This window comes from Gemmobacter serpentinus (genome assembly GCF_008973825.1).
Taxonomy (GTDB): domain Bacteria; phylum Pseudomonadota; class Alphaproteobacteria; order Rhodobacterales; family Rhodobacteraceae; genus Gemmobacter; species Gemmobacter serpentinus.
Window position 1 is genome coordinate 54,937 of sequence record NZ_WCHR01000019.1, and the last position, 43,341, is coordinate 98,277.

General features: G+C 62.8%; 46 protein-coding genes and 1 tRNA gene (1 of these 47 only partly in view). 26 read left to right on the plus strand and 21 right to left on the minus strand.

All coding sequences use genetic code 11. The features are described 5' to 3' along the window. The 8 genes in view from trbE to GBJ34_RS12700 are tightly spaced (at most 17 nt apart) and all read left to right on the plus strand, a layout consistent with a single transcriptional unit that may run on beyond the window. On the plus strand, positions 1-169 hold the 3' portion of the coding sequence (gene trbE, locus GBJ34_RS12665) for a conjugal transfer protein TrbE (RefSeq protein WP_080620507.1). 2,342 nt of this gene lie to the left of the window's left edge; only the last 169 of its 2,511 coding nucleotides appear in the window; the start codon falls outside the window, past its left edge; its stop codon occupies positions 167-169. Further along, a complete protein-coding gene (gene trbJ / locus GBJ34_RS12670; RefSeq protein ID WP_080620508.1) occupies positions 166-945 on the plus strand; it encodes a P-type conjugative transfer protein TrbJ in 780 nt (259 codons plus the stop codon). The genes trbE and trbJ overlap by 4 nt, the downstream gene beginning before the upstream one ends. Positions 946-962: 17 nt before the next feature. After that, on the plus strand, positions 963-1,250 hold the full coding sequence (trbK-alt, locus tag GBJ34_RS12675; RefSeq protein ID WP_080620509.1) for a putative entry exclusion protein TrbK-alt: 288 nt from the start codon (positions 963-965) through the stop codon (positions 1,248-1,250). A gap of 2 nt (positions 1,251-1,252) precedes the next feature. Beyond that, entirely contained in the window at positions 1,253-2,611 is a 1,359-nt protein-coding gene (trbL, locus tag GBJ34_RS12680; protein ID WP_080620510.1) for a P-type conjugative transfer protein TrbL, read from the plus strand. After that, positions 2,608-3,297, plus strand: a complete 690-nt coding sequence (gene trbF / locus GBJ34_RS12685; RefSeq protein WP_080620511.1) for a conjugal transfer protein TrbF — start codon at positions 2,608-2,610, stop codon at positions 3,295-3,297. The genes trbL and trbF overlap by 4 nt, the downstream gene beginning before the upstream one ends. Beyond that, entirely contained in the window at positions 3,294-4,322 is a 1,029-nt protein-coding gene (gene trbG, locus GBJ34_RS12690) for a P-type conjugative transfer protein TrbG (RefSeq protein ID WP_080620512.1), read from the plus strand. The genes trbF and trbG overlap by 4 nt, the downstream gene beginning before the upstream one ends. Continuing rightward, positions 4,319-5,449, plus strand: coding sequence for a TrbI/VirB10 family protein (locus GBJ34_RS12695; protein WP_080620513.1), 1,131 nt, complete (start codon positions 4,319-4,321; stop codon positions 5,447-5,449). Before trbG ends, GBJ34_RS12695 begins: the two co-directional genes overlap by 4 nt. A 2-nt stretch (positions 5,450-5,451) precedes the next feature. After that, a complete protein-coding gene (locus tag GBJ34_RS12700) occupies positions 5,452-5,691 on the plus strand; it encodes a DUF2274 domain-containing protein (RefSeq protein ID WP_080620514.1) in 240 nt (79 codons plus the stop codon). Here the strand turns inward: GBJ34_RS12700 and GBJ34_RS12705 are convergent. After that, positions 5,624-6,607, minus strand: coding sequence for a LysR family transcriptional regulator (locus tag GBJ34_RS12705; protein ID WP_080620515.1), 984 nt, complete (start codon positions 6,605-6,607; stop codon positions 5,624-5,626). The two genes, GBJ34_RS12700 and GBJ34_RS12705, sit on opposite strands and share 68 nt — an antisense overlap. A 384-nt stretch (positions 6,608-6,991) precedes the next feature. On the opposite strand from GBJ34_RS12705, the gene GBJ34_RS12710 reads away from it, so the two are divergent. The 3 genes from GBJ34_RS12710 to GBJ34_RS12720 all read left to right on the plus strand — a co-directional run bounded on the left by GBJ34_RS12710 (position 6,992) and on the right by GBJ34_RS12720 (position 8,905). Then, complete coding sequence (locus tag GBJ34_RS12710) at positions 6,992-7,201, plus strand: heavy-metal-associated domain-containing protein (protein WP_080620516.1); 210 nt, start codon at positions 6,992-6,994, stop codon at positions 7,199-7,201. Positions 7,202-7,480: 279 nt separating this feature from the next. Then, positions 7,481-8,515, plus strand: coding sequence for a cation diffusion facilitator family transporter (locus tag GBJ34_RS12715; RefSeq protein WP_080620517.1), 1,035 nt, complete (start codon positions 7,481-7,483; stop codon positions 8,513-8,515). Positions 8,516-8,560: 45 nt separating this feature from the next. Next, positions 8,561-8,905 (plus strand): ArsR/SmtB family transcription factor, encoded by a 345-nt coding sequence (locus GBJ34_RS12720; protein ID WP_080620518.1) that lies wholly within the window; start codon positions 8,561-8,563, stop codon positions 8,903-8,905. Positions 8,906-8,929: 24 nt separating this feature from the next. Here the strand turns inward: GBJ34_RS12720 and GBJ34_RS12725 are convergent, their stop codons facing one another. The 4 genes from GBJ34_RS12725 to GBJ34_RS12740 form a co-directional block, all read right to left on the minus strand. After that, positions 8,930-11,326 carry a heavy metal translocating P-type ATPase gene (locus GBJ34_RS12725; protein WP_089389385.1) on the minus strand — a complete coding sequence of 799 codons (2,397 nt, stop codon included), beginning with the start codon at positions 11,324-11,326 and terminating at the stop codon, positions 8,930-8,932. A gap of 65 nt (positions 11,327-11,391) precedes the next feature. Next, entirely contained in the window at positions 11,392-11,895 is a 504-nt protein-coding gene (locus GBJ34_RS12730) for a DUF305 domain-containing protein (protein WP_080620520.1), read from the minus strand. A gap of 21 nt (positions 11,896-11,916) precedes the next feature. Next, complete coding sequence (locus tag GBJ34_RS12735; RefSeq protein ID WP_080620521.1) at positions 11,917-12,678, minus strand: MauE/DoxX family redox-associated membrane protein; 762 nt, start codon at positions 12,676-12,678, stop codon at positions 11,917-11,919. Positions 12,679-12,695: 17 nt separating this feature from the next. Beyond that, complete coding sequence (locus tag GBJ34_RS12740; protein WP_064790834.1) at positions 12,696-12,971, minus strand: metal-sensitive transcriptional regulator; 276 nt, start codon at positions 12,969-12,971, stop codon at positions 12,696-12,698. Positions 12,972-13,087: 116 nt separating this feature from the next. On the opposite strand from GBJ34_RS12740, the gene GBJ34_RS12745 reads away from it, so the two are divergent. After that, entirely contained in the window at positions 13,088-14,272 is a 1,185-nt protein-coding gene (locus GBJ34_RS12745; protein ID WP_080622749.1) for an MFS transporter, read from the plus strand. A gap of 90 nt (positions 14,273-14,362) precedes the next feature. Here GBJ34_RS12745 and cueR read toward each other — a convergent pair whose 3' ends face one another. Next, a complete protein-coding gene (gene cueR, locus GBJ34_RS12750) occupies positions 14,363-14,812 on the minus strand; it encodes a Cu(I)-responsive transcriptional regulator (RefSeq protein ID WP_080620522.1) in 450 nt (149 codons plus the stop codon). Between the two features lie 61 nt (positions 14,813-14,873). Then, positions 14,874-17,603, minus strand: coding sequence for a heavy metal translocating P-type ATPase (locus tag GBJ34_RS12755; RefSeq protein ID WP_226341156.1), 2,730 nt, complete (start codon positions 17,601-17,603; stop codon positions 14,874-14,876). Positions 17,604-17,767: 164 nt separating this feature from the next. Here GBJ34_RS12755 and GBJ34_RS12760 point away from each other — a divergent pair, with 164 nt between their 5' ends. The 4 genes from GBJ34_RS12760 to GBJ34_RS12775 all read left to right on the plus strand — a co-directional run bounded on the left by GBJ34_RS12760 (position 17,768) and on the right by GBJ34_RS12775 (position 20,367). After that, positions 17,768-17,962, plus strand: a complete 195-nt coding sequence (locus GBJ34_RS12760) for a heavy-metal-associated domain-containing protein (protein WP_080620523.1) — start codon at positions 17,768-17,770, stop codon at positions 17,960-17,962. A gap of 14 nt (positions 17,963-17,976) precedes the next feature. Beyond that, positions 17,977-18,369 carry a CopM family metallochaperone gene (gene copM, locus GBJ34_RS12765; RefSeq protein ID WP_080620524.1) on the plus strand — a complete coding sequence of 131 codons (393 nt, stop codon included), beginning with the start codon at positions 17,977-17,979 and terminating at the stop codon, positions 18,367-18,369. Positions 18,370-18,489: 120 nt separating this feature from the next. Then, entirely contained in the window at positions 18,490-18,879 is a 390-nt protein-coding gene (locus GBJ34_RS12770) for a hypothetical protein (RefSeq protein ID WP_127898013.1), read from the plus strand. A 36-nt stretch (positions 18,880-18,915) separates the two neighbouring features. Continuing rightward, complete coding sequence (locus GBJ34_RS12775) at positions 18,916-20,367, plus strand: multicopper oxidase family protein (protein WP_080620525.1); 1,452 nt, start codon at positions 18,916-18,918, stop codon at positions 20,365-20,367. A gap of 72 nt (positions 20,368-20,439) precedes the next feature. Here GBJ34_RS12775 and GBJ34_RS12780 read toward each other — a convergent pair whose 3' ends face one another. The 3 genes from GBJ34_RS12780 to GBJ34_RS12785 are packed head-to-tail and all read right to left on the minus strand — an operon-like array spanning position 20,440 to position 21,722. Continuing rightward, the gene (locus tag GBJ34_RS12780) at positions 20,440-21,132 is read right to left on the minus strand and encodes an FAD-binding oxidoreductase (protein WP_226341157.1); all 693 of its coding nucleotides are present in this window, start codon (positions 21,130-21,132) and stop codon (positions 20,440-20,442) included. A 54-nt stretch (positions 21,133-21,186) separates the two neighbouring features. Next, the gene (locus tag GBJ34_RS20795; RefSeq protein WP_226341158.1) at positions 21,187-21,456 is read right to left on the minus strand and encodes a 2Fe-2S iron-sulfur cluster-binding protein; all 270 of its coding nucleotides are present in this window, start codon (positions 21,454-21,456) and stop codon (positions 21,187-21,189) included. After that, positions 21,456-21,722 (minus strand): glutaredoxin family protein, encoded by a 267-nt coding sequence (locus GBJ34_RS12785; RefSeq protein ID WP_080620526.1) that lies wholly within the window; start codon positions 21,720-21,722, stop codon positions 21,456-21,458. The genes GBJ34_RS20795 and GBJ34_RS12785 overlap by 1 nt, the downstream gene beginning before the upstream one ends. Positions 21,723-22,064: 342 nt before the next feature. On the opposite strand from GBJ34_RS12785, the gene GBJ34_RS12790 reads away from it, so the two are divergent. From GBJ34_RS12790 to GBJ34_RS12805, 4 genes are all read left to right on the plus strand, one after another. Further along, positions 22,065-22,457 carry an ArsR/SmtB family transcription factor gene (locus GBJ34_RS12790; protein WP_080620527.1) on the plus strand — a complete coding sequence of 131 codons (393 nt, stop codon included), beginning with the start codon at positions 22,065-22,067 and terminating at the stop codon, positions 22,455-22,457. 127 nt (positions 22,458-22,584) lie between these two features. Beyond that, positions 22,585-25,236 (plus strand): heavy metal translocating P-type ATPase, encoded by a 2,652-nt coding sequence (locus tag GBJ34_RS12795; protein WP_080620528.1) that lies wholly within the window; start codon positions 22,585-22,587, stop codon positions 25,234-25,236. A gap of 137 nt (positions 25,237-25,373) precedes the next feature. Next, positions 25,374-25,784, plus strand: a complete 411-nt coding sequence (locus GBJ34_RS12800) for a MerR family transcriptional regulator (RefSeq protein WP_080620529.1) — start codon at positions 25,374-25,376, stop codon at positions 25,782-25,784. A gap of 19 nt (positions 25,785-25,803) precedes the next feature. Continuing rightward, a complete protein-coding gene (locus GBJ34_RS12805) occupies positions 25,804-27,084 on the plus strand; it encodes an FAD-dependent oxidoreductase (protein WP_080620530.1) in 1,281 nt (426 codons plus the stop codon). A gap of 183 nt (positions 27,085-27,267) precedes the next feature. On the opposite strand, the gene GBJ34_RS12810 is transcribed toward GBJ34_RS12805, so the two are convergent. From GBJ34_RS12810 to GBJ34_RS12860, 11 genes are all read right to left on the minus strand, one after another. Further along, positions 27,268-27,344 (minus strand) — tRNA-Arg (locus GBJ34_RS12810). A 211-nt stretch (positions 27,345-27,555) separates the two neighbouring features. Beyond that, positions 27,556-28,776: a cysteine desulfurase gene (locus tag GBJ34_RS12815; RefSeq protein ID WP_151719608.1), complete on the minus strand. Its 1,221-nt coding sequence runs from the start codon at positions 28,774-28,776 to the stop codon at positions 27,556-27,558. A gap of 1 nt (position 28,777) precedes the next feature. Next, the gene (locus GBJ34_RS12820; RefSeq protein ID WP_151719609.1) at positions 28,778-29,260 is read right to left on the minus strand and encodes a YIP1 family protein; all 483 of its coding nucleotides are present in this window, start codon (positions 29,258-29,260) and stop codon (positions 28,778-28,780) included. Further along, positions 29,260-30,534 (minus strand): Fe-S cluster assembly protein SufD, encoded by a 1,275-nt coding sequence (sufD, locus tag GBJ34_RS12825; RefSeq protein ID WP_151719610.1) that lies wholly within the window; start codon positions 30,532-30,534, stop codon positions 29,260-29,262. Before sufD ends, GBJ34_RS12820 begins: the two co-directional genes overlap by 1 nt. Then, a complete protein-coding gene (gene sufC, locus GBJ34_RS12830; protein WP_151719611.1) occupies positions 30,534-31,289 on the minus strand; it encodes a Fe-S cluster assembly ATPase SufC in 756 nt (251 codons plus the stop codon). Before sufC ends, sufD begins: the two co-directional genes overlap by 1 nt. Positions 31,290-31,330: 41 nt before the next feature. Then, positions 31,331-32,848: a Fe-S cluster assembly protein SufB gene (gene sufB / locus GBJ34_RS12835; protein ID WP_151719612.1), complete on the minus strand. Its 1,518-nt coding sequence runs from the start codon at positions 32,846-32,848 to the stop codon at positions 31,331-31,333. Positions 32,849-32,858: 10 nt separating this feature from the next. Continuing rightward, positions 32,859-33,902, minus strand: coding sequence for a cysteine desulfurase family protein (locus GBJ34_RS12840; protein WP_151719613.1), 1,044 nt, complete (start codon positions 33,900-33,902; stop codon positions 32,859-32,861). Continuing rightward, a complete protein-coding gene (gene cysS / locus GBJ34_RS12845; RefSeq protein ID WP_151719614.1) occupies positions 33,902-35,257 on the minus strand; it encodes a cysteine--tRNA ligase in 1,356 nt (451 codons plus the stop codon). The genes GBJ34_RS12840 and cysS overlap by 1 nt, the downstream gene beginning before the upstream one ends. Before the next feature lie 61 nt (positions 35,258-35,318). Continuing rightward, positions 35,319-37,127, minus strand: coding sequence for an ABC-F family ATP-binding cassette domain-containing protein (locus tag GBJ34_RS12850; protein WP_151719615.1), 1,809 nt, complete (start codon positions 37,125-37,127; stop codon positions 35,319-35,321). Positions 37,128-37,203: 76 nt separating this feature from the next. Next, positions 37,204-37,938: a GNAT family N-acetyltransferase gene (locus GBJ34_RS12855; RefSeq protein ID WP_318843228.1), complete on the minus strand. Its 735-nt coding sequence runs from the start codon at positions 37,936-37,938 to the stop codon at positions 37,204-37,206. 39 nt (positions 37,939-37,977) lie between these two features. Beyond that, the gene (locus GBJ34_RS12860) at positions 37,978-38,448 is read right to left on the minus strand and encodes an outer membrane protein assembly factor BamE (protein ID WP_151719616.1); all 471 of its coding nucleotides are present in this window, start codon (positions 38,446-38,448) and stop codon (positions 37,978-37,980) included. 196 nt (positions 38,449-38,644) lie between these two features. Between GBJ34_RS12860 and GBJ34_RS12865 the strand changes: the two genes are divergently transcribed. The 6 genes from GBJ34_RS12865 to GBJ34_RS21225 form a co-directional block, all read left to right on the plus strand. Continuing rightward, positions 38,645-39,214: a YceD family protein gene (locus GBJ34_RS12865; RefSeq protein ID WP_151719617.1), complete on the plus strand. Its 570-nt coding sequence runs from the start codon at positions 38,645-38,647 to the stop codon at positions 39,212-39,214. 177 nt (positions 39,215-39,391) lie between these two features. Next, a complete protein-coding gene (gene rpmF / locus GBJ34_RS12870) occupies positions 39,392-39,598 on the plus strand; it encodes a 50S ribosomal protein L32 (protein ID WP_151719618.1) in 207 nt (68 codons plus the stop codon). A gap of 28 nt (positions 39,599-39,626) precedes the next feature. Next, a complete protein-coding gene (gene plsX, locus GBJ34_RS12875; RefSeq protein WP_151719619.1) occupies positions 39,627-40,727 on the plus strand; it encodes a phosphate acyltransferase PlsX in 1,101 nt (366 codons plus the stop codon). Beyond that, positions 40,724-41,695 (plus strand): beta-ketoacyl-ACP synthase III, encoded by a 972-nt coding sequence (locus GBJ34_RS12880; RefSeq protein WP_151719620.1) that lies wholly within the window; start codon positions 40,724-40,726, stop codon positions 41,693-41,695. The genes plsX and GBJ34_RS12880 overlap by 4 nt, the downstream gene beginning before the upstream one ends. 139 nt (positions 41,696-41,834) lie before the next feature. Continuing rightward, positions 41,835-42,137, plus strand: a complete 303-nt coding sequence (gene ihfA / locus GBJ34_RS12885; RefSeq protein ID WP_151719621.1) for an integration host factor subunit alpha — start codon at positions 41,835-41,837, stop codon at positions 42,135-42,137. Between the two features lie 8 nt (positions 42,138-42,145). After that, on the plus strand, positions 42,146-43,341 hold a 1,196-nt coding region (locus GBJ34_RS21225; protein WP_226341159.1), incomplete at its 3' end, for a MerR family transcriptional regulator.

The following is a 43,341-nucleotide window of genomic DNA, read 5'->3' on the forward strand; positions in this document are numbered from 1 at the left end:
TGGCGACGGGTTCCTCTCGGCCTGGCTCCGGGCACGCGACGTCGATTGGGCCGCCGATCTCATCCCGGACCTCACCAATCTCGCGACCGAAAGCGAGACCCTGCCGCCGACGGTCGCTGACCTCGGCGAAATCGAACTCATCCTGGAAGAAGAGGAGATTACCCCATGACGCGCACAATTCCCCGGCTCACCCGCATCGCCAGCGCTTCGGCGCTCGCCCTTGCGCTCACCGCACCGCTGGCGCTGACCCCGATGTTCACGACACCGGCCCACGCCTTCTTCGGCATTGGGCGGATCGTCTATGACCCGACCAACCACGCGGAGAACCTGCTGACCGCCGCCCGCACTCTGGAACAGATCAACAACCAGATCACCTCGCTCCAGAACGAGGCGCAGATGCTGATCAACCAGGCCCGCAACCTCGCGAGCCTGCCCTACAGTTCGCTTCAGGCGCTTCAGCAGAACGTCCAACGCACCCAGCAGCTTCTCGGGCAGGCCCAGAACATCGCCTTCGATGTGCAGAACATCGACCAGATGTTCCAGCAGGATTATGGCAACCTTTCCCTCACGGCCACCGACCAGCAGCTCATTGCGGATGCCCGAACCCGCTGGGAAAATACCGTCGGGGGTCTTCAGGACGCGATGCGGGTGCAGGCGGGTGTCGTCGGCAATATCGACAGCAACCGCGCGGAGATGTCCGCGCTCGTCGGCGAAAGCCAAGGGGCGACCGGCGCGCTTCAGGCCACCCAAGCCGGCAATCAGCTTCTCGCCCTCCAGTCGCAGCAGCTTTCCGACCTGATCGCGGTCATCTCGGCCAACGGCCGGGCCGACGCCCTGATGGAAGCCGAACGCGCGACCGCCGCCGAACAGGGCCGCATCCAGCGCGAACGCTTCCTGACACCGGGCTCGGGCTACCAGCCCGGCAACGCCCAGATGTTCAACTGACGCCGGGGAGGCCCATCATGGAGGGGAAGGTGCTGGCCCGGATCGCAGCCATCGTATTCGTAGCCGTCGCCATCACGGCGGCGATCATCGAGATGAACCGCGAGGATGTAGCCGGTCCGGCCCCTTCCGTTCCTTTGCAGACGCGACAGGTCGATCTCCTGCGCGAGGGGCAGCGTCTCTGTCAGGAAATGGGCGAGGCGGCGGCCAATGACGCCGAATGCTTGGCGATCTGGGCCGAAACCCGCGACCGCTTCCTCGGACGGTCGCCCGCGCAGTCGACGCCTGGCCCGGATGGGGAGCGATAATCATGGGCGGAACGGGGGTCATCGACAATTTTCTCGGTATCTTCACCAGCTACATCGACTCGGGCTTTGGCCTGCTCGGCGGTGAAGTTGCCTTCATCGCGACGACGCTGATCGTCATAGACGTCACGCTCGCCGCCCTGTTTTGGGCCTGGGGCGCCGACGACGACATTCTCGCGCGCCTGGTGAAGAAGACGATCTTTGTCGGTGTCTTCGCCTATATCATTGGCAATTGGAACAGCCTCGCACGCATCGTCTTCGAGAGCTTCGCCGGGCTGGGCCTCATGGCTTCCGGCACAGGCTTTTCGGCCGCAGATCTCCTGCGCCCCGGCCGCGTTGCCCAGATCGGTCTCGACGCCGGGCGGCCGCTGCTCGAATCCATCTCCAGTCTCATGGGCTGGATCGCCGTCTTTGAAAACCTGGTGCAGATCCTCTGCCTGTTCTTCGCCTGGGCACTGGTTATCCTCGCCTTCTTTATTTTGGCAATCCAGCTCTTCGTCACCCTGATCGAGTTCAAGCTGACCACGCTTGCGGGCTTCGTGCTGATCCCCTTCGGCCTGTTCGGCAAGACCGCCTTCATGGCGGAACGGGTTCTGGGGAACGTCATCTCTTCCGGCATCAAGGTGTTGGTCCTCGCCGTCATCATCGGCATCGGCTCGACACTCTTCGGCCAGTTCACCGCCGGCTTCGGCGGCGCGACCCCGACCATCGACGACGCCATGGCGATCGTGCTGGCAGCCCTTTCCCTTCTCGGCCTCGGCATCTTCGGCCCCGGCATCGCCACCGGCCTCGTCTCCGGCGGCCCGCAACTCAGTGCTGGCGCTGCCGTCGGGACTGGCCTCGCTGTCGGCGGTGCCGCGATCGCTGCCGGTGGTGCGACCATGCTCGCCGCGCGGGGGGGCGGTGCCACACTCTCGGGCGGTGCTGCACTTGCACGCGGCGGGGCCTCAGCCGCCGGCGCAGCATCGTCTGCCTATTCCCTCGGCTCCATGGGTGGGTCAGGCGCGGCGGGGGTCGCTTCCGGCCTTGGCGGTGTGGCGCGCGCCGCAGGCTCGGCTGCCATCTCGCCTTTGAAGCGCGCAGCCTCCCATGCCGCCGACAGCATGAAGTCCAGCTATTCCGATGGCGCAAGGGCCGGATTTGCGGCGTCCGGCGGCAGTTCGTCCATGGGCACGGTCGGGGGCGCCCCGTCGCCCGAGCAATCACCTCCTTCAGCCGCTGATGGTCCACCGGCCTGGGCGCAGCAGATGCGCCGCAGCCGGGCGATGAGCCACGGCGTCACCGCTGCCGCCCATGCCGTCCGGTCCGGCGACAGCCACGGTGGCGGCTCCTCAGTCAGCCTTTCCGAAAGTGACCGCACATGAACACCTTCAAACGACCGACGACCCATTACGGCAAGGTGCCGGAACCCGAAACGCCCTATCAGCGCGCCGCGCAAGTCTGGGACGACCGCATCGGCTCGGCCCGCGTGCAGGCGAGGAACTGGCGCTACATGGCGTTCGGTTCGCTGATCCTCTCGGTCGGGTTCGCCGGCGCTCTTGTCTGGCAATCTGCGCGCGGAACCGTCGTGCCCTGGGTCGTTCAAGTCGACAATCTCGGCCAGGCGCAGACCGTTGCCCCCGCTACCGCCGATTATCGGCCGACCGATCCGCAGATCGCATTCCATCTCGGCCGCTTCATCGAACAGGTCCGCTCGCTTCCGGCTGACCCGATCATTGTCCGTCAGAACTGGCTCAGGGCCTATGACTGGACCACGGATCGCGGCGCCGTGGCGCTCAACGACTACGCCCGCGCCAACGACCCGTTCACGCGCGTCGGCCGCCAGCAGGTCGCCGTCGAGGTGTCGAGCATCATCCGGGCGTCCCCGGACAGTTTCCGCGTAGCCTGGACCGAACGCCACTACGAAAACGGCCAGCTCTCCACCACCGAGCGATGGACCGCGATCCTCACCATCGTCATCCAGCCGCCGCGTGACGCCGAGCGCCTGCGCGCCAATCCCTTGGGAATCTATGTCAACGCAATCAACTGGTCGCGGGAGATGAGTCAATGATCCGCACGTCTTTGAGTGAACCCGCTTTTCCGGTTTTCCGTAAACTCGGTTTTCCGGCTTTGTTGCTTGCCGCGACCATGCTCGCTGGCTGCGCCACCAACCGGACACCGCAATTCAGCTACGACGCCGATGTCCCGCCTCTTCCGTCCGCGCAGGCTCCCATCACCGATGCACGCCCAAGGCCGCTGCATGTGCCGCCCACCTGGAATGTGGCGCGGGGCGGCGAGGCTGCCGGCACGGCCACCGGCCGCGTTGAGAACGCCAATGCCGCCGCCCGTGTCGAGCCGCGTCGCGAAGGCTATTACAATGCCATACAGATCTATCCCTGGTCGGAAGGTGCGCTCTACCAAGTCTATGCCGCCGTCGGACAGATCACCACCATCGCGCTGGAGCCGGGCGAGAACCTGACCGGCGCGGGACCGATCGCCGCCGGCGACACGGCCAGGTGGGTGATCGGCGACACAGAGAGCGGAAGCGGTCCGACGCGCCGAGTGCATGTGCTGGTGAAGCCAACCCGGCCGGACATCTCGACCAACCTCGTCATCACCACCGACCGGCGCATCTACATGATCGAACTTCGCGCCCGCGAAGCGCTCTATATGCCTGCCGTGGCATGGGCGTATCCGGCACCGCCGCCGGGCAGCCGAGCGACCGCGCCGTCGGTCCCCGTCATCCCGGCCGAGGCCGCGCGGAACTATCGCTACGCCTTGCAGCTGCAAGGCGACAGCCCGCCATGGCGTCCAGTCTCCGTCTTCGATGACGGCAGGCGCGTCTATGTCGTCTTCCCACGCGGCATCGTGCAGGGCGAGATGCCGCCCCTGTTCGTTCTCGGTTCCGACGGCGAACCGCAGATCGTCAATTCGCGCATCCACCAAAATGTCCTGATCGTCGACAGGCTGTTCGGCGCGGCGGAACTGCGCCTTGGCAGCGGTGACCGCCAGCAGGTGGTCAGAATCGTCCGTATCGAGCAGAGACAGGCCGCTACCCAGTCGGCCGACGCGACCACGGGAGGATCGCCTTCATGAGCGATACCAACACCGCCGCGCCCATGCGGTTGCGCGCCGAGCCGCCCCGCGTCACCCGCTTGTCCCGCAAGGTGCTGGCAGGCGTCGGCGCCGCCGCGCTTCTCGGCGTCGGGGGAGCGCTGATCTATGCGCTCCAGACCCGCGAGGCGGGGCCGGGAGGAGGCGAACTCTACTCAACCGAGAACCGTCCCACTGCGGATGGCCTCGCCGGTCTCCCGCGCGATTATACTGGCCCGATCCTGGGGCCGGCATTGCCGGGCGACCTTGGCCGGCCAATCCTCGATGCACAAAATCGGGGACAGCCGATCGTTCCGCCTGCCATCACAACCCCTGCCGTCGATCCCGAGGAGCAACGCCGCCTCGCGGAAGAAGAAGCCGCACGGTTGAGCAACGTATTTTTCCAGTCAGGCCCACGCACGGGAGGTCCGGCCGGAACAGCCATGCCCGGACTGGCTGGGCTCACAGGACAACCGGACGGAACGGCGGGCCAGAATCGCCATACCGCTTTCCTCAACGGGCCGGTGGACCGGCAGACCGTCGCTCCGGATCGCGTCGCACCGCCGGCCTCGCCCTACATCCTTCAAGCCGGAGCCGTGATCCCGGCCGCGCTCATCACCGGCATCCGTTCCGACCTTCCGGGCCAGATCACCGCACAGGTGACGGAGAACGTCTATGACAGCCCCACCGGCTCGCTGCTCCTGATCCCGCAGGGAACGCGCATCATCGGCCAATATGATGATGGCGTGACCTTCGGCCAGCGCAGGGTGCTCTTGGTGTGGAATCGCCTGATCCTGCCGGGCGGACGCTCCATCGTGCTTGAGCGCCTGCCGGGCGCGGACGCCAGCGGCTATGCCGGCCTTGAGGACGGGATCGACTACCACTGGTGGGATCTGATGAAAGCGGCTGGCCTCTCCACGCTGCTCGCGGTCGGCGCGGAGCTGGCGACCAGCGACGAGGACCGGCTTATCCGGGCCATCCGCGACGGCGCACAGGATACCGTCAATCAGGCGGGCCAACAGATCGTGCAACGTCAGTTGCAGGTTGCCCCCACGCTGACCATCCGGCCGGGCTTCCCGGTCAGGATCATCGTGACCCGCGACCTTGTATTCGAGCCGGCAGGAGGTTGATCATGACCAAGCTGAGACTCGGCCCGCTGCCCGACGACAAGCCCGTCAAGGTGACGGTGGAGCTGCCCGCGCCGCTTCACCGCGATCTGGTCGCCTATGCCGAGGTGCTGGCCCGCGAGAGCGGCCAGCCCGTCGCCGATCCCGTCAGGCTCATTGTGCCGATGCTGGAGCGATTTATTGCGACAGATCGCGGCTTCGCAAAAGCACGTCGCTCGCCCCAATCTGCGAAGCCGCTTGCTTGAGCCTCATAGCCTTGGCAGACGCCGCCTTTGCCATGGAGAGCAACCTGCGGAACGCGGGATTGTCGTTCGCCGGGGACCAGACCGCCGAAAATGGAAGCACCTCGGCGGCGATGGGTCGGTATGTGATGCCTGGAAGCGCGGCCACCGTCATGGCCTCGCTCACTAGCGTCAGACCCTGGCCGATCGCCACCAGCGGCAGCAGGTTATCCCGACCGACCGATTGAACCTGGATCTCGGGATGCCGGCCGAGGTCCGCCAACTCCCGCACCAGATGGTCATGGATCTCCTGGCCCGGCGCGGCTTCGCTGACGATGAAGGGCTCATCGGCGAGATCTCCCCACATCACCTCGTCCAAAGCCGCCAGGGGGTGGAGATCGGGCAGCACAACGAAAACCCGCTCGGACCACAGAGGCGCCCGGTCGCATCCAGGCCATTCCCGGTCGCCGGTCAGGAAGGCGACGTCGAGGCGGAACTGGCGGATGGCCGCGACGTGTTCGGCAGGATCGCCGTCGATCAGTTCGATCCTGACGTCTTTATGAGACCGACCATAGCTTGCCAGCAGCTTTGTCAAAAAGCCCGAAGCGATGGACGAATAGATGCCGATCCGCACTCGTCCCTGCTCGGATCGTCCTGCGGCGGCAACTTCGTGAGCGCCTTCGTCTATCGTCTTGATAGCCCGACGCGCGCGATGAAGGAAACGCTGCCCCGCAAAGGTCTGCGACACGCCCCATGCGTGCCGGTGAAAAAGGGACGCGCCCATCCTGTCTTCGAGATCGGCGATGCAACGGCTGATTGCCGATTGCGATAGTCCTAACGAACTCCCTGCCTTTCGGAAGCTGCCATGTTCGGCAGCGGCTATGAAGTAGCGAAGGTGACGAAGCTCGATGGAGTCAGGGAACTTGGCGGTCTCCTTCATCCGAGGGCCGCCGTCCGGATCATATGCTCTCGGACCATAGGCAAGCCAACTGTCCCTCTCCGATTGTCGAGCATTCACGCGATGACGAGACGTATCGCGCGTAGCGGGTCATAGCCAGATCATACAACATTTGAACACATAAACAACTGTTCAATATTTGTATGAAAGAGGAAGATAATCGAGAGAGGCGATGCCACCGCCAGGTCAAGATGCCGAAGTCTCAAAACGAGCCCGTGGCGCTTGAGGATTGCGGTCGTGGCATGACGGATGCTTGCGGCTTACAACGGTGGCAAGGTCAAGCAGAAAGTTTTCTGAATTTTGCCCCTTGACCTTCCAACGGTGGAAAGCCCCATTTTCCAGAGGACTCAAATCAAGGAGCCCTCCATGTATCTCTTCACCGTTCCCAACATGACATGCGGCGGTTGCGCCAAGTCGGTAACCAAGGCGCTGCAAATCGTCGATGCCGCCGCGAAGATCGAGACTGATCCGCCCAAGCGTGAGGTCCGTGTTGAATCATCCGCGACCGAGGCGGACCTGCGTGCCGTTCTCACCGAGGCGGGCTATCCGGCCGAAGGCGCCCCGGCAGCCGCCTGATGCTACCTCCTGCCCACTGATCATGAGCGTCAAGCTGCTCCCGTAGGTGTCCCCCGGTTCATTGCAGTGTCAAAATGGGCAGTCCTCGGGCTGCCCATTTTGATTTCTAGGATCAGCCAGATCTTCAACGTCGAAGGCGTCGGCATTGCCCTGTGCGCCGTCACGACCCGTCGGTCCTAGAGGCTTCGGGCAGATGGCAAAAAAATTCGCACGGCTGGTTGACAAGCATACACTTGAACAACTATTCAAGTGTTGACTTGATGCAACCGGAAACGAGCAATGGCAAACTCATCACACTCCCACAGCGACCATGACGGTCACGACCACTCCAAGCACGACCATAACCACGGCGGCGGCCACGATCATGGTCACGATCACGATCATGACCACTCGCATGTCCCGACAGTCACGAAGGACAACGAGCGCAAAATCCTCATTTCCTTTTTCATCATCTTCACCTTCATGATCGTGGAGGCCGTCGGCGGCGTGATCTCGGGCTCGCTCGCGCTGCTTGCCGATGCCGGCCACATGCTGACCGACGCAATCGCGCTCGGCCTCGCCTATGTCGCCTTCCGCCTCGGTCGGCGGGCCGCGGACGGCCAGCGCACCTTCGGCTATGCCCGCTTCGAGGTGATCGCCGGCCTGGTCAACGCTCTTACGTTGTTCGGCATCGTCGGCTTTATCGTCTATGAGGCTATCGAACGGTTCCAGGAGCCCCAGCCGGTCCTCGCTGGTTCGATGTTCGTCGTAGCCATCATCGGCATGCTCGTGAACCTCTTCGTGCTTTGGTATCTGACGCGCGGAGATTCCGAACACGTCAACGTCAAGGGCGCTGTCCTGCACGTCATGGGCGACCTGCTCGGCTCGGTGGGTGCGATCGTCGCCGCTGTCGTCATCTGGTATACGGGTTGGACTCCTATCGACCCCATCCTGTCGGTATTCGTGTCTCTGCTGATCCTGCGCAGTGCATGGAGCCTGCTCAAGAACACTCTGCATATCCTGCTCGAAGGCGCACCTGACAACGCCGGCGCCGACAAGATCTCCGAGCATCTTCTCAAGACTGTTCCTGGTATCCAGAGCGTCAACCATATCCATGTCTGGTCGCTGACCTCCGGTCGTGTGCTGGCGACGCTTCAGGTGCAGCCGATGGAAGGCGTCGATGTTCGCAGCGTCATGAAACAGGTCGAGGCCGAACTGAAAACGAAGTTCAAAATCGAACACCCGACGATCGGCATCGACTGGGACGGAGTAGCCAGTTGCACCTTGGAGGAGCCGAACACCGCGGCGCTATCCCATGCGGGTCATTCGCACTGATCGGTCGCGCCTGATGGTTCACTCAGTTGATCGGGAAGGTTCGACATGAATATCGCAGAAGCCCCTTCGTCCCAAGAGTTGAACTTTCTCGCTGAAACCTTCCGCCTGCTGGGTGATCCCAGCAGGCTGAAGATTCTCCTGCACTGCGAAGACGGTCCGAAATCCGTGACCGATATTTCCGAGGCGCTGGAGCTTTCGCAGTCGCTCGTCAGCCATCACCTGCGTCTTCTTCGTGGCGCGCGCCTGGTGACCCGTGTTCGCCACTCGAAGCAAATGTTCTACGAGGTCACCGACAGGCATGTCGGTGACGTTCTGCTCGACATGCTCTCGCATGCGCGTGAGGAAAGGGAAGGCGACCCAAAACGCGACATCATCGGTCCTCGTTCTTGAGCAGCCCTTCGCTGGCCTGTGACACTAAATGTCGATCTTGGTAGTTCTCAATCGCAAAGCGTTGGCAATGACGCTGACCGAAGAGAGCGCCATGGCCAGTGCGGCAAGCGCCGGTGACAACAGCAGCCCCATCACGGGATACAGTAACCCGGCCGCCACCGGCACGCCTGCCGAGTTGTAGAAGAATGCGAAGAACAGGTTCTGCCGGATATTGCGCATTGTCGCTCCCGACAGGCGACGCGCCTTCACGATCCCCAATAGGTCACCGCCTAGCAGCGTGACTCCCGCGGATTCCATGGCGACATCCGTTCCTCCGCCCATCGCTATGCCGACATCGGCAGCCGCAAGCGCTGGGGCGTCATTCACCCCATCGCCCGCCATGGCGACGATACGGCCTTCCTTGCGAAGACGTGTAACAACCTCGCTCTTGCGTTCTGGAAGCACCTCGGCCTCCACATCGGCGATGCCCAGCTCTTTTGCCACCGCCTGAGCCGTGAGCTTATTGTCACCAGTCATCATGACCACGCGGATGCCGTCCTTTCGGAGGGCTTCCAGCGCTGCCGGCGTAGTGGATCGTATGGGATCGGCCACGCCGATGGCGCCGACGGGCCGGCCGTCGATGGCGACCAAGACGGCGGTGGCCCCGCGTGAGCGAATGACGTCCGCCTCGATCGCCGCTGCGCCCGGCTGAACGCCTTCCAGCTCCAAAAACTTGGCGCTACCGATCAGCACGCGCTGACCGGCGACGGTTCCCAAGACTCCCCGACCGACAGGAGAGTCGACGTCCGAGGGTTCCGACAGTGCGAGCTGCTTCTCCACCGCGGCACGGACAATAGCCTGTGCAATCGGATGTTCGCTCGCACGTTCAAGGCTCGCCGCGGCTTGAAGAAGTTCCGTCTCGCTCCGCCCATCGACCGGAACGATGGCCGTGACGGCCGGTTTCCCCTCCGTAAGCGTGCCGGTCTTGTCGACCACGAGGGTATCGATCTTCTCCAGCCTTTCGAGCGCCTCGGCGTTCTTGATCAGCAATCCGAGATTGGCGCCTTTGCCGACGCCAACCATGATCGACATCGGCGTTGCAAGGCCAAGGGCGCATGGGCAGGCGATGATGAGAACAGAAACAGCCGCAATCAGGCCGTAACTCAACCGGGGTTCCGGGCCAAAAAGGGTCCAGGCCACAAAAGCGATCAAGGCGATAACGATGACCAGTGGAACGAACCAGCCGGACACCTGGTCTGCTAAGCGCTGGATCGGGGCGCGGGACCGCTGCGCCTGCGCCACCATCTGGACGATCTGCGAAAGCATGGTATCGCGACCAATGCGAGCCGCATCCATGACCAGAGCGCCAGATTGATTGATGGTCCCTGCGATGAGCTTTGCACCCGGCTCTTTCGTGACCGGCATCGATTCGCCGGTAATCATCGATTCATCGACGGCCGAACGCCCCTCCAGCACCGTCCCGTCCACCGGAACTTTCTCGCCCATGCGAACACGAAGCTTGTCGCCGACGGCAATATGCTCGACCGCCACCTCCTCGTCGGTGCCATCTGGCCGGATACGTCGGGCTGTCTTCGGAGCCAGGTCAAGAAGCGCGCGTATCGCGCCCGAGGTCTGTTCGCGCGCGCGTAGCTCCAGCACTTGGCCGAGCAGCGCCAGCACCGTGATCACCGCGGCCGCCTCGAAGTAAACCGCAACGGTGTCTCCCATCATCCGCGCCGTTTCCGGGAACAGGTCGGGGGCGAGCGTTGCCACCACGGAGTAAATCCAGGCAACGCCTACGCCCATCGCGATGAGCGTGAACATATTGAGCGATCGGTTCACCACGGACGCCCAGCCGCGCTGAAAGAACGGCCAGCCTGCCCACAGCACCACCGGCGTCGCCAGTATGAGTTGCAGCCAGTTGTTGATCTGGCCAGGAATGTAACGATGCAGGCCGAAAAGTTCGCTGCCCATCCCAAGGAAGACCACCGGAACAGAAAGGGCGGCACCCACCCAGAACCGTCGAGTCATGTTGACCAGTTCCGCACTGGGTCCGGTTTCGGCCGTCGGCATTTCGGGTTCCAGCGCCATCCCGCAGATCGGGCATGATCCTGGACCGACCTGACGGATCTGGGGGTGCATCGGACAGGTAAAGATCGTGCCCTCCGGCACTACCGCTGCCTGGGTCGGTTCCGATGGTCCAACATATTTGCCCGGATCGGCCATGAACTTGGTCTGGCAGTTCTCGGAGCAGAAATAATACGTCGCGCCCTGGTATTGGGCTCGGTGCTTAGCCGTTGTGGGGTCCACGGACATCCCACAAACGGGGTCCTTCACAGTATCGCTTGCCTCCGCAGTCGCGGTGTGATGGCCCGATCCGCCACCGTGCCCCTTGTTATGGGCATGGGCGGCGCCTTGATGATGGTTATGGTCGTGAACCATAGTAAGCCTCCGCTTCCCTTATCTCCCCGCATGCAGGTTGCCACCGCATGCGAACCAAGCCCCGACTAATCGTTCAGCCGGCCAGCAATCGCCTGCATTTGCTCGATCTCGCGACGCTGGGCGACCTCAATCTCTTCACACAACGCCAGAAGCTCGGCGTCCGACAGGTTGGCCTCTCTGCACATCAAGATGGCTCCCGAGTGATGCGGAATCATCGAGTCGATAAACTGGCGGTCATCGATCATGGCTTGGGATCGAGTCGCCCAAAATGATCCCAGGGTAAGGACGACAAAAAGCACATAGAGGACAATATTCACGCTGCGGTTCGGAAACATGCCCGGCATCGTCGCCAGCATGAAGATGCCCATCGGCGCCCACATGGTTATCGCCATGTAAAGCATGTTCAGATTGTTCCGGAAGTCGCCCCAGCCGTCGATCATCGAAAACATCACGACATACATCACGATGAGGCCGAGGATCATGTTGATCCAGAACATCAGATAGGGACGGCCATGGGAGCCGTGGCTATTCCCCGAATGCCCGCCATGAGCCGTGTGGTCGCTCGCCATTTGATCGTCCTTTCGCGGTTGTCAGTGTCCAATGCCCATCGGCTTGAAGATCATCCAGACCGCCATGCCGATCATCATGAGGTTCTCGGTGAGCGACACGAAGCCGAGCGGCACGTTGCTGTCGCCACCGACGCAGGCGCATTTCAGCTCGCGCCTGTCGATATAGACCGCCTTGAACACCGAGACCGCGCCGATGCCGCCGATGAACAGCGCGACGGGGATCGACACCCACATCAGGGCACCGGAGATCATCAGGACGCCGGCGAGCGCCTCCGCGAAGGGATAGATGTAGGCATATCGGACCCATCGCTGCGCCAGAAGGTCGTAGTTCAGGAACATGGTCGCGAAGCCTTCCACGTCCTTCAGTTTCTGAAGGGCAAGAAGGCACATCGCGATGGCGATGAGCCATTCGGCGGCTTGGACCGTCGCGAGGTTCCCGAACGCCGCCCAACTCGCGGCCAAAGCCATTAGGGCAGCCATCGCGAACAGCGCGATCACCGGCTTGTAGGTAACGGCATCCTTGTCCTCGACCTTGCCGCCGAAGAACCGGACGAGATCATCGTAACCGCCGATCCGCTTGCCGCCTATGAAGGTCTGCGGCGTCGATTGAACATCATGCTTTGCCTTGAAGGCGTCCGTCTCCGCGCGGGTCGTCAGATGGTGATCGTCGACCTCGTAGCCTTCCCGCTTGAGCAGATCGAGCGCTTTCAACCCGTAGGGGCAGGTATGGTTTTCCATCACCATTCTATGAAGTTCGGCGCGTTTGGCTGCATGGGTCGCCATAGTCTGATCCCTTCGATCTAAAGTTTCGCTTTCGCGAACACCTCCACCAGTTCATTGAACTTGGCGCGCTGAAGGTCTGCATCGCCCGATGCGATCGCCTCCTCGACGCAGCAGGCGGCATGCGATCGCAACACCTGGTTCTCCACCTTGGAGAGCGCGGCTTTAACCGCGTGGATCTGGTTGAGAATGTCGATGCAGTATCGCTCGTCCTCGACCATCTGGCCGACACCGCGAACCTGCCCGGCGATCCGGTTGAGCGACGCGATGATCTGCTTGGAATTTTTGTTGCACATCCAGCTACCCCTACCCGGTATGGGTATATATACGTTAGAGCAAAAGTTTGGTTCCCGCAAAACCCAAGAGTTTTGCCGGCATGTCAACGTCGAAGCAAATAATCGTGGGAGGTCCAATGGACGATACGGTAACTGTCCGGCGCAACATCACCGTCCTTACTGCCGCGCAGGCGCTCGGAGGATCGAGCGCGCCGATCGTCATGTCGCTCGGCGGCCTGGTCGGCCAGCAGCTTGCCGACAACCCCGCATGGGTGACGCTGCCGGTCAGTCTCTTCGGTCTCGGCCTCGCAATCGGCACGCTGCCCGCCGCCTTCGTCATGCGCGCCTGGGGGCGCCGTGGCGGTTATCTGTTCGGCGCGTTGTTCGGCCTCGCAGCGGGACTCATCGCGGCGTTTGGCATCTTCGTATCGTCGTTCCTACTGTTCTGCGTCGGCTGCTTTACCGCCGGTCTCTACGGTTCCTACGTCCAAAGCTATCGCTTCGCTGCCGCCGATGCTGCCGAAGGCGCTTTGAAGGCACGAGCAATCTCCTGGGTGATGGTCGGTGGGCTGATCGCGGCTGTAATCGGTCCGCAGCTCGTCATCTGGACACGCGATTCCTTCCCCGGCACCCCCTATGTCGGCAGCTTCCTCAGCCAGGCGGCGCTTCCGTTGTTGTCGATCCCGATTCTGTTGATGCTGCGCACGCCGCAATCCGCTTCGCAATCCGCGTCGGAAAGCTCCGGCCGTTCCCTGATCCAGATCCTGATGATGCCCCGCTACATGCTTGCCGTCGCGGCCGGCGTCGTCTCCTACGGCCTCATGGCTTTCGTCATGACGGCCGCACCGATCGCGATGGTCAATACCGGCCATTCGGTCGACAGCGCAGCACTCGGAATCCAGTGGCATCTACTGGCGATGTTCGCGCCGAGCTTCGTCACCGGCCGCCTCATGACACGCTTCGGCAAGGAGCGTGTGACGGCGGCGGGGATGCTGCTCATCGCCGTCTCGGCCATCGTCGCGCTGGCCGGGCTTGAGCTAATCAATTTCTGGGGGTCTCTGGCCATCATGGGCATCGGCTGGAATTTCAGCTTCATCGGAGCGACGGCGATGGTCACAGACTGCCATACGCCGGGCGAGCGCGCCAAGGCGCAGGGCGCAAACGACTTCATGGTCTTCGGCACGACCGCCGCCGTCTCGTTTCTGGCAGGCAGCGTCCTGCACAACTCGGGCTGGGCGGCAATCAACTGGCTATTGTTTCCGCCGGTCGCCTTGATCCTCGTGCCGTTGCTCTGGCAAGCGGCACGCAAACCGCAAGCCTGAAACGCAATGTCCCCGCCATTTTGGCGGGGACGCACCGGGTCAGGTCCTCGCTCTGCGCCCTCGCAGCCGAAAGGCTGCTTGGGCATGCGGTTATTGCAGCGAGCGATTGACCGCGCCGGACCGAGGCCGGATCGAAAGATCTTCATCGTCCTGATCGGTCTCAAGGCGCTGTAGGATCGGGCAATGCGGCCGATGATCCCCTTGGCAGGCGTTCACCAGCATGGTGAGCGTGTGGGCCATGTCCTGCATATCCGCGATCTTCCTCTCCAGCGCGTCGATATGGCCCTGCGCCAAGCGCTTCACTTCTGCGCTCTGTCGCGTCTCGTCGCGCCAGAGGTTGAGCAGGTCGCCGATCTCGGCCACCGAAAAACCGAGGTCGCGCGCGCGGCGGATGAAGCGCAGCATGTGGACATCGGTAGCCGAATAATCGCGGTAGCCGGAGTCCTTCCGATCAGCAGCCGGGATGAGACCTGTCTGCTCGTAGTAGCGGATCATCTTGGCCGAAACGCCCGATGCCTTTGCTGCCTGTCCGATGTTCATGAACAATCTCCCATATGTAAGGACAGCCGACCCTAAATATAGGATCGGCTGTCTGGTTTCATCAGCCCTGGACCTTGAAGGTCTTGAGCCGGAGCGCATTGCCGAGGACGAAGACGCTCGACAGGGCCATGGCGCCGGCGGCAAAGACCGGCGACAAGAGGATGCCGTAGGCCGGATAGAGCGCACCCGCGGCGACCGGGATCAGGGCCGTGTTGTAGGCGAAGGCCCAGAACAGGTTCTGCCGGATATTGCCGATCGTCGCCTTGGACAGCGCGATGGCGTTCGGCACCCCGGTCAGGCTGCCCGACATCAGCACCACGTCCGCCGCCTCGATGGCGATGTCCGTGCCCGTGCCGATGGCGAGACCCACATCCGCCTCGGCCAGCGCCGGAGCGTCGTTGATGCCGTCGCCGACGAAGGCGACCTTGCCATGCTCGGCCTTGAGCCGGCGGATCGAGTCGACCTTGCCGTCCGGCAGCACCTCCGCCACCACCTCGTCGATGCCCAGGCGAGCCGCGATGGCCTTGGCCGTGCGCTTGTTGTCGCCGGTGATCATCGCGACCTTCAGGCCGAGGTCGTGCAGCGCCTTGATCGCCGCCGGCGTCGTCTCCTTGATCGGGTCGGCCACGGCGATGATCGTCGCCAGCTTGCCGTCGATCGCCGCATAGAGCGGCGACTTGCCCTCGTTGCCCAGACGTTCGGCAACCTGGGCGAAGCCCGCCACGTCATGGCCAAGCTCGACCATGTAGCGATCCGCGCCGATCTCGATGCGCTTGCCGTCGACCACGGCCTTCACGCCGAAGCCGGTCACCGACTCGAAGTCCGACACGGCGGGCAGTGCAATGCCTTCCGCCTCGGCCGCATCCACGATGGCGCGGGCAATCGGGTGTTCCGACTTGGCTTCGACGGCTGCGACCAGGCCCAGCACCGTCGTCCGGTCGAAGCCGGCGGCCAGTTCGAGGTCGGTCAGCGCCGGCTTGCCTTCGGTCAGCGTGCCGGTCTTGTCGACGGCCACCACCTTGGCATCCTTCAGCAGTTGCAACGCTTCACCCTTGCGGAACAGCACGCCCAGCTCCGCGCCCCGGCCGGTGCCGACCATGATCGAGGTCGGCGTTGCCAGACCCATGGCGCAGGGGCAGGCGATGATCAGCACGGCGACGGCATTGACCAGCGCGAAGGTCAACGCAGGCGACGGGCCGAAATAGAGCCATGCAGCGAAGGTGAGGGCGGCGACGGCGAAGACCGCCGGCACGAAATACATCGTCACCTTGTCGACCAGCGCCTGGATCGGCAGCTTCGACCCTTGTGCTTCCTCGACCATGCGGATGATCTGCGACAGCACCGTGTTGCCGCCGACCGCCGTGGCCCGGATCGCGAAGGCGCCCTTCTGGTTCACGGTTCCGGCCACGACCTCGCTGCCGCTCGTCTTGGACACCGGGATCGGTTCGCCGGTGATCATCGACTCGTCGACATAGCTTTCGCCCTCGATGACTTCACCATCGACCGGGATACGGTCGCCGGGGCGGACCTCCACGATGTCGCCGGACAGCACCGAATCGATCGGCAGATCGACCGTCTTGCCGTCGCGGCGGACACGCGCGGTCTTGGCCTGAAGTCCGACCAGCCGCTTGATCGCTTCCGAAGTGCGCCCCTTGGCGCGGGCCTCGAGCAACCGGCCGAGCAGGATCAGGGTGACGATAACCGCGGCGGCTTCATAATAGACGTTCACCGTCCCAGCGGGCAGGAAGCCCGGCGCGAAGGTCGCCACCAGCGAATAGAGGTAGGCGGCCAGCGAGCCGACGGCGACCAGCGAGTTCATGTCGGGAGCCAGCCGCCAGAGCGCCGGGAGGCCCTTGTCGTAGAAGCGGATGCCGGGCACGAACAGCACCAGCGTCGTCAGCACGAACTGAAGATACCAACTGTTCTGCATGCCGATGGTCGCGGCGATCATGTCGTGCGCGCCCGGAATGAGGTGCGACCCCATCTCCAGGATGAAGACCGGCGCGGTCAGAACCGCCGCGATGGTGAAATCGCGGGTCAGCTCACGGCGTTCGGCTTCCTTCTTCTCGGCGCGGTCATCGACCTCGGCCTGGCCCGCCCCGGTCGCCGCCGCGATCACCTTGGCCTCGTAGCCCGCGTTCGCGATTGCCGCGACGATGGCCGCAGCATCGGCGGTTCCCTGGACGGTGGCCTTCTCGGTGGCGAGGTTGACGACGGCGTTGGTGACGCCCGGCACGGCCTTGAGCGCCTTTTCGACACGTCCCACGCAGGAGGCGCAGGTCATGCCCTCGATCGCGACCTCAAGCGAAGCCGCCGCCGGCGCGGTGAAACTTGCCGAAACCGCGTAGCCTGCGTCCTCCACGGCCTTCACGACGACCGCTCGGTCCACCGGGCCGCTCGTCGTGATGCTGGCTTTCTCGGTAGCGAGGTTGACCACGGCATTGGCAACGCCGGGGATGGCCTTGAGGGCCTTTTCCACCCGCCCCACACAAGAAGCGCAGGTCATGCCTTCGATCGGCACTTCAAGGAGGGCAGCTTTCGGCGCACTGAAGCTGGCCGGCACTTCATAGCCAGCATTTTCGACCGCCTTGACGAGCGCTATGCGATCAACCGTGTCGTTCGTCGTGATGCTGGCCTTCTCGGTCGCCAGATTGACGACCGCGTTGGCGACGCCGGGGACGGCCTTCAGGGCTCTCTCGACACGGCCGACGCAGGATGCGCAGGTCATGCCCTCGATAGGCAGGGAAATTGCTGCATTCATCTTGTCCGCAGCTCGAACAGGGGCATCCATTGCCGCCTCCTTTCTAAGTCAGAATTCGAGTTCGGACACTGATATGCTCCTTCCAACGATGGGAAGGTCAAGGGTAAAAATTCCTTTTCGTTTCCTCTTGACCTTACCATCGTTGGAAACCCCAACTTGAGGACCATGAGAACCGAACCCAAAGGAGAAAGCTCATGGAACTCAAGATCGAAGGCATGACCTGCGGCGGTTGCGCCAAGTCCGTCACCAAGGCGATCCAGTCGGTCGATCCGACCGCCAAGATCGATACCAACCCCGCCCAGCGGATGGTCAAGGTCGAGACGACCGCAACCCCGGCAGCCCTTCGGCAGGTTCTCGAAGAGGCTGGCTATCCGGCGACCGTGAAGTGAACAGGAGCAAGATCATGCACAAGCTGACCCCGATTTTCATTGGCGGCGCACTCGCCATCAGCGCCGGCCTCGCCATCGCACAAAGCCAACTGAACACGGATACCACCATGCAAGGCCACGACATGCCGGGGCATTCGATGCCGGCCTCCGACAACCCATCCACGCAGGCTTACATCGAAGCCAATAACCGTATGCACGCCGACATGACAGTCGACTTCACCGGCGACGCCGACATCGACTTCATGCGCGGCATGATCCCGCACCACCAGGGCGCGATCGACATGGCGCGGATCGTGCTGCAATACGGCACTGACCCCGAGGTCCGCAAACTCGCCGAGGAGGTGATCTCGGCCCAAGAAGGTGAGATCGCTATGATGCGGGAATGGCTCGCCGCGCGCGGCCAGTGATTTTGATATGTAGGAACCGCCGCGGTGCGTCAGCAATGATGCGCGGCGGCGGTTGCGACATATAAGATTCATCCAGCCAAGGATGCGCGGAATGTTGTCTGACAAGGAGTTTTGACGCCGATGCGTCGTCTGTTCATCGCAGTGCTGATGATCTTCTCCTTCGTCACGGTGGCGTTGGCTGTGCCGGCGCACGGCGCCCGCATGGCCACCGTCTCCCAAACGATCGCCTCAAAACACGAAGCGCCGCATCGCACCGCATACTCCTCTCCCGAGGCATGTCAGGAAGATCGAATCTGTTCCGGAAGCGATGGCTTCTGCTACTTCGTATGCTCTGGCATGGGCTCTTGGTTCGTGTCTGACCAGCCCGGAAATGCGATTCAGCCTACCTCGGCGCGTTGGGCACTACCGGAGACGACGAACCTCGCCGGTCTCAGCCCCGAACGGAATGAACGCCCTCCCAATCCCAGTCTCGCTGAAAACCAGTGGCTGCATAAGCGCACGCCGATCTGAACTCAGAGGGAGCATAGTTCTCCCAGGAGACCGAAAATGACACTTATTTCACGACGCGGCTTTCTTGCCGCAAGCGCTGCCACGTTGTCCACAGCAGCTCTACCGCGCTTTGCCATGGCGCAAAACGCCATATCGCTCAGCGCCGCGACACGGGTGCTGGACGTCAATGGACGCGCCGCCACAGTCTTCGGCTTGGAAGGCCCGAGTGGACAGGGATTGGTTCTCAATCCAGGCCAACGCTTTCGCGCCAGTCTTACCAATCGCCTGGATGTTCCGACCCTCATCCATTGGCATGGCCAGATCCCGCCCAACGAGCAGGATGGCGTCCCGGATCTGCCACAGCCGATGCTGCAACCCGACGAAACGCGCTCCTATGACTACGAGCCGCTCCCCGGCACATACTGGATGCACGCGCACATCCCGCTCCAGGAGATGAACCTGCTCGCCGCGCCGCTGATCGTGCGCAGCGCCGAAGACGTGGCGGCCGACCGCCAGGAAGTCGTGATGTTTCTCCATGACTTCTCGTTCAAGGCGCCCGAAGAGGTCATGCAGGAGATCACCGGCGGGCACGGCGGCGGCCACGATATGAGCGCCATGGGAGGCCACGCCGCCCCCGGCGCCTCGATGGACCATTCAGGCATGCAGATGGATATGTCCTCGATGCAGGGCATGGCCATGGATCTGAATGACTACAATTGGGACGCCTACCTGACCAACGACCGCACCTTGTCCGACCCGGAGATCATCATGGTCGAGAAGGGCGGACGGGTAAAGCTGCGGGTGATCAACGGCGCCTCGGCCACTGTTTTCTGGATCGATACGGGTGGGCTGTCTGCGAGACTCGTGGCAGTCGACGGCCATGCCATCGCGGGCCTCGAAGGCAGTCGTTTCGGTATCGCCATGGGCCAACGCCTCGATCTGGATCTGGAGCTTGCCGGTGAAGGGGCGTGGCCCGTGCTTGCGTCGCGCGAGGGGTCGAAGGAGCGCACGGGGTTGATCCTCGCCACGCCCGGCGCGACCATTGAGAAGATCCCGGCGCTTGGCGAAGCGGATGCGCCTGCGTTCGACATCGACCTGTCGCAAGAGCTGAAGCTGCGCGCCTCGGACGGCCTTCCCTCGCGTGCGCCACAGCGCAGCCACATGGTTATGCTGGGCGGCTCGATGCAGCCCTATGTCTGGACCATCGACGGCAAGGTCTGGGGAGATCACAAGCCCCTCCTTGCAAAGACGGGCGAGCGGGTCGAGATCATGTTTCACAATATGTCGATGATGGGGCATCCGATGCATCTGCACGGCCATGTCTTCCAGGTCGTGGACATCAACGGCAAGCGCTTCGATGGGGCACGGCGCGACACCGTTTATGTTCCTCCGATGGCCATGGTGACCGTCGCGCTCGACGCCGGAGAGGCGGCGCGCTGGATGCTGCACTGCCATCATATGCCGCATCTCCAGACCGGCATGATGACCGAGCTCAGCATATCCGCCTGAAATGAATGAAAAAAGCCTGCGCCGCGATTCCTCGCAGCGCAGGCTCTCGCCTGATTTCATTGAACGAGGCGACTAGCCTTCCTGCCCTTCGGGCGTGAAGAAAACGTCGGCGTGCATGTCCTCGGGTCGCAGCCCGCGCGCAAATGCCATTGCCATCGCCGCATCAACCATCGGGGGCGGGCCTGCGACATAGGCTTTCCACCCGTCGAAGTCCGCGAGATCCTCGGCCACCGCGTCGGTCACGAACCCGTGCCGATGGGGGGCTACCTGTGTATCGGACAAGACAGCCGTAAAGCTGAGATTGTTGTGGCGGTCCGCCAGGGTCTCGAAATGCTCGACGAGATAGAGATCACGCGCGCCGCGTGCGCCGAAGTAGACATGGATCGGCTGCTTCATGCCGTGCGCAAGGGCTGTTTCCACGATCGACTTGATCGGCGCCAGACCGGAACCGCCGGCGATGCACAGGATCGGGCCGGAATGATGCTGGCGCAGATAGGAGGAGCCTAGTGGAAATTCGAGCGTCAGCTTGTCACCGGCCTTCAGTGCCTCATGGACGTGCTGCGAGGTGACGCCGCCCGGAACCTTGCGAATGTGAAATTCGAGGCTGTCGTCGCCGTGACGATTGGCCATGGAGTAGCTGCGCGCGGGCACACCATCGAATCCGACCTGGGCATACTGTCCGGCCGTGAAGAGCAACGGGGAGCCATCCACAGGCGAGATTCGCACCAGTTTGATGTCGTGGGTAAGGTCATCGAGGCCGGACACGATGGCCTCCACCCGTCGAGGAGCCTCAACCGCATCATCGTCATCGCTGCCAAGCTAGGCGACAGCCGCATCGGTCTGCGGCACCGCGCGGCATGCCAGGATCAGGCCGTCGGCCTTCTCTTCCTCGCTGAGGGCGAAGCGAGAATGCTGGAGCAGTTCCACCTCGCCCTCGATCAGACGTGACTTGCACGAGCCGCAGCGGCCGGAACGGCAGCCGTGGGGATAAGGTATGCCTGCGGCAAGTGCTGCGTCGAGGATGGTTTGTCCCTCCTGGACCTCCAGACTGACCCGTGCCTGCCGAATATCAACGAACCTGGTCGTCATCATGCACTCCCGGTCAAACCTAGAGCCTTGACGAGTCCCGGCTTCTGGCTTGGGAAGGTTCCGTAGAAAACTTCCGACCCTACGATTGTAATAGGAGCGACCCTGACACCCGTGCGTGCCTTTGCCTCCTCGGCGATCTTGGGGTCGGTCAGGTCACGCTCCTCATAGGCGAGACCCTGCTGGGCCAGCCAACGCTTGAGTGCATGGCAGTCCGGGCAGGTCGGCGTCGTATAGATGAGGATGTGTGGCGTGTTGGCTTCTGGCATGTCCTTGCCCTTCTTGCTTTAGACGTGGATTGGCTTCCGGCAGACCGTCAAACGGCCTCCCGGAAGAGTGGATTGCCGTCAGCGTGCGGCTTCCAGCGCTTGTAAAGTCAAGGCTGTTCTTGCTCCGGGGTCGAAATTTCCGAAGCGCAGGACGACATCAGCAGATGAAGACTGACGTGGTGCCGGCTACGATCGCTCCGACTCGCTGATCGGGAAGTATCGGGCCTGTTGCGCATTGAGATCGCGCAGCCTTCCGGTAGATTGGACGAGACAAATCGACGTGGCCGACACGTTGCCATCAAACGGGCGTGAACCGCCTCAAGACACAGGTGAAAATCGCTGATGACTGCCGGTAAACCGAAACTACGGGTCGAAAAGCAGGCCGAGGCCGCAACCCCGAGCGCAACAGAGACACGCAGCCACCTCGACCATTCCTCGCTCTCGCAGAACGAGGTGACGATCCTGGCGGAAACCTTCCGGCTTCTCGGCGATCCTTCACGGCTGAAAATCCTCCTGAGCTGCATGCCCGGTCCGATTTCGGTCGGCGAGATCGCGGAGAAAATCGACCTGTCCCTATCCCTGGTCAGCCATCATCTGCGCCTGCTGCGCGGTGCCCGTCTCGTCAAGGGCGAGCGCCAGGCCAAGCAGATCTTTTACGAGATCGCCGACGAGCATGTCCGTCAGGTTCTCCACGACATGGCGACGCACATCTCCGAGGATCACGCCGAGGAGTGATCTGAAACCGCGAAAGCCGATACTATCAACATACGCTTGAATAGTTGTTCAATCGTGGTATTGACTCCTTTCGTGGCCATGCGGGGCCTGCGCACGCGCCCACCGCGTGGTGAGAAAGGAGATCGGAATGACAACGGGACTTTCAGCACCTAGCGGCGGTGAGCGCTTGGGCTTTCGCGTCGAGGGCATGGATTGCGCAAGTTGCGTCGGCAAGATCGAGACTGCACTGAACCGTCTGGGAGGCATCACTGACGTTACCGTCAATTTTGCCACCGAGACGCTGCAGCTTTCCCGCGATACGGCCAGCACAACGACGTCGAACGACATCGCCAGGAAGATCCGCGCGCTCGGCTTCGATGTGACCGAGCTACCGCCCGCCGTCATTCCATCGACGCCCGCCCGGCATTCCGAAGCGCACAGCGGGCATGACCACAGCGGCTGCTCCGGTGAGCATGATCATGGGCACGATCACCACCATGCGCATCATCATGATCACAGCGACTGCGGTGGCCACGATCATGGTCAGCTCGCGCAAACGCCGGTCTCGCGCACAGATCCGACATCTCCGCCCAATGTCTCGATGCGGGTCGAGGGCATGGATTGCGCGAGTTGCGTCGGCAAGATCGAAGTCGCACTTGCAAGAATGCCCGATGTTTCCGACATTCGCGTGAACTTCACGACCGAAATGCTTGAACTCAACTTGGTTCCCGGCTCGGGCACCAAGGTTGCCGACATCGAAAGGACCATCAAGAGCCTCGGCTTCGGGGTATCCAACACACGCGAACTTTCGTCTTCGTCCGACGTCGCCGTGGACGTTGCGCCCGCGCCAGCCATGCGCAATCAACGCTGGTGGCAGACTCGCAAGGGCAAGCACGTCATCGGCCTCGGTCTGCTGATGGGCTCGGCCTACCTCATCGCCCAGTTTATCCCCCTCTATGCAGAGTGGATCTTTGCACTCGCCGTCGTCGCAGGCGTCCTGCCGTTCGCCCGCAAGGCGTTTGCTCTCGCGACGTCAGGGTCGCCATTCTCGATTGAGACACTGATGAGCGTGGCCGCGATCGGCGCCTTGGTGATCGGCGAGGCCGAAGAGGCGGCTGCGGTGGTGTTCCTGTTCGCGGTCGGCGAGTTGCTTGAAAGCGTTGCAGCCGGACGCGCTCGCGCTGGCATAAAGGCCCTTGCGTCGCTGGTGCCAAAGACCGCAATTCTGCTTGATCCCAGCGGCGCTCAGCGCAGCGTCCCGGCGACTTCCTTGCGCGTGAACGACCTTGTTCTTGTGCGGCCCGGCGACCGAGTGCCGGCCGACGGACAGATCGTCCAAGGCACTTCCAGCCTCGACGAATCGCCCATCACCGGAGAATCGGTCCCGCGCGCCAAAGCCAAGGGCGAGAGCATTTATGCTGGGTCCATCAATGTCGATGGCGTTCTCAAGGTTCGCGTCGAAAAGGCCGCTGCCGACAACACGATCTCGCGCATCATCCAGCTCGTCGAGCAGGCTCAGTCCGCCAAGGCTCCTACCGCACGTTTCATCGAGAATTTCAGCCGCTACTATACCCCGGCCGTGATGCTGATCGCTGCGCTGATCGTCATCGTGCCGCCACTGGCGATGGGCGGCGATTGGGACACCTGGATCTATCGCGGCCTCGCGCTCTTGCTGATCGCATGTCCCTGCGCGCTCGTTCTCTCGACGCCTGCGGCGATCGCCTCGGGCCTTGCCGTCGGCACCCGCCGCGGCCTGCTGATCAAGGGCGGCAACGCCCTCGAAACCATCGGCAAGGTGAATGCTATCGCCTTCGACAAGACAGGGACGCTTACTGAGGGCAAGCCGCGCGTCACCGAAACGGTGGCCTTCGGCAAGAACGAGGAGAAGGACGTCATCGCATTGGCGGCAGCGGTCGAGACGGGTTCCAGCCATCCGCTTGCCAAGGCGATCATCAACCGAGCAGAGGCTTCCGGCATAGCGGTCCCTCCGGCGCAGGACGCCTCTGCGACGGCCGGGAAGGCAGTCCATGCCACGGTCGTCGGGCGCCGCCTTGCCGTCGGCTCCCCGAGCCATGCCGCGAACGTGGTAGTGATCGGTAAGCACGAGCAGAGCGCAATCGAAGGGCTCGAAGATCGCGGCAACACCGTTGCCGTCCTCTTTGATGAGGGGACGCGGGAAGCAATCGGCCTGATCGCCTTGCGCGACGAACCGCGGCGAGACGCGCCCGAGGGGATTGCCCGGCTCAAAGCGATGGGCGTTCGTTCCGTGATGCTGACCGGCGACAATCGGCGCACCGCTCAGGCGATCGCCAAGGGTCTTGGTATCGAATGGAGCGCCGAGCTTCTGCCGCAGGACAAGCTCGATCTCGTGAACGAGATGAAACGAACGACCAAGGTGGCTATGGTCGGTGATGGAATCAACGATGCCCCTGCGCTCGCAACCGCCGATGTCGGGATCGCCATGGGCGGCGGAACCGACGTGGCAATCGAGACGGCGGACGCCGCCCTGCTGAAGAGCCGAGTGACGGATGTTGCCCATCTTGTGGCGCTGTCCCGTGCGACAATGGCCAACATCCATCAGAACGTCGTCTTCGCTTTGGCGCTGAAGGGCCTGTTTCTCGTTACCAGCGTCCTAGGGATCACCGGCCTCTGGATCGCAGTCCTCGCCGATACCGGCGCCACCGCGATCGTGACGCTGAATGCGCTCCGGCTCTTGCGCTTCAAGGGGGCGAAGTCGAACGACGACGAACGTGACGACGGCACGTCTTCACGCCCCCTGATACCAGCCGAGAGCTACTGATCCCTCCCGTCGAAGAAGCCGTCCGTCAAACTTGACGGGCGGCTTTGCCCGGCCGGAACCAATCGTAGCAACGGCGAACATCGCGCTCGGAAAACCCATTCATGAACTGGCACCACCCTTCAGAAAGGACAACAGCCATGGACCTGGGCATCGGCAAACTCTCCCAGATCACGGGGGTCAAGATTCCAACGATCCGCTATTACGAGCAGATCGGTCTCTTGCCCGAGGGCTTGCGAAACAAGGGCAATCAGAGACGCTACGATCATGATGCGGTCAAACGATTACTGTTCATTCGCCGGGCGCGGGATCTCGGGTTTGACATCGATGCGATCAGGGATCTGCTTCATCTAGCCGACGTCTCGGCCTCGCGTTCGCCCGAGGCACTCCGTATCGCAAAACAGCAGCTCGCTTCCGTCGAGGAGAAGATCGCTCAACTGGAAGACCTTGAAAAGGTGATCAAGCGGGTCGCCGAAGGCGAGAGCGATGGGGACGACGCGCCCTATTGCTGCAGCACGGCGACAGATCATGCGGATAAGCCCCTCCACTAGCCTCGAAACGACAGGAGGTATGGAGTTGAGATACCTTTATTCCAATCTGGAAAGGAGCCAGAGCTGCGTCGTCGTGGGGGCGGGACCGGCCGGCCTGATGCTCGGACTCCTTCTGGCCCGATCCGGGGTCGACGTAACGGTCATCGAGAAGCACCAGGACTTCCTGCGCGATTTTCGTGGAGATACCATCCATCCTTCGACACTCGAAGCAATGCACGAGCTTGGCTATCTCGACGAACTTCTCACGCTTCCCCATCAGAAAGCCTATCAGCTCCACGCTGAGATCGAAGGACGCAAGGTCACGATCGCAGACTTCTCCAAACTGCCGACGCGCGCCAAGTTCATCGCGTTCATGCCCCAATGGGATTTCCTGAATTTTCTGGCACGGAAGGCAGCGGGATTTCCGCGCTTCCGCTTGCTGATGTCGACCGAGATAACGTCGCTCCGTTGGGAAGCAGGTCGAGTTGTCGGCGTGAATGCTCGCCAGAGCGACCGCAATCTGGTTCTTGATGCCGATCTCGTAATCGGTGCCGACGGACGCAATTCCGCCACCCGCAAGGCTGCGGGACTTGAGTTTCAGAGCTTTGGCACGGCCACAGATATTCTATGGATGAAGGTCTCGAAAAAGGCCGGCGATCCCCAGCAAGCGATGAGCCATGCCGGCCCGCGACAGGGGCTGGTTCTGATCGACCGAGGCGACTACTGGCAGTGCGGCTACGTCATCACCAAGGGGACCGTCGACGCGCTGAAGGACGGCGGAATTGGTGCGCTTCGCGCAAGGATCGCTGAGGTCGCACCTTTGCCTGCGGACCGCTTCAAGGAGATCCGCTCTTGGGATGACGTGCATCTGCTGAGCGTTCGGATCGACCGCCTGAAGACGTGGTGGAAACCCGGCCTGTTGTTTATCGGGGATGCCGCACACGCCATGTCGCTGATTGGCGGCGTTGGTGTGAACCTCGCTATTCAGGACGCTATAGCGACGGCCAACCTACTGGCTGAAGCCTTGCGCGAAGGACGAATGAAAACGCGCTTGCTGGAGGCCGTGCAGCGCCGACGCGCCTTTCCAACCAGAGCGACCCAAAAACTACAACTGATGATGCGCAGCCGAAAGCGTGCGGGTGAGGCAGACAGCGCACGAAGTCCGAAGCCTCCTCTCTTCATGCGCCTGATTGCCCGGTCGCCACTGTTGCCCCGGCTGACCGGCCGCCTCATCGGACTTGGCTTTCGTCCCGAGCATGTTCGCACACAGCTAGTCGATTGGTCCTGTTCGCTCAGGAAGTCTGCGGCTCCGCCCCGATAAAACTATGGAGCAGGTGCTTGACCTAGGCACCTTGGCCGATGTCACCTTCACCGTAGAGACTAGCTTGCGAGAAAGGGATTATCGTTCGCTGGTGAATTTCCCGCTGACATTCTCGCCATCCGCCGCAGCACGGGAGATTCTCTGCCCGTTTCGAAGAACCAGCAATCAACGATTAGGGGAGAATGGCGCACCCATCAGGATTCGAACCTGAGGCCTCCACCTTCGGAGGGTGGCGCTCTATCCAGCTGAGCTATGGGTGCCTACTGCTTACGCAGTGCTTACGCGGTTTTCGAGCGAGTGTTAACCCCAAAAATCGAAGCCCGCAAGTTACTGTTTTACTTCTACTTTTTTACTCACTCGTTCACATTGCCGGACTTGACATCCGCCTTCGGAGGGCAACGCTCTATCCAGCTGAGCTATGGGTGCATTGCGGTTTCAATAGACGATGCGGCGCAGGCGCGCAACCTGAAATCAGGCGAAAAGCTCGTGGCACAGTTCCAGCGCCTCAATCAGCTTGTCGACCTCAGCTTGCGTATTATAGAGGGCGAAAGATGCCCGGCAGGTCGCGCCGACGCCGAAATGCTGCAAGAGCGGCATGGCGCAATGGGTGCCTGCGCGAACGGCCACGCCCTTCTTGTCCAGCACGGTCGAAACATCATGCGCATGGGCTGGCCCCTGCATGGTGAAGGAAAAGATCGCACCCTTCCCGGCCGAATCGCCCTGAATGTTCAGCCAGTTCAAACCCTTGAGACGCGAACGTGCGTAATCGCGCAAAGTGCGCTCATGCGCCGCCACATTCTCCATGCCAAGGCCGGTCAGGTAATCCAGCGCGACGCCAAGCCCGATCTGCTGCACAATGCCGGGGGTGCCCGCCTCGAACCGCATCGGCGGATCGGCATAGCTCACCCCATCGCGTGACACTTCGCGGATCATGTCGCCACCGCCAAGGAAGGGCCGCATCTCCGCCATCCGCTCATGCCGAATGAAGATCGCGCCGGAACCGCTTGGTCCGTATAGCTTATGCCCGGTGATGGCGTAGAAATCGCAGCCCATGGCCTGCACATCCACCGGCATATGCACGGCGCCCTGGCTGCCATCGACCAGAACCGGCACCCCCCTGGCACGGGCGGCATGGCAGATCGCGGCCACATCCACCACGGTGCCGGTGACATTCGACATCTGGGTGATCGCGACGAGCTTGGTGCGCGGCCCGATGGCGTCAATCACCGCCTGCGGGTCCAGATCGCCATTGGCATCGCATTCAACCCATTTCAGCACCACGCCCTGCCGCTCACGCAGGAAATGCCAAGGCACGATATTGGCGTGATGTTCCATGATCGACAGCACGATCTCGTCGCCGGGTTGCAGGCGCGGTGCGGCCCAGGCATAGGAAATCAGGTTGATCCCCTCGGTCGTGCCGCTGGTGAAGACGATCTCTTCCTCCGACGGCGCATTGAGGAAACGCGCGATCTTGCCGCGCACCGCCTCATATTTCTCGGTGGCAAGGTTTGAAAGGTAATGCAGGCCCCGATGCACATTGGCATATTCATGGGCATAGCTTTGGGTGATCGCGTCAATCACCAGCTGCGGCTTTTGGGCCGATGCGCCATTGTCCAGGTAAACCAATGACTTGCCATTGACCTGGCGGCTCAGGATCGGGAAATCGGCCCGCACGGCCTCGACATTGAACATCTCATTCCCCCTGTTCGACGACCATAAGGCCCATGACCCATTGGAACAGAAACCCGGCAAAGGCCACGATGCCGGTCACCGTCAGTTGCGGCCCCGGGCCGATCATTGCGGTCACCAGACCGATCAGCAGGACCAGCGGCGAGACCGCGACGAGCGCCCAGAACAATGCGATGCGCGCGCCATACCAGCTGCCACGCCCGCCCGCCGCCATGCCGATCAGCCGCGAGGCGGCGGCCAGCAGGTAAAAGGCCGGGATCATCGCCAAAAGCCCAAGCGCCCGGCCCAGCAATTGCGGCGGCAACGGAATCTCAGGGTCCAGCCGCGCCACCTGCATCGCCGCCGGATACTGCGCGATAAAGGCGATCAGCAGAAAGACGAACAGCAGACTGAAGGCAAAGGCCTCCGACTTGCCGCGCGCCAGATGGCGCCGCACCACGTTGCGCGGGCGGCGCCAGCTTTCGATGATGTCAGAGGTGACTGACATCAGCCATCTTGCCGCGAAAGCCAAGCCTCAAGCCGCAGACGGATTTCGCCCGCGATGCCCTCATCCTCGATCTCGTCGATGGCTTCGGCCAGGAAGGCCAGCACCAAGAGCGATTGCGCCTGCCGCAGCGGCACACCGCGCGAGCGCAGATAGTAAAGTGCCGTGTCGTCAATCGCGCCCGAAGTCGATCCATGCGAGCATTTCACGTCATCGGCGTAGATTTCCAGCTCGGGCTTGGCGAGGAACTGCGCCGCCTCATCCAGCAACAGGCACTGGCTGATTTGATAGCCATCGGTCTTCTGCGCGCCCGGCTTCACCAGGATCTTGCCCTGGAAGACGCCAACCGCGCCATTGCGCAGGACGTTCTTGAACACCTGACGGCTTTCGCACCGCTCGGCCGCATGGGTGATGAAAACGGTGTCGTCATGGTGATAATCACCATTGCCCAGGGCCGCGCCCGCGATATGCGCCATGGCGTCATCACCGGTCAGCTCCAACACTGCCTCATTGCGGGTCATCACGCCATTGGCGGTCAGGGTAAAGCTCTTGAACAGCGATTCCGCGCCAAGACGGGCGAAGATATGGGTCGCCAGACGGCGGTCGTGATCGCGCCCCTGGATGCGGATATGGTGGAAGCGCGCGCCATCGGCGACCTCGACCTCCAGCACCTGGTTGAAGCGGGCCGCACCGGGGCCGCTTTCCAGAAGGGTCAGCTCTGCACCCTCCTCCAGCTTCACACAGTGATGAAGGATTGCATCGGAAGTATCTGATTCTTGCAGATAAACCAGATGGATCGGTTTCGCGACCTGCCCTGTGACCCGGATCAGCACGCCCTCAGTCGCGGCAGCCGTGTTCAGCGCGGCCAGGGGGCGCGCCACCGGGTTCTGCCCGCGGGCCTCCAGCGTGCCGTAAAGCCCCTGCGCCCAATGGATATCCGCCGCCTGGCTCAGAAGCTCGACCCCCGCCGCTACCGGATCATCCGATTGCGCCGGATCGAACACACCATCGACAAAGACCAGCCGGACGCGGTCAATCGCGTCAAACAGCTGGGCCTCGTCGCTGGCATCAAACGGGGCTGCTGCAACCGGCGTCGCTGCGGTCAGCGTGGTCGGATCGGTGTAGCGCCAATATTCATCGCGCTTCGCGGGCAGACCCATGGCCTGCAGCCGCGCCACCGCATCGGCGCGAGCCCCGCCAGACCAGCCGCCCTGCGGCAGATCCAGCCCGGCCAGCCGCGCGACAGCGGCATCAAGTTTCGCCTGCGCGACCGCCATCACTGCACCTCGGCCAGCAGATTGGCATAGCCGTTGTTCTCAACCTCAAGCGCCAGTTCCGGCCCGCCGGTCTTGATGATACGGCCATCGGCCATGATATGCACCACATCGGGTTTGATATGGTCCAGAAGCCGTTGATAATGCGTAATAACCAGGAAAGCGCGGCCTTCGCTGCGCAGGGCGTTCACGCCATCGGCCACCAGCTTCATCGCATCCACGTCAAGACCGGAATCGGTCTCGTCCAGGATGCACATCTTGGGTTCCAGCATGGCCATTTGCAGGATCTCGTTGCGCTTTTTCTCGCCGCCCGAGAAGCCGACATTGACCGGACGCTTCATCATTTCCGCGTCGATCTTCAACGCCTTGGCCTTTTCGCGCACGATCTTCAGGAAATCGCCCGCGGACAGTTCGGCCTCACCGCGCGCCTTGCGCTGTGCGTTCACAGCGGTGCGCAGGAAAGTCATGTTGCCGACGCCCGGGATCTCCACCGGGTATTGGAAGGCCAGAAACAGGCCCGCCGCCGCGCGCTCTTCCGGCTCCATCTCCAGCAGCTCCACGCCATCCAGCGTGGCGGAACCATCAGTGACCTCATAACCGTCACGCCCAGACAGGACATAGCTCAGCGTCGACTTGCCCGAGCCGTTCGGGCCCATGATCGCATGGACCTTGCCCGCCTCGACGGTCAGATCGACGCCCTTCAGGATCACCTTGTCGTCTTCTTCAAGTTTGACGTGCAGGTTTTTGATTTCCAGCATTTTTTCGCCCTTCATTCTTTTGCCCGCACCGGGCGCATAGCTTAGCCGACCGAGCCTTCAAGGCTGATCGCGACGAGGCTCTGCGCCTCCATTGCAAATTCCATCGGCAGGGCTTGCAGCACTTCCTTGCAGAAGCCGTTCACCACCAGCGCCACCGCTTCTTCCTCATCCATCCCGCGCGAGCGGCAATAGAACAGCTGATCGTCATCGACCTTGGAGGTGGTGGCCTCGTGCTCGACGCGGGAAGAATTGTTCTTCACCTCGATATAGGGCACGGTATGCGCCCCGCATTTGTCACCGATCAGCAGGCTGTCACATTGCGTATAGTTCCGCGAATTCAACGCCTTGGGATGCATAGTGACCAAGCCGCGATAGGTGTTCTGCGCGCGGCCCGCACTGATCCCCTTGGAGACGATGCGCGATTTGGTGTTCTTGCCCAGATGCACCATCTTGGTGCCGGTATCGGCCTGTTGCGCATTGTTCGCGATGGCGATCGAATAGAACTCGCCCTGGCTTTCCTCGCCGCGCAGGATGCAGGACGGGTACTTCCAGGTGATCGCCGAGCCGGTCTCGACCTGCGTCCACATCACCTTGGACCGCGCACCCCGGCAATCGGCGCGCTTGGTCACAAAGTTGTAGATGCCGCCCTTGCCGTCTTCATCCCCCGGATACCAGTTCTGGACGGTTGAATACTTCACTTCGGCATCGTCGAGGATCACGATTTCGACCACCGCCGCGTGCAGCTGGTGGGTGTCGCGCTTCGGCGCGGTGCAGCCCTCCAGATAGGAGACGTAAGAGCCCTTTTCGGCCACGATCAGCGTGCGCTCGAACTGCCCGGTATTCTCGGCATTGATGCGGAAATAGGTGCTCAGCTCCATCGGGCAGCGCGTGCCTTCCGGGATATAGACAAAGCTGCCATCGGAGAAGACGGCGCAGTTCAGCGTCGCAAAGAAGTTGTCACTTTGCGGCACGACCGAGCCCAGATATTTCTGCACCAGATCGGGATATTCGCGGATCGCTTCCGAGATCGAGCAGAAGATGACCCCGGCCTTCCTCAGCTCTTCCTTGAAGGTGGTCCCGACCGAAACGCTGTCGAACACCGCATCGACCGCCACCTTGCGCGGCTCGTCGCTGCCTTCAACACCGGCCAGAAGCATCTGTTCTTTCAGCGGAATCCCGAGTTTCTCGTATGTCGCCAGCAGCTTGGGGTCAACTTCGTCCAGGCTTTTGGGCTTGGCATCCATGCTTTTGGGTTTGGCGTAGTAATACTGATCCTGATAGTCGATTTCAGGATAGTTCAGCATCGCCCAACGCGGCTCTTCCATCTTTTGCCAGCGGGCAAAAGCGGCCAGACGCCAGTCCAGCATCCATTGCGGTTCGCCGTTCTTTTCGCTGATGAGGCGCACGATGTCCTCATTTAGACCTTTCGGCGCATATTCCGTCTCGATCTCGGTTTCCCAGCCGTGCTTGTATTTGCCGGCCATGGCCTGCACGGTCTCGATGGTCTCGCGATCCACGCCGTCGCGGACCTCGATCTGGTCTTCGGTTTCCAGCCCCATCTATCCCTCCTTAGGCCCGCGCGCGGGTCTTGCGATATTGTGCGGTCCAGGCATCGGCAAAGCGCAGCACCTGGTCTTCGGTTGTGTCGGGCCCGATGGAGACCCGCAGCGCCGAGGCGGCCGCGATCTCGTCAAAGCCCATGGCGCGCAGAACCCGGCTGGCCCGAACCTTGCCGCTGGAACAGGCAGAACCCGCCGAGACGGCAAAGCCTGCCAGGTCCATCTGCATCACCTGCGTCTCGCCCTTCCAGCCGGGCGTCACGAGGCAAAGCGTGTTGGGCAGCCGCGCGCCACCTTTCCCGACGGAAATAGTCTCATTCGCGGCGGCTGACAATGCTGACTCTAGAATATTTCTAATTTCAGCCACCCGCTCCCAGACACCATCGGCCAGATCGCGCGCGGCGGCCTCGGCGGCGGCGGCGAAACCGGCGATACCGATCAGGTTTTCGGTTCCGGCGCGGCGGCCCATCTCTTGCCCGCCCCCCCTAAGCTGCGCTTGCAAGTCGATGCCGCGTTGCAGGATCAGCGCACCGATTCCCTTTGGCCCGCCCAGCTTATGCGCCGAAACGATCCCCATCCGGCAGCCCAGCCAGTTGAAGGCGAAGGGCAGCTTGCCGAAACCTTGCGTCAGATCGCAGAGCGCCAAGCCTTCCGGCAGGGCCTGCACGATGCCGGTCTCGGAATTGGCATATTGCAGCGCGGTGCAGGCCGGGTCCGCCACCGCCACCTGACCGGCGGCATCGACGCGGAGGTCCGGCGCGCACCAGACGCTGACCGCCTCATGTTCGATATCGCCGCAATGCAGGCCCTGACCGGCAGCCGCCAGCGCTGCCCCTTCGGTCGCGCCAGAGGTGAAGACGATATCCGCGCCGTCCGCGCCAAGGGCGGCCGCGAGCTGGCCGCGCGCCTTTTCCATCAAGGATTTGGCGGCGCGACCTTCGGCATGGACGGAAGACGGATTGCCCACCACATCCATCGCCGCGATCATCGCGGCGCGGGCCTCGGGGCGCAGCGGCGTCGTGGCGTTCCAGTCGAGATAGACGCGCGGGGCCATCACAGCACCGGCAGCTTGGCCGGATCAAACCCGGTGCCGGGCAGCAGCTCCACCCCGGCCTTGGACATGCGCACCTCGACCCCGGCAGCGGTCAGTTCAGACTTCATCCGATCAACACCAGAGAAGTCCTTGCTTTGCATCGCATTCTCGCGAAGCGCCGCAAGTGCTGCTGCGTGCGCCGACAGATCCACCGTGACCTCGGCCCAAGCCCCAAGCGCGGGCTCCAGCAACCCGATCAGCTGGGCCGAGGCCAAAAGGCCCGCGGCGTCACCCGCCGCAGCCAGTCGGTGCAGTTCCGCCAAAGCGCCCGCCGTGTTCACATCCTGCGACAGCGCGGCCACCACCGCGTCCGACACCGCGCCGGGGGTCACCCCCTTGGTCAGCGCCCGCCATTTGCGTAAAGCTGCCTCGGCCTGCTGGGCCTTCTCATGCGTCCAGTCCATCGGTTTGGCGTAATGCGTGCCGAGATAGACCATGCGGATCACCTCGCCCGGATAGCCCTGATCCAGCAGGTCGCGCACGGTGAAGAAATTGCCCAAGGATTTGGACATCTTCTTGCCCTCGACCTGTAGCATCTCGTTATGCATCCAGATATTGGCGAACGCGCCAGAAGGGTTGGCGCAGCAGCTTTGCGCGATCTCGTTTTCATGATGCGGGAATTGCAGGTCGATCCCGCCGCCATGAATGTCGAAGGTCTCGCCCAGAAGCGCCTTGCTCATGGCCGAGCATTCGATATGCCAGCCCGGACGCCCACGACCCCAAGGGCTGTCCCAGCCCGGCAGATCATCGGTCGACGGCTTCCACAGCACGAAATCCATCGGATCGCGCTTATAGGGCGCAACCTCGACCCGGGCGCCCGCGATCATGTCATCGACCGAGCGCCCCGACAGTTTGCCATAGCCCGGAAAGCTGCGCACATCGAACAGCACATGGCCTTCGGCGGCATAGGCATGGCCGCGGGCAATCAGCGCCTCGATCATCGCAATCATCGGCGGGATATATTCGGTCGCGCGCGGCTCATGCGTGGGGCGCAGCGCGCCAAGCGCATCCATATCCGCGTGATACCAGCCGATGGTTTCATCGGTGATGTCGCGGATCGGGCGGCCGGTTTCGGCGGCCTTGGCGTTGATCTTGTCATCCACGTCGGTGAAATTGCGCACATAGGTAACGTGATCGTCACCGTAAGTATGGCGCAACAGCCGGAACAGCGTGTCGAACACCACGACAGGCCGGGCATTGCCGATATGGGCGCGGTCATAGACGGTCGGGCCGCAGACATAGATGCGGACCTTGCCGGGTTGCAGCGGCTGCAACACCTCTTCGCGGCGGGTCCTTGTGTTCCACAGCCTGATCATCGCGGGCCTCCTCGGTCACTCCGGGCTGCCGGATAGCGGTTTCGCGCGACTTTGGGAAGCCTCAGGCCTTCTCGGCCAGATCCAGCCATTCCTCTTCGGCGGCCTCCAGCGCGGATTGGCGCTCAGCCATCATCTCGGTCGCCTTGCGGAACTTCACCGGATCCTTGGAAAATAGGTCCGGGTCGGCCAGCAACTCGCCCAGTTTGGCAATCTCGCGCTCCAGCTTGGCAATCACCTCGGGCAGCGCATCAAGGCGCTTGCGTTCGGTGAAGGACAGGCCATCCGGCTTTTTCGCGGCGGGTGCCGCAGGCGTCGAGACAGGCTTTGCCGCCGGTTTGGCCGCAGGCACCTCGGCCTCGACCGCGCCGCGCTGCGCCTGATAATCGCTCCAGCCGCCGGCATAGACGGTGGCCCGACCCTGACCTTCCAGCGCGATGGTGGTGGTCGCCACGCGGTCGATGAAATCGCGATCATGGCTGACCAGCAGCACCGTGCCGTCATATTCGCCAAGGATATCCTGCAACAGATCCAGCGTTTCCACATCCAGATCGTTGGTCGGTTCGTCCAGAATCAGCAGGTTTGACGGCTGCGCCATCAGCTTGGCCAGCAGAAGCCGGGCCTTTTCCCCACCCGACAGCGATTTGACCGGCGCGCGGGCCTGCAATTCGTTGAACAGAAAGTCCTTGAGGTAAGCCACCACATGTTTCGGCGTGCCCCGCACCATGACCTGATCGGAGGCACCAGAAACCGACATCAGCGGATCGCCGGTCAGGTTTTCCCAAAGGCTGGCCTCGGGGTCCAGACGCGCGCGGCTTTGGTCGAAAACCGCGATTTCCAGATTGGTGCCAAGACTGACCTCACCGGCATCGGGGGCCTCTTGCCCGATCAGCATCTTCAAGAGCGTGGTCTTGCCAATGCCGTTCGGGCCGACAAAGGCCACGCGATCGCCCCGCAGCACGCGGATATCGAAATCCCGGATGATCGCCTTGTCGCCGTAGGATTTGGTCAACCCCTTGGCGTCGATCACCTTCTTGCCCGAGGTGGTGCCGCTGTCGAGTTCCAGCGCCGCCGTGCCCTGTCGGCGGATCATCGATGACCGCTGTTCACGCAGATCCTGCAAGGCGCGCACCCGGCCCATGTTGCGTTTGCGCCGGGCCGAAATGCCCTCGACCGCCCATTTCGCCTCATGCTTGATCTTGCGATCCAGCTTGTGACGGGCCTCGTCTTCCTCGGCCCAGATCTGCTCGCGCCATTCCTCGAACCCGTCAAACCCCTGCTCACGGCGCCGCACCTCGGCGCGATCCACCCAGAGCGTGGCGCGCGTCAGCGCGCGCAGGAAGGCGCGGTCATGGCTGATCAGCACGAAGGCGGTGCGGGTTTCGGCCAGCTCGCGCTCCAGCCACTGGATCGCCTGAATGTCCAGATGGTTGGTCGGCTCGTCCAGCAGCATCAATTCCGGTGCCTCGGCCATCAGCTTGGCCAGGGCGGCGCGGCGGCGCTCCCCGCCCGAGGCCGAGGCGACCGGGGTTTCCGGATCGAACTTCAGGCCTTCGGCCACGACCGAGACCTTATAGGCCTCGTCCTCCGGCAGACCGGAGGCCGCGTAATCCCCCAGCGTGGCGAAGCCCGAAAGATCGGGGTCCTGTTCCATATAGCCGACCGTCACACCGGGCGGCACCACGCGGTTGCCGACATCGGCTTCGGTCAGCCCCGCCATGATCTTCATCAGGGTGGATTTGCCCGATCCGTTGCGCCCCACCAGCGCCACCCGGTCGCCAGGCTGAACCACGAGGTCGAGCCCCTCGAACAAGGGATTGCCACCAAAGGTGAGCGAGATGCCGGAAAGCTGAAGAAGGGGTGCGCGTGCCATGGCAGCGAGGTAGCGATGCCCAAGCGCAAGGTCAAGGCGGGCTGGATAAACCCAGGCGGACTGCGTCAGGCCCAATTCAAGACTTTGCCACCGCGCGGAACAGCCCCTGCCGCGCGGGGGGAATTGTCGCGATCTCTACCGCCGTAAAGACATGCAGCGTGTCCATCGCCCGGTCGATCACCGCGTGATCGGAGACCCAGCCGCCGATGCCGAGATAAAGCCGCAGCAGCGGCGGCAGCGCGGCCAGGGCCTGACGCCGGTCTGCCGCCCCTTCGGGCAGGTCCAGCACCTCGGCCGCGCGGCGATCGGGGCGCCAACGCTGCGGCCCCAGATGGCCCGCACGCAGATGCCGCAACGCGGTATCGTGACCCGCGGGCTCTGCCCCCGCGAAAGAGGCACAGCCAAACAGCAGCGCGATGTCATAGCCATCCACCAGCCGCGCCATCGCGCCAAAGGCCAGCCGCAACAGATCAGGGTCAGGCAGGCCGGGGCGCGCGCAAAACCGCCCCAGTTCCAGGCAGCGCCCCGGATAGGCCGCAAGCCGCGTCAGATCGTAAAACTGCGCTGAATAGCTTTGCCCGATCTCGGAAGCCGGGCACGCAAGCAGCCGATAACAGGCCAGAAGCGCCCCGGTCTCATCCTCGATCAGCATATGGCCGCAGATCGAATCGAAGCCATCGGTATCCAGCCCCGGCCGTCCAAAGAAGGCTTCATGCCGCAGGGCCTGCGCCCGCGCGATGTCGGCATCCGACCGGGCCAGCCGGGCGCAGAGACGGCCCTTCCGCAACGGCTCCATTCGGATCTCGCGCAAGCTGGCCTCCTGCCCCGGTCCAGGGTTTCGCCGGTCGCGTCAGTCGACCAGCTGATCCGCCCGCAGACGTCCGATCGAGCTGAAGATCTGCCGCAGGAAGCTGACGCCCTTGATATTGCTGTCGGTCACACGGCGCGACAGCGGCACGATCTGGCCGCGTTCCAGCCCGAAACGCTCGACATTGCTGACAGTGCCGCCCTGCGAGAAGGTGATCGCCACGACCTGACGGTCGATCTCTTGCGGCTCGCGCGCACCATAGTGCTTCCAGCGGCTTTGCACATAGAACCAGCCGATATCATTGAGCAGACCCGAGGCCGAAGGACGGCCGATCTTTTCGGCCACCGCCTCGCGGGTGTCACCAATGGAGACCAGCGCCATCTCCTGATCCGAAGGGATATAGCCGTGATTCCGGTAGGTCGGGGCACAGGCCACCAGCGTCACCATCAGCAGGCCAGCGGCGAGCCAAGGGGCAACCCGCCGTCCGTTCCGCACATCGCGTGCCTCAGCCATGATCGCTCCCGTTCATTGCCGGAGCAGGGCCTTGCCAAGGCAAACGCCGCCGCCTATCCCGGTATCTCGTCTCAACTGCCCAAGCACAAGGGCTCAGGCTCCGGCTTACAGCAAGGTCGGGCCATTGTTCAAGGAAGGAACGCACGGCCCCGCCGGCCTCTGCCACCCTCCTGCCACCCGTGATGAGGAGATCCGCATGTCGGACGCTGCCGCAGACCAGCCCTTCAGCCAGCCGCTGCGCATCGCGGCCCTTGCCGCCCGCAAACCCACCCGCTTTCGCCTTGAATCCGATGAGGCGCAACGCGCGGCCATCGCACAGGACCTCGGGCTGACCGCACTGCATCGCCTGTCCTTCAAGGGTGAATTGCGCCCGCTGCGCAGCCGCGACTGGGAACTGGTCGGCGATCTTTTGGCCGAGGTGGAACAGCCCTGTTCGGTCACGCTGGTGTCGGTGCGCACCGCCATCAGCGAAAAGGTGGAGCGGCGCTATCTTGCCGATATGCCAGACCCCGAGGGCGACGAGATCGAAATGCCCGAAGATGACAGCGAGGAACCCCTGCCCGCCGTGGTCGATCCCGGTGCGGTGGCGATCGAGGCGCTGTCGCTCTCCATTCCGGCCTATCCGCGCGCGCCGCAGGCCGAACTCGGCGAGGCGGTCTATACCGGAAAAGGGGTGGCTCCGCTGCGCGATGAGGATCTGCGGCCGTTTTCCGGCCTTGCGAGCCTTGCACAGAAACTGGAATCGGGGCAGAAGGACGACGGTTGAGCGCATCAAGGCAATCGGCCTGCGGGGCATGAGCAATAAAAGGCTTGCACCCCACAGGAATCCGTCTATGTTCCGCGCCTCACAAACACGGTGAAATCAACGGGCTCCGCATGGGCGGTGTTTCAAGTTTCACGAAAGAAAACAGGGGCTTGCCCCCTCCTACCCCGAGGTTGAGACATGGCCGTCCCTCAGAACCGAGTCACCCGTTCGCGTCGCAATATGCGCCGTTCGCATGACGCTCTCGTTGCCGGCAACCCGGCAGAATGCTCCAACTGTGGCGAACTGAAGCGCCCGCACCACGTTTGCGGCGCCTGCGGCCACTATGACTCGCGCGAAGTTGTCGCCGTGAGCAAGGAAGTCGACGTGGACGAGGACGCGGCGTAAGCCGCGCTCCCCTGCCGACTGGCCGCCAATGTCGAACGGAACCCAAATTCCGCAAGAGGGCGCGCCGCGCACAGTCATTTCACTGGACGCCATGGGCGGGGATCAGGGGCCGGCAGCGGTTGTTGCCGGTCTTGTTGATTCTGCGCGCGCCGATTTCGGGCTGGATTACATCCTGCATGGGGATGAGGCTGTGCTTGCACCGCTGCTGGCCCCGCATTCCGATCTTGCCCCCCGCATCACGCTGCGCCATGCGCCGCGCGTGGTGACCATGCATGACAAGCCCAGCCAGGTGATGCGCCATGGCGACGGCACATCGATGTGGTCCTGCATCGACAGTGTGAAGAATGGCGAGGCCACGGTCGCGGTCAGCTGCGGCAATACTGGTGCCCTTATGGCGGTCAGCATGATCCGCCTGCGCAAGATTGCGGGCGTGAACCGCCCCGCCATTGCCTGTCTCTGGCCCTCGCGCAATCCGGGTGGCTTCAATGTCATGCTCGATGTCGGGGCCGATATCCGCGCCGAGGCCGAAGACCTGTTGCAATATGCCACCATGGGCGCGGCCTATGCCCGCAATGGTCTGCACCTGAAGCGCCCGCGCGTCGGGTTGCTGAATGTCGGCACCGAAGAGCACAAGGGCCGGGCCGAGCTGAAAGTGGCGCATGACCGCATGGTTCTGGCGCAGGACGCAGCGGGCTTTGAGTTTGTGGGCTTTGTAGAAGGGGGCGATATCCCTTCATCGCGGGTTGATGTCATCGTGACCGATGGCTTTACCGGCAATATTGCCCTGAAGACCGGCGAAGGCACCGCCAAGCTGATGGCCGAGTTCATGCGACAGGTCTTCACTGGCGGCATCCTGTCGAAACTTGCGGCGCTGTTGCTGATGCGATCGCTGAAACGGCTCAGCAGCCGGATGGACCCGCGCCGCATCAATGGCGGGGTGTTCCTTGGCCTGAATGGCACGGTGGTGAAAAGCCATGGCTCGGCCGACGCGACCGGGGTCGCCGCCGCGATCCGGCTGGCAGCCCAACTGGCGCGGTCGGGCTTCAATGACCGGCTGGCCGCCCGGCTTGCATCCGCGGAAGCCGCGGGGCAGGATGGCTCCGAGCAGAAAAACGGTGAGCAAAAATGACACTTCGTGCCGTCGTCAGGGGGGTAGGCCACTACCTGCCGGAACGGGTTGTCCCGAATTCCGAATTCGAATCGATGATCGACACTTCGGACGAATGGATCCGGTCGCGCTCCGGCATCGAGCGACGTCATTTCGTGGCCGAGGGGCAGACCACCTCGGATCTGGGCACCCGTGCGGCGCAAGCGGCGCTGGCCCAGGCGGGTCTGTCCGCCGAAGATGTGGACGCGCTGATCGTTGCGACCTCGACCGCCGATCTGACCTTTCCCTCTGCCGCCACGATGATTCAGGCGCGTCTTGGCATGACCAAGGGCTTTGCCTTTGACGTGCAGGCGGTCTGTGCCGGTTTTGTCTTCGCACTGGCCAATGCCAATGCGCTGATCGTCTCGGGTCAGGCCAAGCGCGTGCTGGTGATCGGTGCCGAGACCTTCTCGCGGCTGATGGACTGGACCGACCGGGGCACCTGCGTGCTGTTCGGTGATGGTGCCGGTGCGCTGGTGCTGGAGGCCCAGGATGGCGCGGGCACCGCAGCCGATCGCGGGATCCTGTCGACCGATCTGAATTCGGATGGCCGGCAGCGCGACATTCTTTATGTCGATGGCGGCGTCTCCACCGGCAAGACCGGGCATCTGCGGATGCAGGGCAAGGAAGTATTCCGCCATGCCGTTGAAAAACTTGCAGAAACCGCCCATACTGCCTTGGAAAAGGCTGGCCTGACCAGCGAGGATGTGGACTGGATCGTGCCGCATCAGGCCAATATCCGCATCATCGAAGGCACCGCAAAACGGATGCAGGTGCCAATGGATCGGGTCGTGGTGACGGTGCAGGATCACGGCAATACCTCGGCCGCATCGATCCCGCTGGCGCTGTCTGTCGGCGTGGAGCGCGGCCAGATCAAGCAGGGCGATCTGATCGTCACCGAGGCGATTGGCGGCGGCCTCGCCTGGGGCTCGGTGGTGCTGCGCTGGTAAGCGTTTCGGCCTTGCGGACAATCCCGGCAATGCCTGCGCAATATGCGCTGGATGCGTGCTGCAAAACGTCCTGCAAGTGGTTGATATTGACTCGAAAACCCATTGCCCCCAATCTGATGGCAAAACCCCGGGGGGAATGATGAGTGAAAAGACCCTGACCCGTATGGACCTGAGCGAAGCGGTATTCCGCGAGGTCGGTCTGTCGCGCAACGAATCCGCCGATCTGGTGGAATCGGTTCTGCAACACGTCTCGGATGCGCTTGTCGCTGGCGAGACGGTAAAGATCTCGTCTTTCGGCACGTTTTCGGTGCGTGACAAATCGGCCCGCGTCGGGCGCAACCCGAAAACAGGCGACGAGGTTCCGATCAGCCCGCGCCGCGTGCTGACCTTCCGCCCCTCTCATCTGATGAAGGACCGGGTTGCCAGCGGCAACAAGGGCTGACATCTGACATGGATAAGTCTCCGGACGCGTTCCGAACCATCAGCGAGGTTGCCGAGCTTCTGGAGACCCCGGCCCATGTGCTGCGCTTTTGGGAAAGCCGCTTTCCGCAGATCAAGCCGGTGAAACGTGCGGGCGGGCGGCGCTATTACCGACCGACCGATGTGGCGCTGCTGACCGGCATCCGCAAATTGCTGCATGAGGACGGGCTGACCATCCGGGGCGTGCAGAAGATCCTGCGCGATCATGGCGTGCGGCATGTTGCGGGTCTTGGCGGCGGCGATGCCGATCCCGATCTGGATCCGTTGATCGCCGCGATTGACCTGCCCGCGCAGGTGATTTCCGACCCGGAAAAGGTGGTGGCATTGACGGATTGGCGCAGCGCCGTCGAGACCGGCGAGACGCCTGCAGCCCTGCGTGAAGCATTGCGGCCAGCATTGCAGCCCAAGGATGGGGCCGAGGTGCCGGAAGAGGATGCCACGACGCCAGAGGATGGGTGGGCGAAGCCAGAGCTTGCCGACGAAGCGCGCCCCCAGAAACGCGAGCTGCCGGAACCGGACAGGCCCAAGGCGCGCCCCCGCGAGGCCGAGCGGCAGTGGTCGCTGTTCTCGCCTGACGAGATGCCGTTGCCCGATGCGCCGCGCGATGCCGTTGCGGTGCATCATGAAAGTGTCGCTGCCCCTGTGCCCGTAAATGAGGTCGCCGTGACCGAAGCCGCTATGCCCGAAGATGCAGATCTGTCCGCATTGGACGGGATGGAAGTGGCAGAGCGTTCACCCGACGTCTTGCCCCCCGACGATCTGGCAGAAGCGACCACATTTGAGGAAGCCGTATCTGAGGAGCCGGCATTTGAGGAGGAGGCGGCACCGACAGAAGTTGCCGGGCCTGCTGCGGATATGACCGATGACAGGGATGGCGCGTCGATGGCCGTCGCTGAAGCGACAGGCGCCGAAGCAGACGCAGATCGGCCCCCTGCCACGGACGCCGCAGATGAGGCATCCGCAGAGGCAGGACCCAGCGAACTCGGTGCGGATATCTCGCGGCCGTCCACCGCCGGTGCTGATGCAAGCGCCGACTCAGCCGAACCCGGATATGACGGCCCTGCCCTGATGGCTGAGGCTGAGGCTGAGGCTGAGGCTGAGGCTGAGGCTGAGGCTGAGGCTGAGGCTGAGGCTGAGGCTGAGGCTGAGGCTGAGGCTGAGGCTGA

Excerpts from the sequence above, each read along its gene's own strand:
- trbJ (WP_080620508.1), top strand. The coding sequence starts at position 166 with ATGACGCGCACAATTCCCCGGCTCACCCGCATCGCCAGCGCTTCGGCG.
- trbK-alt (WP_080620509.1), top strand. The coding sequence starts at position 963 with ATGGAGGGGAAGGTGCTGGCCCGGATCGCAGCCATCGTATTCGTAGCC.
- trbL (WP_080620510.1), top strand. The coding sequence starts at position 1,253 with ATGGGCGGAACGGGGGTCATCGACAATTTTCTCGGTATCTTCACCAGC.
- trbF (WP_080620511.1), top strand. The coding sequence starts at position 2,608 with ATGAACACCTTCAAACGACCGACGACCCATTACGGCAAGGTGCCGGAA.
- trbG (WP_080620512.1), top strand. The coding sequence starts at position 3,294 with ATGATCCGCACGTCTTTGAGTGAACCCGCTTTTCCGGTTTTCCGTAAA.
- GBJ34_RS12695 (WP_080620513.1), top strand. The coding sequence starts at position 4,319 with ATGAGCGATACCAACACCGCCGCGCCCATGCGGTTGCGCGCCGAGCCG.
- GBJ34_RS12700 (WP_080620514.1), top strand. The coding sequence starts at position 5,452 with ATGACCAAGCTGAGACTCGGCCCGCTGCCCGACGACAAGCCCGTCAAG.
- GBJ34_RS12705 (WP_080620515.1), bottom strand. The coding sequence starts at position 6,607 with ATGAAGGAGACCGCCAAGTTCCCTGACTCCATCGAGCTTCGTCACCTT.
- GBJ34_RS12710 (WP_080620516.1), top strand. The coding sequence starts at position 6,992 with ATGTATCTCTTCACCGTTCCCAACATGACATGCGGCGGTTGCGCCAAG.
- GBJ34_RS12715 (WP_080620517.1), top strand. The coding sequence starts at position 7,481 with ATGGCAAACTCATCACACTCCCACAGCGACCATGACGGTCACGACCAC.
- GBJ34_RS12720 (WP_080620518.1), top strand. The coding sequence starts at position 8,561 with ATGAATATCGCAGAAGCCCCTTCGTCCCAAGAGTTGAACTTTCTCGCT.
- GBJ34_RS12725 (WP_089389385.1), bottom strand. The coding sequence starts at position 11,326 with ATGGTTCACGACCATAACCATCATCAAGGCGCCGCCCATGCCCATAAC.
- GBJ34_RS12730 (WP_080620520.1), bottom strand. The coding sequence starts at position 11,895 with ATGGCGAGCGACCACACGGCTCATGGCGGGCATTCGGGGAATAGCCAC.
- GBJ34_RS12735 (WP_080620521.1), bottom strand. The coding sequence starts at position 12,678 with ATGGCGACCCATGCAGCCAAACGCGCCGAACTTCATAGAATGGTGATG.
- GBJ34_RS12740 (WP_064790834.1), bottom strand. The coding sequence starts at position 12,971 with ATGTGCAACAAAAATTCCAAGCAGATCATCGCGTCGCTCAACCGGATC.
- GBJ34_RS12745 (WP_080622749.1), top strand. The coding sequence starts at position 13,088 with ATGGACGATACGGTAACTGTCCGGCGCAACATCACCGTCCTTACTGCC.
- cueR (WP_080620522.1), bottom strand. The coding sequence starts at position 14,812 with ATGAACATCGGACAGGCAGCAAAGGCATCGGGCGTTTCGGCCAAGATG.
- GBJ34_RS12755 (WP_226341156.1), bottom strand. The coding sequence starts at position 17,603 with ATGGATGCCCCTGTTCGAGCTGCGGACAAGATGAATGCAGCAATTTCC.
- GBJ34_RS12760 (WP_080620523.1), top strand. The coding sequence starts at position 17,768 with ATGGAACTCAAGATCGAAGGCATGACCTGCGGCGGTTGCGCCAAGTCC.
- copM (WP_080620524.1), top strand. The coding sequence starts at position 17,977 with ATGCACAAGCTGACCCCGATTTTCATTGGCGGCGCACTCGCCATCAGC.
- GBJ34_RS12770 (WP_127898013.1), top strand. The coding sequence starts at position 18,490 with ATGCGTCGTCTGTTCATCGCAGTGCTGATGATCTTCTCCTTCGTCACG.
- GBJ34_RS12775 (WP_080620525.1), top strand. The coding sequence starts at position 18,916 with ATGACACTTATTTCACGACGCGGCTTTCTTGCCGCAAGCGCTGCCACG.
- GBJ34_RS20795 (WP_226341158.1), bottom strand. The coding sequence starts at position 21,456 with ATGACGACCAGGTTCGTTGATATTCGGCAGGCACGGGTCAGTCTGGAG.
- GBJ34_RS12785 (WP_080620526.1), bottom strand. The coding sequence starts at position 21,722 with ATGCCAGAAGCCAACACGCCACACATCCTCATCTATACGACGCCGACC.
- GBJ34_RS12790 (WP_080620527.1), top strand. The coding sequence starts at position 22,065 with ATGACTGCCGGTAAACCGAAACTACGGGTCGAAAAGCAGGCCGAGGCC.
- GBJ34_RS12795 (WP_080620528.1), top strand. The coding sequence starts at position 22,585 with ATGACAACGGGACTTTCAGCACCTAGCGGCGGTGAGCGCTTGGGCTTT.
- GBJ34_RS12800 (WP_080620529.1), top strand. The coding sequence starts at position 25,374 with ATGGACCTGGGCATCGGCAAACTCTCCCAGATCACGGGGGTCAAGATT.
- GBJ34_RS12805 (WP_080620530.1), top strand. The coding sequence starts at position 25,804 with ATGGAGTTGAGATACCTTTATTCCAATCTGGAAAGGAGCCAGAGCTGC.
- GBJ34_RS12815 (WP_151719608.1), bottom strand. The coding sequence starts at position 28,776 with ATGTTCAATGTCGAGGCCGTGCGGGCCGATTTCCCGATCCTGAGCCGC.
- GBJ34_RS12820 (WP_151719609.1), bottom strand. The coding sequence starts at position 29,260 with ATGTCAGTCACCTCTGACATCATCGAAAGCTGGCGCCGCCCGCGCAAC.
- sufD (WP_151719610.1), bottom strand. The coding sequence starts at position 30,534 with ATGGCGGTCGCGCAGGCGAAACTTGATGCCGCTGTCGCGCGGCTGGCC.
- sufC (WP_151719611.1), bottom strand. The coding sequence starts at position 31,289 with ATGCTGGAAATCAAAAACCTGCACGTCAAACTTGAAGAAGACGACAAG.
- sufB (WP_151719612.1), bottom strand. The coding sequence starts at position 32,848 with ATGGGGCTGGAAACCGAAGACCAGATCGAGGTCCGCGACGGCGTGGAT.
- GBJ34_RS12840 (WP_151719613.1), bottom strand. The coding sequence starts at position 33,902 with ATGGCCCCGCGCGTCTATCTCGACTGGAACGCCACGACGCCGCTGCGC.
- cysS (WP_151719614.1), bottom strand. The coding sequence starts at position 35,257 with ATGATCAGGCTGTGGAACACAAGGACCCGCCGCGAAGAGGTGTTGCAG.
- GBJ34_RS12850 (WP_151719615.1), bottom strand. The coding sequence starts at position 37,127 with ATGGCACGCGCACCCCTTCTTCAGCTTTCCGGCATCTCGCTCACCTTT.
- GBJ34_RS12860 (WP_151719616.1), bottom strand. The coding sequence starts at position 38,448 with ATGGCTGAGGCACGCGATGTGCGGAACGGACGGCGGGTTGCCCCTTGG.
- GBJ34_RS12865 (WP_151719617.1), top strand. The coding sequence starts at position 38,645 with ATGTCGGACGCTGCCGCAGACCAGCCCTTCAGCCAGCCGCTGCGCATC.
- rpmF (WP_151719618.1), top strand. The coding sequence starts at position 39,392 with ATGGCCGTCCCTCAGAACCGAGTCACCCGTTCGCGTCGCAATATGCGC.
- plsX (WP_151719619.1), top strand. The coding sequence starts at position 39,627 with ATGTCGAACGGAACCCAAATTCCGCAAGAGGGCGCGCCGCGCACAGTC.
- GBJ34_RS12880 (WP_151719620.1), top strand. The coding sequence starts at position 40,724 with ATGACACTTCGTGCCGTCGTCAGGGGGGTAGGCCACTACCTGCCGGAA.
- ihfA (WP_151719621.1), top strand. The coding sequence starts at position 41,835 with ATGAGTGAAAAGACCCTGACCCGTATGGACCTGAGCGAAGCGGTATTC.